Below are 56,663 nucleotides of genomic sequence, written 5' to 3'. Positions count from 1 at the left end.
TTTTCATGATCTTGCCCTGCTTAGAAAATAGATTTTGATGGTATCTCTATCTGGCAGGGTTGTAGTTTCGGCGTAAGCGTGATAAAGAGCCCACCAAACAGGGCTCGTTATAGTCAGTATTTTTCAAGGTAGCTCATAATCTAGCTTAAACAGCTCAACTAGAAGAGATATCGCCAGTTCGCCCAACCTGCTAGGTTGTTGTCATCACTGCTGCCATCCCGGTATTGAATAAAGCTATATTCTGCGCCAAGCTCAATTTCACCTTTCGTGATTGGGAACAAGTAGCTGAAGTCAACGTTCCATGTATCTTCACCATTAGGCGAAACTTTGTTGCCTCCTCCTTGCGCTTCGTTACTATTGCTATTGTCTTTGTTCAGCTCTAAGTAACGAATATTGGCTTTCCATCGATGACTTGTTTGGTGACTAAAGCCGATAAAACCAAGCGTATAGGTATTGGCATCGTTATCGTAGGTTGAACCTAGCACACGGTCTTGATAGCGATAGCCTGTTTTGTAGGTGCTATGTTCATAGGCGCAGTTGAATACTCCACCACATGTCGGCATGGTTTCTGAGTATTCAAAAAACGTGGTAATGCTTTGCTCTGCCAACTCATAAGAGACATCTGCACCGTAGAGGTAGCTCTTGGCTTGGAATGGAGGGAACCGATCTAATCTTACAGCGTCCTCTCCCATTGATTCCCAATATAAGCTGTATGGAACGCCGCGGAATGTATCTCCCCACCTGGCATCTACAGAAGCAAGTTGGTTGGCCGGATTTTCAGATTCATAGTCATTGGTATCACCAACCAACATATCCCACCAAGTATTCAAGTCACAAGACTTTTCAAAACCATTGTCTGAATTAGTGCCGCAGAGCTGCGCCGCTCGTGAAACCCCAAATTCAAAGTTAGGGTGGGGCTTAATGGTACCGCGGAACGTCCAAAGCAATGTATCTTCCATATGACGTTCGTCATCCATCCAACCAACACCTGTCGTCATTGTCCATGGCCCTAGCCATTCCAATACTGGCACATCGAACGCTTCTGGGTTATGGCGAGTAATGTTAACCGACGCTAATGGACGTGCGTTGGTGCTCATGGTGAGTGCAGTATCCCAACCCGGGCCATACCATTGCTGCTGGTATCCTGCGCTGACTACCCAATTACCTAGAATCGCTGCAATATAAGACCCATCTAAACGAACGTCTTCATCATCTTGCGCGTCGTAAGCGTAAGTAGCCTCGACATTAAGTGCCCACCAATCCCCTTGATTATTATAGCCTGCCGTTACCTCGCCTTTTTCACGTGTTGGCGTGCCAAAGTGCTGGAAGCGTGATGCTTCTGAAGCCGCACCTGCTTCTAACTTAACATTACTGCGTTGTGAGTGGCTGAATGCTCGAGTGACTCGGCGTACCGCGTCGGTTTCCATTGCTGTCTTTGCTCTATCTGAGTTGGCACGAACATCACTGATGACCCCATCCCACATCAGTGGGTAAGTGGTAATCGGCACAGTAATAACACCAGCATTGGCCAGCAATTGAAGGTCAGCTCTAAGGTGTAAGTCGGTAGGCTCAATCCAAGGTTTGGCGTAAGAAAGGGGTGAGAGCACAAGAGTAGAAAGAGCCAGTCCTCTGGCTAGATATTTAATTGGTAAGTCCATAGTCACTAACATTAATAATGAAATTGCCTTGGATAATACAGGAAGACGGTGTTGTGCAACAAGCAACCAGTTTGAGATACTTAAGGTTGAGTTAATATTATTGGGTAATTTCTCTAATATAAACTCTTCCTCACAAGCGTCTCAGCCTTGATGGGGGTAATTTCAATTTTTGGATTTAAAAAGATTAAAAACGAATGTTATCCGATAGTCGCATGACGCTTTAATACTTTAACCCTTTAACCCTTTAACTATGATGTTAATGGCGCTGGGAGGTCACCTCGCTTTTTACTTTTTTTTGATAGAGTTGTGGCTATAATGTTCGTTATTTCTCTAATCAAGTGTGACAACGATTCAATGAAAACAATGTTAAGTGCGCTAGGGCTCGTCACTTTGCTAAGTGGGTGCGCCTCTGTCGATAAACTAGAAGTCATTGCTCCTGGAATGACACAAGATGAAGTGACTGCGGTATTAGGTAACCCCGAACGAGTGAGTCAAAATACCAATCAGCAACAATATCATTATACTTTGCGAGAAGCACCGCATTGGTGGGCGTTGACGGGGTGTGTGGCGTTTCCTGCTGTGATCCCAACACTAGGTGTTATGTGGGCGTCTGATGGTTGCCTTGGTGAGGCGAAGCCGGCGAATATCATGATACGCGATGGAAAAGTGGTCGCTACGACTCTTGATGAATCGAAGTAACCGGAGTTGTATGTCGATGTTCCCGCCTAAATAGAGCAAGAGCGTAGATCTGCGTTAAGCCCAAAGAGTTAACATGCTTTTTCATTTTTACCAAAAATATTATTGCGATTTATTTCAAGGACGTCCATGAAGTCTACTTCTTTACCATTGTGTTCAGTAACCGTAGCACTGTTAAGTGCAGGTGTATTAGCTGAGCCTATTGAGCCTTTGTTTGAAACCCCAGAATATCTTGAGCACACCTGGGTGGATGATGTCTTGGATGTGTTTGGCGCGGATGGTGAGTTTGATGAGAGCAAAACCATTGATATGAGCTACCTACCTACGGCGTATTACACTCCTGAGAAAAAGTTTGGTGTGGGGCTTTTGATGGTGGGGTTATATCACACCGATGGTGCCGATAAATCGACGCAGCCTTCTTCGCTGGTGGTAAACTCGTTTGTTTCCCAGAATAAGTCTTATGGTGTGTCGATTGAGAATATGACTTATTTTAATCAAGGCAAGCAGCGTTTGCTTCTTGATGTGGATCTTCACAACGAAGCGTCGGTGTATTACGGTAAAGGTATTGCTGCAGGGGATAAAGACAGTAATAAACATGAGTTTGATGAGGTGCTGTACTCTTTCAAGCCAACTTGGATGACAGCATTGGGACCTCACTATTACCTAGGGGTTGGTGGTGACATTACGTATGCCAAGGCAGAAAAACTTGAAAATGTAGTCAACGACAACAGCTCAACGCCACTTTATGAATTGCCATCAGGCACAAGCGCCGGTGTGGTGTTATCAAGTGTGTATGATTCACGCGATTATCGTTTGAATGCGAGTGATGGTTGGTTGTTCCAGCTTGATGCCGGCCTGTATCAGAACTTTGAAAGTGAAAAAACGTATAGCCTTTATGATTTAGAGGTGGCGAACTACATGAATCTTAACCCGATCCCGGGTTTGGTTGCGTGGCAGGTACAAGGCCTTTTCAGTGAAGGCGACGTGCCATGGTATGCGATGCCAGACCTTGGCGGGTCGAGTGCGATGCGCGGCTATATTAAAGGGCGCTACCGTGATGAGCACATGTTGATGGGGCAGGTAGAGTACCGACTGCCGATCGTTCAGCGCTTAGGCATGGTGTTTTGGGGGGCCGCCGGCAGCGTTGCGCCTTCAGTGTCTAAGCTCAATGATGACATTCTGACCTCGGTTGGTACGGGGTTCCGTTTTCGTATCAAAGATAAAATTAACTTAAGAGCCGATGTGGGCGTTGGTCAGAATGAAACCGCCTTTTATCTTAACGTCAATGAAGTCTTTTAAGGTATTCATATGATGAAGCTTCGCGCGGTAGGCTGTTTTGCTTTAACTGTAACTGCAACGCTACTAATCAGTCCTGCTATAAAGGCGCAGCCACAGGATCCACAAGCTTTATCGCATCTACAGGCTTTATCGCACCCGCAGCAGTGCGAGAGAACCGCTTACTATCAGATTTATTTAAGTGGTATTCGCACGGGGTATATGCATCGTACGGAATCGTGGGAAGGAACCAACGCAACTATCATCTCGCAAAGTAAGGCCAGTATTTTAGGGATTGGTACTCAATACGATCAACAGGCAACGCTTACTTGGTCGGAAGAGAGTGATAGCTGGTTGACGACCTCTTTTCATCAAGTTGTGTCGGGCTTTAAGAGCCGAGACATGAAAGTGAGTTTTTCAGATGACGGCAGTGAAACGCGGGTCGATCTCGATGGTGAAATCACGGAGTATCAAAACAACGGTGAGCCGCTTCGGGATGTTGACACGCTTTCAGTTCAGATACGCCAGTATGTGTTGGATGGGGATAGATCGTTCTCCTTAACTCGTCAAGCCACAGATGGGCCTGAGCCTTATGATTATGAGGTTCAAGATCTGACGACAATTAAAATCGATAAGTGGGATGAGATAGAGGTGATTCCAGTTAAGCAGACGGGGGCAGAGCGCGTGACGTTTTGGTATGCCCCTTCGCTAGACTACCAGTTAGTGAAAGCGCGTTATCACGGATTTTTGTTACGGGGAGGAGCAGAGCTTCAGCAGTATGAGAGTAGTTGTGCAGATTTTACAGTAAAAAAAGAATACTAAACTCGCGAGGGTTCTATTATTCAGCCTTCTCTAGGGTTCTAAATGAGATGCATATTAATGACAGACCTTTCTAGGTTTGTGAATGCCAAAAGTATGCATCTTATTTCTTTCAATTAGAGTTTCGTTGAGCTAGATCGCTTTAGCTTGGAAAACTTATCGCCCTAAGCCGCCACGTCCTCTTCTTTCCTGAACGCAAATCGAACCAAGACAATCGCTACACCGAGCATACCGCCCAGTAACGTTGCTAACACACAGATAAGGGCACGCTTTGGTCCATCTTTCTCTTCTGGTGCGACTGCTGGGTCAATGGTCTTAAATACAAACTCATCTTCCACTTCGGCAAGCATTTGTGTTTTGTATTGCTCTTCAATCAAAGAGTAGAACATGTTTTGCAGTTCTGTTACTTGGGTTCGATTTATCTGCCCTTCTAAATATTCAATCTTTGAACCGGCTTCAGAGAGCGCTTTCTCTTTCATCCATTTATTGATGTCTTTAACAATGAGCGTTACCCACTCTTGGGCAATGTAAGGAGACTTACTGATGATTGCGATAGTTACCATGCCGTTGTCTTTGTCTTCTGACACGCTGAAGATATCTTTAAATGCTTTATGCGCTTCCCATAAAGTCGGCTCTAAGGTTTCACCCTCATCTTCATCAAATAGCCACTCGTTAGACGTCACATCATAGAGCTCACTATCATAAGCAACTTTATTGGAATCTTCGTTCCAGGACTCAATCGCCATTAAAGGAACTAAAAGGTCATGCTTTTGAATGAAGGCTTCAATGAACTTGCGTGATTGTAATACAGCCAATGCTTCGACCTTCGGATCTGCAGTATCCCCCCCCCCTATATTTACGCCAGCAATCGCAGCTAGTCCGCCCAGTGAGCCAGAAAGGCCGCCACTGCTACTTGATTGAGTCGGGGTTAGCAAGACATTCGACTTATAAGTATTTGGTTGAGAAAGCGCGAACAACACACCCCCGACAGCAAAGACAAATGTCGTTAAGATAATGATCCATTTGCCCTGCCAGATCGCCTTGAATAGTTCTCTTAGATCAATTTCATCATCGGCCGCTTGTTGCTGCGGAAAGTAGCCCGGAGGAAATGGATATTGATTTTCATTGTTTGGAGTTTGGGATTTCGACATTTTCATCATTCTATTAAGGACAACGCAATGTTGTCTAAACCTATGCCTCCCCCCTTATTCAAAAAGGGGGAGGCATGCATTTGATACTAGCTATTAAGTGGTACCACTAGTCCTTGATCGCGCTCCAAGCAACACCCAATTGATACATGATTTGAGTTGCCGAGGTGATCGTGCTCAATCCATCTAGGAAGTCCACATCAATTGGTACTATGATGGTGTCACCTGGACGAAGTGACTCGCTGTTACGGCTAAACCAATATGAGTTATTTGGAATCATCACAGAGCCATCAGCACGAACCACATAAACTCGGTCCGAATCTGCTTGCTTTTTGGTGCCGCCAGCTAGGTTGATATAGTCATCTACCGTCTTAGCATTGTCGAAAGTGTGAGTCGATGTAAACTGAACTTCACCAATAATAGAAACGGTCTTTTCAAATTCAGGTATGTAAAGCTTATCGCCGTTGGCTACCATTAGGTTCGCGTCTTCATCACCTTGAATAATAGCGGGTAAATCTATCACCATACGTCCCAAGGCTGGTGTTGAATTTAAACTCTGAACCAATTGCATTGCTTCTGATGGGCTAGATGAGAAACTTGCCGATGAACTGTTTTTACGTAACGTTAGGTTCGCTATTTGCGTTTCTAATTCGCGCTGCAGGTATTTCATTTCACGCTGCTCTCGGACTTTCAGCTTTTCTCTTGAAAATACCGAGCCTTGTGGGTAAGCAAATTGTGTCAAGCCTCCCGCTCGTTGTATTACTTCCTGAATCGTATCCCCTCGGTTTACTGCATAGCTGCCAGGGAACATAACTTCACCTTGTAACTCTATAACCATCTCAGATTGCCAAGAGGGCTTTTTGAATACAATCAGTCGATCTTTAGACTCTAGGCGGGAGTCAGCCGCAGGGTTACCTGCTAACAGCGCACTTAGGTCGATTCGTTGATGCTTGATAACTTCGGTTTGGTCCATACCATTACCAGCATTAAAGCGACTCAGTTCGGCTTCGATTGTAAAGGCTGACTCTAATAAACCACCGGCAGCGGTAACAAGGTCTGCAGAACTCATCCCTTTTGCTAATGGGTACAAGCCAGGGTATTTTACGTCACCACTGATCTCCACTAATTTTACGGGTGAGCCTTCTTTTGACTGTGAACGAAGTCGTTCAATAATAGGTTCAAGTTCTCTTTCTCGATGCGATAGGCTTTTCGTATTTACAATATCTGAGATATTCGACTGAGTGTCAGCGTGTTCTTGAACATCGCCATGAATGACAGCCCCTGTTTCAGCATCAATTCGACTGTCTACTTTTGAATTTGCTTGCGACGCTTTTTCTTTTTCTTTTTCTTTTTCTAACTGAAGTTTCTCAATCTCTAAGTTAGCCTGATTTCGTGAACTCTTTCCAAACCAATATTCAGTGTCAATATCATTAGTCAAAACAAAGATATGGTCTCGATTCTTAAGAACAACGTCATTTTTAGAACCTGGGGATGTAATTGCTTTCCCTAGATTGAACTGAAGAACTTCCACTTCGCCGCGTGGTTCGACTTCGCGAACAATAAGTGCATAGTCAAGATCAGCCGTAGCACTTAAATCTTTGTCAATTGAAGACACAATATCAGAGACTCTCATACCTGGTCGATATTCGTACCCCCCCTGACGTACTGCTTGACCTCGCAGGCCAACTGCATTTATTGGGTAGGAGCTTACTAGGCCTAAATGGATTTCATCGCCGTCTTTTACTTTGTAATTTTGGCCAGAGGATTTTGTAAGATCTACTGTCTCCATAACAGTTCCAGATTGAGTCTTACGCTTTATGGTGACACTGCCAAGATATGCTGTTGCTTTTGTTCCACCAGCATAACTCAGAACTTTTGATAACGATGTTGGTTTAGTTAGTTCAAAGTGTGCAGGACGAAGCACTTCACCATCGACGGTAATGGTCGATTTCTTAGGGGGTATGAATAAAGTATCGCCTTTTTCTAAACGAACATCTTGACTACTGTCACCGTTAAGAAGCAGGTTATACATATCTAATACAGCAACCACTTTGCCTTCACGCTTAAGTTGCACCTCTCTCAGTGAGCCCGTTTCTTTCACACCACCAGCAGCAATTAAAGCTTGGGTTAGTGTTGTAACACCATTAACGTTATAAGCTCCAGGAACCGTCGCTTCCCCGGTAATATACACTTGCATCATGCGCATGTTGCCCATCGAAACTAGTACATTACCGCCAATGATACGTTCTTTGATTAACCCGACAAGCTCATCATTTACCTGACTGAATGATTTGCCAGACACACTAACAGGACCAATACGTGGTAAGGATATTTGACCGTTACGATCGACTGTAACTAAGGTGTCACCATCTTCTTTACCGAACATTTGGATACGAATTTCATCTCCAGGACCAACAACGTAGTCGTTTGGTACCGGGACACTATCGAATGTATTAAACGAGTCTGGAGTACCTTTAAATACATCATACCCGAAAGCTTGAATACCCGAAGGATCGGCAACCTTGTCTTTATTCTCTTTATTTTCAATAGGTAAAGTTGTTGTTCTTTCTGGTGCTGCAACCGGTTCTTGCGTATTTGATTGTGATGAACCCGAATTTAGGGCGCTTAAATCAAAACCATATTGACGAGCCAGTTGCTCTTGTTGAGCTTTTGGTAGTTTCTTAAATTGTTCGATTTGCGCTGACGTTGGTTGATTAGCCCAAGCAAACTGACTGAGAATAATCGATGTTGCCAACGTGGCTTTAATAAACAGCTTCATGTGATATTTAGGTTCCTTGCTAACGATACGAGTTAGTAACGATATTCATAACCAAAGACAAAATTAGGCTCATCAATGGTTTTATTTGGTGATGTGTAATCTACGTACCCGACTCCAAAGCTAAACATGCCTTGTTGGAATGGGATTTGATAATCAATTTGTGTCGCGGTCTCTGCGGTTTGCTCCGCTTGGGAGTCTCTGTAAACAACGCTTACTCGATGGTCATTCACGAGTTGAGCATAAAGAGCGACAGAAACGCTGTCTCCCCAAAGTACTGAGGTCTGATCGTTCAATAGTCGTTGTTGTGCGTCAGTCCAAGTATCTCGGTCTTGTTCATCGACGGTTTGACCTTCAATGACCAGAGTTAATTCTGCACCCCAATAATGAGCTTGTCCTTCCCAACCATAAGTGATTGCAGACGTTTTTTCTCCTAGCTCAATCTCTTGCCAGTTAGCATAGATAGCATGTGAAAAATTTTGTAATTTCGGTAGGGTAAGACGACCATCGACACCATAACTGTTCAATGCATCATCTTGCTTGTCTGCATCCGACAATTGATAGTTAAGTCCAAGCTCAAAAGCGCGCAGTGGTTTGGCTGATAAGCGATTTAACCAAAGGTAGTTGCTCTCTTGGTCTATGTAGTTGACAGCAGAATCAAAGTTCCAGAAACCTATTACAGGGGCTTTGTCTCCAACCCAAGAAAATTGAAGGGTTGGGGAGGTTTCACCAAAGCTACCTTGCTGCAAATTATGTTGCCAAGTTGGCCCCCACCATCGCTCTAAATAGCCGATAGTGAATAAGGCTGCCCCCGAATTTAACGTGAGATGGGAACCTTTAAAATTGGCTTGAGTGTCATAATCAGATTCTGTACCTGATTGACCTGCACTTGGCTCAATACTGTCGGCATAGTTGATGTTCAAACGAAAAGAAAAATCATCTTCCATATGCTCATAACTCGAGTAGACACCCCAGTGATCTGTTCCAACAGAGCCAAATCCAAGGTGTGTTTCAGGGCTTGATTGATACACGGCCTTAGCCATGACATTACCTCGAGCAAACTGAGCGTTGCTCATAGCATGTCGTAAATGCTGAACAGCAAAACGAGTATTGTCTGGAGTGTGCTTTTGTTTTATTTGATCACCCACAGTATTCCAACGAAGTGGGTAACTGCTAATTGGCGCCTGTAACAATAAGTTGTCTGAGAGTTTGTGTAGTGATGCTCTTAAAAATGGGTCTTGGGTCTCAATCCATGGAGAAGCAAAAACACAAGGGGACATTAATGCTGAAAAGGGGATTAAGACATGGGTACATACAGCACGATGGTGTATTCGTCCCTTAAAGAATTTTTCTTTCATTTCGATGTCCGGAGTTAACCTACTATATTAGCGATAAAAGCAGCAAACGCTATTCAGAGCGTACACGCTACCGCCCTTAGGTTTGGCTCCTACAGGCAATCTAAATGTGAATACTATTACTTTTTGGCTAGTAATTCTACTGACGAGGGACGTTGGTGTCACGCTTAAATACAAATGTGTGCCTTTTTAATCGGTATGCATCTAATTGTCATTGCCAGCCCGTTTGTTAAGTGAACATTTCTAAGTATGGTTACTCAAGTATTGATGTTCATCTATACTCAACTGAGTGCTCTTTTGGCCGCCATTTAATCTGATCTAACTTCAATGTATTCTGGATACTAGCTTCTCCTAAAGTGATGCTTTTTTTCATGTCCGGCCTCCCTACCTGCGCCCTTTCTTGATCTTCCGCTACAGTTTTGACTGTAAACTGTAGTAAAATTACGCTAATTTGTTTTTATACCGATTTATTTTGAATTGAACGAGGTCAGTCCTATGTCAGCTAAGAAGCCAATGGCTCTAGTGATCCTTGACGGTTACGGTTACCGTGAAGACAACCAAGACAACGCTATCGCGAACGCTAAAACACCAGTATTAGACGGTCTTATTGCTAACCAACCTAACACGCTAATCTCTGCTTCTGGCTTAGATGTAGGCCTACCTGATGGCCAAATGGGTAACTCTGAAGTGGGTCACACCAACATCGGTGCGGGTCGCGTGGTATACCAAGATCTTACTCGTATTACTAAGTCCATTTCAGACGGCGAGTTCGGCCAAACTGAAACGCTAGTGAACGCTATCGATAAAGCGGTGAAAGCTGAGAAAGCGGTTCACATCATGGGACTTATGTCTCCAGGTGGCGTTCACTCTCATGAAGATCACATCTACGCCGCTGTTGAAATGGCAGCTGAGCGTGGCGCAGAGAAAATCTACCTACACGCTTTCCTAGACGGTCGTGATACACCGCCACGTAGCGCAGAAAACACACTTGCACGTTTCCAAGCGCTATTCGCTAAGATAGGCAAGGGCCGTGTTGCTTCGCTTATTGGTCGTTACTACGCAATGGACCGTGATAACAACTGGGATCGCGTTCAAGAATCTTACGACCTGCTGACTCAAGCAAAAGCAGAATTCACATTCGACACAGCAGTAGCTGGCCTAGAAGCGGCTTACGCTCGTGACGAAAACGATGAGTTCGTTAAAGCGACTGAAATTAAAGCGGAAGGCGAAGAGTCTGCCGCTATCGTTGATGGTGATGCGGTTATCTTCATGAACTACCGTGCCGACCGTGCTCGTGAAATTACACGCGCATTCGTGCCTGATTTCGACGGCTTTGCTCGTAACGTATTCCCAGCGATCGATTTCGTGATGCTGACTCAATACGCAGCAGACATCCCACTGCTATGTGCATTTCCACCGGCTTCTCTAGAGAACACCTACGGTGAATGGTTATCGAAAGAAGGCAAAACGCAACTACGTATCTCTGAAACAGAGAAATACGCACACGTGACGTTCTTCTTCAACGGCGGTAAAGAAGACGAGTTTGAAGGCGAAGAGCGTCAGCTTGTTGCTTCTCCAAAAGTGGCGACTTACGACCTACAGCCAGAAATGAGCGCACCAGAGCTAACTGAAAAGCTTGTTGCAGCAATCAAAGGCGGCAAATACGACGCTATCGTTTGTAACTTCCCTAACTGTGACATGGTTGGCCACACTGGCGTATACGATGCAGCGGTTAAAGCGGTAGAGTCGCTAGACGAATGTCTTGGCAAAGTGGTTGAAGCAATCAAAGAAGCCGATGGCCAACTGCTTATCACAGCAGACCATGGTAACGCAGAAATGATGGTAAACCCAGAAACGGGCGGCATCCACACGGCGCACACTAACCTACCAGTGCCACTTATCTACGTAGGTAACAAAGACGTTGAGTTCAAAGAGGGCGGTAAGCTGTCTGACCTAGCACCAACGATGCTTTCTCTGTCTGGTATTGATATCCCAGCAGAAATGTCAGGCGATGTGATCGTTAAATAGTCAGTAGTTAAATAGTTGTTTGGCTCAGCGGTTCACGTTGAGCTTTAATGATTTTGAAAGCCCGCACTTCAAAGTGCGGGCTTTTTTATAGATGCGAGATACGAGTAAACGAGATACGAAGAGCTAAGAGCAGATTCGGGATGCGGGTAAACGAGTAGCGAAGAGCTTTAAAGACAGGAATTGGGTGAGAAAAATATGCAGGGGAGAACAGAAGGACACGACCTTAAATAAAAGACGAAAAGAACGGCCTTGATGAATATCGAAAGAGTGACATTGCTCGAATGATTAGATAGCTTAAGGTTCATACTATACTTGTCTTTGACCTTATCACTAGGCCGTTTATATGAACTCAAACCGTTTGAAGCAACGACTGCAAAACTCAATGAAAGCGCAGCAAAGCCCATATTGACACTTATGGGATTAAACTCAAATAATCGAGCGTATTTTTATTAGCGTGCCGATGGTGTTGATTATTGATACATAATACTAATCGTAGTCAATAATTGCGCATCCTAGCTGGTTAAAACGCTCGATAACTGCGTTACAATTTGTGATTGCTTGCCCTAAAGCCGCTCCCTATTCAAAACATCCCCTAAATTCGAGTTCAATTAACCAATAATTAAGCTGAGCAATGTATTCGAGGTGTTGTGATTTAAAGGAAAATCAGCTCCGGAAAAACCTTGGATGCAGGCGATAAATTCTGTAGTTGGCTCTCATTGAACGTGTACAGTAAAGCATCGTGAAATCTTAAAGGCTAGTTAGTTGCCCATCTAGCGCGCTGGTGCTAACGTTTGTATGTGCAGTGCTTTTCAAGGAACTACTCATGGATGCTAGAATCCAATTTCGTGTTGATGACGAAACAAAACGCCTAGCTCAGCAACTGGCTGAGAGCCAAGGTCGCACTCTTAGTGATGCTTGCCGTGAACTGACAGAACAAATGGCAGAGCATCAAAGAAAGGCATTATCTCATGATGCTTGGTTAACAGAACAAGTAAAACTTGCTTTTGAAAAGTATGACTCTGGCAAAGCGGTGTTTATTAACAATGATTCAGCCAAATCTCGAATGGAAGCCCGTAAAGCGAGGATTCGTAGCCGAGGTCAACAATGATTTTATGGGAAGAAGAGTCCCTTAATGATCGAGAGAAGATCTTTGAATTCCTCTACGACTTTAATCCAAAGGTAGCTGAAAGAACCGAAAATATTATTGAAGCCAAAGTCGAAAACTTGCTTGAGCAACCTTTAATGAGAGTGCAACGTGAAGGCGCTCGAGGCAGATTACTCATTATTTCTGAAGTTTCGATGATTGTTTTATATTGGGTTGAAGGTTCAATTATCCGTATTATGCGAGCTCTACATCAGAAGCAAAAATTCCCTACAGACTAATGTGATGTGAAAAATACAGGACACCCAAGTATTTGGCGGTCTCTAAATTGGTACCTAGGCTTACTTTATCAATTTAGATTTCGCGCACTGGTGGTCAGGATGACTCAAGCATGTTCAACTCAAGTTTCCCTTCAAGATACGGCGTACTATCATGGAAAGCGATTGGCTTATGCGGAGAGGCGCTTTTGTGGCTTTTGCTTTAGCTTCCATTCCCAAACTTGCTATACTTCCATCTGTATTTAATCATGTCAGATTATTCATCAGTCCGTTAAAATCATGGAGGTGGGATGAAAGAGCAAGTTAAAAAACTCATTGAAGAGATCAATAGAATTCACAAAGAGTTTTCTGAGTCTTGCTTTGAGCAGGGGATGTTTGAGCAAGTGAAGCTATCTAGGACAATCTCGAACGTCCCTGCCTCTCATATCTATAAATACCGCTTAGTGCTTCATGAAAGTATCAATGACTATCTCATGACCTCCCATATTGAGTTGAAATACTTTTATCGAGTAAAAACAAGAGAAAGTATCGACGATAAAATTGCGCGTTATAGTGAGCGCGACAATCAGTATCCGGTGAACAATTGGCTCAATGATATTTTTGGGGCAAGGATTATATTAACCAAGTCCGAGATCGCAGAAGTGATGGAAGAGCTGGATAACTGGCAAGATGAACTTGGTTTGAAAAACTGGTATTTGCGCGATAAGGAAGGCTATAAAGGACTTCACATCTATTTTAAAAATAGAAGTAACTTTTACTTTCCGTGGGAACTTCAAATTTGGGATAAAGAAGATTTGAGGTCGAATATCGAAAACCATGAGAAGTTTAAGCGAAGCTTTATTTAAGGTTCATCACGGATACACAACAACAGCCATGTGTTGTAAGCGTCTTTAAATCGACTCATTCAATCCTTTCAATAAACGTCGTAACCTTTAACTTTGCTCGTTAAAGGTACTCGTAAATGTCTCAGCATCGATCTCAACAAGAATGGCTACGTCTTGAAGCGGGGCATGCTCTCTTCATGTGCCTCGGAATGTGACTCCTCAGTGGCTCGGTCTTCTATTGAAGGAGCTTGCTGTTGTATGAAAATGTATCCTTGATACCTCTGCTATCTATCTTCACAAAGCCCCTTTCATGTGGACTTGGTGGTGAAAGCGAAGGTGAGCTCACCGGAGCTATTGGCGTATATCGAGCGTTAAATGCCAGTAATCAGAAAGTCAATAGCAGCAATGATTTCGTTTCTAAATGTATTCAATTCATTGACTGGTTCACGTAAGATCTTAGTCGGCACACTTGCCATTTGGTGAGTGAGGATCACGAAGTCACCTTCATCAATATGGATTACTGGGCATAGGTGAGTAGGGGCTTTCTTTTCTAACATTTCAACTGGTGTTAATGGGATCACCAGTCGGGTATTTAGCGTATCAAGTATTTCACTTTGAACATCAACAAAGTATGGATAAGCGGTAGCAGTGCTTTTATCGTTATTTTGGTATAGTGAAAACTGTGACATTAGAATATTCTGTAAGAATCGGAAAACAGACTGTGGTTTTCGGTTAGTTCGTTGCAAGCACTGATAGCATCTGCATTCTGCTCCAACCACTCAGTTTTACGGCGTTGGCTCACTTCTTTTTCAAGCGCTTTTTCCATTGTTGCTGAGAGGTTTATATTCAGGCGCTTAGCTTCAGCGAGTAATTCGCTATTTAAGCTTAAGTTTGCAGATTTTTTAGGCGCTTGCGTGCTATATGCGTTTCTCATGATAATCACTTATGCGTATTTAATGTGCGCATCAAGTATAGGTACATGAAAGGCATATAACAAGCGGGTATGAATCACATGGCTACTGTTTGTAGTGGCATAGTTAATTTGGCCACCTGATTAAGAGGTGATGTATGATCATCTCGAGACTAAAACAGGTGACATTATGACTAAGCGTGAAAGACGCACTTTCTGAGTTTAAACTTGAATGAAAAATACGGGTCACCCATGTTATCGGTATTCCCGTGTTATCAGGAGCGCTAGTCTTGCCACTGCCAAGGCACTTGCCTGTACTGATATCGGTTGAGCTGAAACGACACCGGTTTCTTGATGGTCGTGTAGCTGTAACACTGCCTGTTATGCGGCTTATCGATAATGACGGTCTTCTCGCCATAACAAATATCACTGCGTGGATCTTGGCAATGTTCATACAAAGCAAAAGATAACGCTTGGCACCATTGAAGGTGTTTTTCCCACACCATCGATCTATCCAAATGCCCATCCGTTTGTTTAAGTGCGCAGTAGTACTTCGCTAAAGTCAGTCCAGGGGACTGAGCGTGTAATCGAACATCGTGAAACATAACCATGCCCGAGGTCATCATACTGTCGGCGTACTTATTGAGTACCAATTGCAACGTTGGATCTTCCATAAAACGCTCATAACATTGCTTGGCTATCGCTTCTAAACGGCCTTGTTCGTTCAATGAACTTAACGCCATTTCTTGTTTGTTGCCGATGAGTGTATAAACCGAAGGCAGTTCAGAGCCTAATGCAAAGGCGTACAGTTGATCATTATCCATTAGGTTTTGATGGAAGTATTGAGCGCGGTTAAAGGTCAGTATCATCATGCCGCACCTCCTAACATCATGTCGTTAAACGCGTTCCCGTCTTGTCTGGAAGCATTGGCGACATAAGGGGCGTAGACCTCAAACAGTAGCTTGGTGTCGCTGTGTCCGAGTTTGTGTGAGATATAGAGCGGATTCTCATGCGCGGCAATGTGCAGCACCGCAGCGGTATGGCGCGTTTCGTAAGCGCGACGTGGTTTCAGGCCTGCTTTTTTCAACGTTGGGTGCCAAACATGCTTGCTGATGTAATGCGTATCTAGCCCTTGTCCTGTTTTAGAGGGAAACACAAATGGGCTGCACTCACCTCTCATTTCCCACTGACGTTTTAGCGCTGCGAACAAGGTGTCGCACATCTGCAAATCACGACGAGATTTGGGTGTTTTCACATCGCAAATTTCCCCATTCACATAATTTTGTCTCACGCGAATCAAGCGATGGTCAAAATCAATGTGCTCCCAATACAGGCCATGCACTTCACAACTTCGCATGCCCGTCCAGAATCGCAGTAAAAAATAATCATGCCATTGCGTATCACAGCATTCTAAGAAAGTACGGACTTCATCCATGGTCAGCGGTTTCGAATCCGCTTTTTCCTCTTTCAGGGATTTGTAGCGTCGAAATGGGTAATCAAAGTGATGCTCTTCGGCGGCGAGGCTCAGAATGGCAATCAGCGGCCATAAAATATTATTGATGCGCTTGTTGGTGAGTTGTCGCTCGCCATTGGCCTTACGAGCTTCTTGCAGGGTCTGACGAAAAAATTCCACTTGAGAGAGCGACACTTCAGAGACTAAGGTATTGCCAAAGTGCGGAATGAGGTATTGCTCAAGGGTGTTTTTTACCACGCCTTTATAACTGGCTTTCCAATTGCCTTTTTGACGCTCATACCACTGATTCGCAAAGTCATTGAAAAAAGGATACAGGTGGTCGGGGTACTTCTCGCGCTGTAAGCGTTCAAACAAGGCCACTTTTTTACTGTGTGGAAAGTAATCACGGTATTGAAAGGTGCCAAGGTCAATCTCGGCGTTCATTTGTTTGAGGGTGGCTTGAGCAAGCCTGACATTTTTTGGGGTGGCCATTTGCTGGGTACCTTCGCGAAAGCGTTGGCCGTACAAATGAAGATCGAACTGAATGCGCCCGTTAGGACGGATGCGAAGATGAGCCATAGCGGCCTCCATTGATATCAGATCTTAAATAGATCTGTCCCTCACCAATGGAATTCGCTAGAATCGAGCCATCGGCTGGGTCTGCTTAAACGTGTCGCAGCCGGTACGGGGTAGGAAGGTTGCACCCTTCCTATCCCAACTGCATATTGTGTGTGGCGGCGTGACGCAAGGTCATCATCTGCCAACGCATTTCACGGTATCTTCCAAATCCTAAAGCGTGTCTTCACGCCCATTTCTTCCGATAGCCTATAAAACGTTCAATATTGACTCTAGCCTTTTACTGGATCGATGTCCAGTGTTTTGGTGGTTTTTTCATCAAAAATGACGGCTCATTGGTGCGCCGCTGATGTGTCATCAAACCCAAACCTGTCAGCTTGTTCTCCGCCTTTGTGGAATTGCATCAGAGTTCACTGTAGTTTGTATCACTCTGTCTCGTTACTGTTTAATAGAGAAATGAGCAAACTCGGCGATGAGGGAATTAACCCCGTTTTCATACCAAAAGGTTTGAATACTTTGTTTAGAACCTCGGTGTTGTAGCTACCTCTATCATTCTCAATATCTGAGAGTGTTTTTCTTGAGACATCGACGAGTTTTGCAAAAACATCCTGTTTTAGGCCTAGTATGTTCACTCGCAGTGTTCTAAGGGCTTGGCCTTGTGTGAGCCCACCAAGCAAGAGTTGTTTGATAATATCGTCCATAGCCGTTTTACGATCAGATGCCCTGATCGCTTTTGAGTTCTTAGATACCTTCTGTTTTGCTTGAGTATTTGGTTGTAATTTACTCTTTCCCGAGTGTGTTGGTTGATGGGAAGCTATTGACTTTGGCTGTTCTCGGCTTGCTCTTAGGCGAGCTACGGTCTCATATACAGTCTCTTTATTTGATCGGCTACTCTTACTCATGCTAGCCCCCATTTTGTCAATTTTTCAGATATATGATTAAACCCAATTGCTGGCATCTCCAAGATTTGTTTTGGTACACCTTGTTCTTCCAGTCTCTTTTTAAGGTCAAGGCATTTAGCGGCTGTATCTCTTAGTTCTTCAAGAAGGACGGCTGTTGGTACTAGATCTGACAGGGATTCAGCTATTCCTATAAAATCATAGGTTCCGCCGACTTCGAGTGGTGCTTGCCATTTTGTGCTTCTTGGAATGCCCTCGGGATCGGCTTTCATTGGTGCAAAGTCGTATATAGGAGCCAGCTTAATAAAACCGTCTCCTCTCAGGAAGGAAGTATTTCTTCCGTGGTTGTCACTATTCCCAAACAAGATATTGAGTAAATCTCGCTTTACCCACTCAACGACGAACTCCTGGGGGTCGAAAGCATACCCTTGATGTTGAACCATGTGGCTTTGGGTCATCTTTTCTATGAGGCTTCTGATAGTGGCTTCGTGGTTGAGAGTGACTCCTGCACCTTTATTTAGCATGGAGTATACGGATTCCATACCGAATTTTTCCACCTGTTCCTTATTGATTTGAATATCAAATCTAGGTAGCCATAACGAAGGGTAATTAAGACCTTCTTCTAAGCGCATGCCTTGTATTGGAATCGTATCAAAACCCATTTCAGTAAGTGCATGATAGTAATAGAACTCAGCTCTTAGAATATTACAGTCGACGGTGCTTCTCGAACCTCTGGGGTATTTTACCAGGTAGTGTAAATCGTGATTGCTAGGGTCATCTTGATAGGGATCTATCCATATTTTTTCGTCGCCAGTGTGAGGGGTTATCTCGCTACGTAGGAGTAATTTAGGGGCCTCTCCTCCCGCGCCCGTCGCTCCACCTGCCGCTGCGCCTCTTTGCTGTGCATAGTCGAGGAAATCACCCGCTCGGTTCTTAACATCCTCAACAGAGAAATAGAGGTTGTCTGATACTTCGTAACGCTCAGGAAGAGACTCTTTCACCCGTAAATTGCCGATAGGCGACATCGTCCCAAACTTAAGTAAAACAAAGTCTTGTTCATCGAAGCTTAGATCCTCAATATCTAAGTGCTTGACCCAGTACCTTCTACTAGCACCACTTGGCATTATGTCGTCTAGGAATCTTAACCAACCAGGTTTTCCCATATCATCAAAGAAAAAAGAAACAGGGTGATTGATCGAAACTGCATGCAAATCGTCTTTATCATGATGATAGAGAGCATAATCACTGAGATAATTGAGTTCAGAAATTTGGAAGTTATGCTGAGCACTCTTAGGGAATGAGATGAGAGCAACATCGAGCCATTCACCTTTGATAAAAGCTTGTACTGTTAATTCTTCCATTGGCTGCACCTCACTTGTGTTTATGTGTAAAATAATACGCAATAATGCTGTTTTTTTCAAATTGTGAGTAAATAGATACTCATGAATAGGCGAGGTGGCACAACTGTCTCACAAGACTGCACAATCAAGAAAGCAGCCTTGCTGGCTTGACCGTGAGTCTAACTTTCGTTGACAAAAACCACGCTGTGATTGTCGAGACGTTGAAATCCAATATGATGAAAAACCGCAAACTGGCGAAACACATAGCGGATGCCTCGTGGCACAGCTTTGTCGTTAAATTGGAGTACAAGCTGCAAAGAAAAAGGTAAGCACTTAGTGAAGCTGCGTAAGTCTCGATACTATCGAGCAATGGCTAACGAAAGAAGCATCGCCCGATAGGCGGTGAGCAGTCACAAAAAGTATTTTAAATTCTTAAGCGCTTAGAGCTCAGTGATGTGAGACAGAGTTTCCGGATGACGCTGAACCAATTTTAGAAGAGTTACCGCTTGTCCATTTGGTGCGCTACGCCCTTGTTCCCAGTTTTCTAGTGTACGAGATGATGTATGCAGCAAACGCGCAAACACACCACGCGACATATTAAACTGTTCACGAATACTCACGATTTCATCAGGTGAAATATCTAGTTCGCGGATATCTTTAACATGATGAGTTTTAAGAGTTAGTTTGCCCTTGGAATACTCTTGAGCCTCAATAAGAGCTGAACTTAACTCTGTAAATAGATCACGATTGCTCATTACGCCACGCCTCCATAAAAAAGCCTTTAGTTGTTTCTTTTGGTCTGCGGTTAAATCGGACATTTCATTCTTGCCATAAATTGTCAGTAAGTAGAACCGACGCTTTTCATCGAGGAAGTAATAGATAATACGAGACCCGCCACGCTTGCCCTTACTTGCAACTCGAATCTTTCGCAAACCACCTGTACCCTGAATCACGTCCCCCTGTTTTGGATTAGACATTAACTCAGCTTGAAAAAGCCTAAACTCATCATCACTTAGATATTCATTACGATACTTTTCAAATATGGTTGATTCGAAATATACTTTTCATTCGCAAAGTATACGCAAGTAACGTACAGAGGGCGAAGCTATACGTGATTAACGTAGTTGTGACTTTTAAGGCAATGGATCTGATCTTAGACATGTTGATTGTAGAATCACTACTTATCGGCATCGGTCTTGTTATCAAGCCTTCCCTACGCGACGTCTGAGCACTTACTGACTCTCATTAATGGCATTACACGTCATCAAATCCAAACAGATCGTTTTGTTCAGGCTTATCACTTGAGAGCTGTGAGATATCGATGATCCGTTTTAGCTCAGGCAAGAGTGGCAAAGCACGCTCCAAAGGCACACTGTAATAAGGGTGCTTCCCATCTTCGTCATTGTGAAACCCCAATTTGAGTTCACCTTGCGCGCTGCGCAGCACTGTCATCTTGACTTGATCAGCCGATGTGATGTCTTTGATACGTACATTTGATAAGGCGTTGAGGTTGACGCTATACAGTTGTTCTTGTGAAGTAATGATACTCTTGGTCGTGAGTGCCATTAAGGCGCCAACTTTGGGTGCTAAGCTCGCGAAATACATACTCTCAGGGGTGAGGTAAAGTAAGGCTTGGTTGGTTTTTTTAATCTCTTCGATTTTTTGAAAATTGTCCCTTTCGGCTTTAAATTCATGAACATCAATCACCACTTTGGCTTCTAACTCAAAGTGTTGCTGCTGTCTTTCTCGGTAGGCGCGCAATGGCGCCAGGGAGTGGCAATACACCTGCTCTCCATCGCTAAACATCGCTTGCTCATCATCGATATAGACAGACAAGGTCTCGCTTTGTGTTGTTTGCGCGATCGATTCCAGTGAGTGCTTGGCCTCTGGAGTCAGGGCCATATCGATGTCGATGTTCATACCCTTAGGAAGCGCGAAAGGAATGATGTCGTTGTCTCGCTCGATTTGAACGCGGTTGCTGTCTTTGTTGACCTCAAACACTGAGAAAGGGGTGCAGGTATTGGCCAGTTGACATATCGCCAGCGCTTGCTTGGTCTCAATAATTTGCTTGGGGTGCGTCATGACGCTATCAAAGAAGGCCAGATGATGTTCACAAGCGGGCTGCGCGAGGGCGTAGCGAAAGGAGTTCAGTTCGGTTCGCCCTTCCAGCACGATGCCGTCTTGTTGGTTGTCATGACGGAGCTGCAATGAAATCGTTTCTTTTTGGTCGATATGATTGGTTTGGCACAGCCATAGGTTGGCAAAAGCGGTGGCGCTAAACGAGAAAGCGGCGTTGTCCAATGTGCAATCCGACGCTCTGTCCAACGTGGTCATGATGAGCTTCTCCGTCGCGCCGCCAATGAGGTGAAGCGATTTATCAGTGACAATGAAGGTGACAAAGGGATGCTCGCTGCCTTTTTTGATGCCGCTAACCAGCTCGGTAATGCGTGCGTGTACTTTTGGTTGAAAGTTCAATGTGTTCATAATGTGTGTCCTTTTGGCTGTGAGGCGTTAAGTATCATGGTGTTCCACCAGGTTTGAAATTGCTCAAGAAGAAGTGGATCGGTGACCTCTAACTCCAACGCTATCTTGAGTTGAGTGCGACCGGTGGGGATGATGATTTTATTCGCGGTGTCTTTTGCTGTGAGTAAAGCCGCCTGTATAAAGTCCCATTTTTTACTGTCGAGACGTTTTCGGTTTTGATGCAGCGTGATATGACAATGGTATTTGAGCGGTGATTGCTTGAGGGTGTGGAGCGCTTTTTCCACCTTTTGGTTGCATGGGCTAAGAAAATACAATTGCTTGCCATTGATCATTCCCTCGTCATCGCTTTGCGGCGGTTTCTTTTCGAGGTGTAGCTCGCCAAGGGGACGTAGGGCGGTTCGTGCGGCTTTATTCCATTCAATGCCTTGGTATTGCCCAAAGGCGCGCCATGCGTCACTCACCATGGAAAAAGCCAAAGGCGTTTCTTTTAAGCGTTTGATTTGCTCTCGAGTTTCCCACTGAAAACGATAAGGGCGGGTTTGGGTTCCACTTGAGACGCCTTTTGTCCAAAGTCCAATCCACTCGTTGTCGTTTGACTCCGCCTCTTGAAGCTGTTCTTTATCACCATTTGGTTTGCGCTTGCTGCCCAAACGTTGGCTCAGAGCCTCCGTCAGCTGTGCATGAGTAAAGCTCGGCAGGTGGCGCTGCTTTTCAGAGGATGAAAGCTGGGCGTATTGAGGGCTAAGCCTCATCAGAAGACGAGTGATATCATTGGAACCTGGTTTCATTCCCCAGAGGTATCTCAGCTCGGCATGTGTGTATTCTCGCTGTTGAGGGAGAAAGGCAGGCGCGACCCATTCCATACCATGCAGGTAATGCAGTCGAGTTGTCGCATAGTGTTGATGGCCCAGCATTCGACCGATTTCATCAAACAGCAGCATATTGTTTAACTCTGAAAATGAACGCCCTTGCAACCAGTATTGAAATCGCTGCTCAACAACGGATGTTGAGAAGAGAGACGCGGTGACGGGTTGATGCGTTTTATGCCAAGCCTTTGGCGCCGCACCGTTAGCAAGGCAAAGTGCTTGTTGATAGAGCAGCTTGGCGCCGCTGTGGCGAAGGTGATGAAAGCGCGCTTTTTTACCGTGTAATTGTTTGAGCACTTTCGTGATAGGCAAAAGGTAGTGGCGCGCTCGTAAATGGATGGACTCGTCTTCAAAGCCAATGAATGGCTCGCTAGGAGGGCGGTTGGCTTTGAACGCCAGTAACAACCGTATTAATTTGGCGCCGATTTCGGGCATCACAACCTGAACCGTGCGCGCGTCTCCGCTTTTTGTTTTGCCTTCCTCGGTATTGGTAATGTAGATCGCAAATAACTGACCTTTTTCGTGGGTGCATCGAATATCTTGAAGGCGCAGGCGTAAGAGTTCCCCGCGTCGAAGGGCGCCGTAATAACTCAATAACGCGCTGACACTCGCAAATAACGCCTGCATCGGGGACAGGCTGTGCGTTAATAACTGAGTGACCAGGTGGTGCACCTCTTCAGCGCTAAGAGAAAGGGCATCAATTTTTAGGCTTTGGGTCGGTTTGATGAAGGTCGAGAGATCTAAGTGCTCAGTGATGGATTGCTGAGTGAGAAAACGGAAGAATTGATACAGAGTCCATTTTTCCATTGTCTCGTCTTGGATGAGGCGGTATCGGTCTTTGGCCCATTGTTGCAGGGCTTCCCTGTCATTGGCGATCGAGAGAGGGAGTGGGGTCGTCGACAGTTCATTTTTAAAACTGGTGTAGCGCAGCAAGGTGGCGGGGCTGAGGGTGTTTTTTTTCACGCCGCCAAATTGCTTCAGCTCTTGCACATAATCAAACAATAAGCGGGGCAACAGGTTGTCGGCTTGCCACTCGGGCTGAGTGGGCGCAGCTTGTTGGGGCGTATTGAGCGACTTGATGAGCATGGCGTGAGGCCAGCGATGAAACGGAGTCTCTTGGTTCGCATCTTTGGGTTTTATCTTTGCAAACGATGGCGGCTGATAAATATCTTGCGCTTTGGCTACGCGCGATGAGGCCGCCTCTTGTGGTAACGCACTTACATGGCGCATGGGATCAGAGAAATCTTTTAATATTTCAGGGGGGATGGCGAAGCGATGAAGCCATAAGGTTTGGACAGATTGTTGCCATTGATGAGGGGTAAGCGCTTTGCGCTGCGCAGAGGGATAAAAATCCTCGAGTGAGTTGAGCAATCGGTTAAGTGTCACTCTTGGGTTGCCCGGCTCTTGTCGGCACTGCCAGTCATAGAAGGCGCGGGCAGCAATCGGTGATACGGCGTAGCGCGTAAAACTGACGGGTTCGGTATCATCAAAATACGACAGGTTAACAGGGTGCGTGATGGTTAGGGTGAGTTGATCGCCAATGCGCTCCAGCGGGGTGGGATCATTGAGTCTTTCACACCAAGCGTTGAGCGGCAGAGGCGCCACTTCTCTCATCAAGGTCAACACGGTCCACGCCAAGTTTGGGCTGCCTCTGTGCTTGATACGATGCAGGCTCTCTTGTTGGTAATGCAAAGAGATAGCATGGGCCCTTGCACTTTGTTGATACAGCGAGACCAACCACAAGTGTTCATGATCGTTAAATTGTTGCACCTTTACCGGTGGTAAGACCCAGCCACACACCTGGTTTAGGTAATAAAGCGTCTCATCACGCGCCCGTTTTAAGGCTCTTTGCCGGCCTGTTGGGATACCTGAAATGGCTCGGTTTATCGAGGCCATTTGTGACTCGGTCAATTGGCGTTCATGCTCACTTTCTTGGCCCCTCTCTTGAAAAAGCAGCGTTAAGAAGGCCTCGAAGGCGTCAACTTCAGCGCACGCTATCGACTGCTGTTGATAGAAGTGATGGATGTGTTTTGCGGTGTGGCTTTGACGGTTCATAAGGCACGGTCCTTTTTTGAAGGGTAGGGCGTAAGGGCAGAGAGCTGCAGCCGCGATGGCCAGTGGTTCAAATGCGCAATCAATGTTTGGTTGCAAGCTTGAAAAGCATAAGCGCTGCCAAGGTGTTCACCCAGTTCGCTGTGGCCCATCAGTACATCAATTTGTTGGGTGGTTAAGCGTGGGTGAGTGGCCATCAAGGCGTGTTGGGCAAAGCTGTGACGAAGCTGGTAAGGGACGACTTTTTCTTCGGGGGCCCCCAGCCTTTGTTGAAAGCAATGCTGCCACTGTGCATGCATAAACAACCTCAAGGTTTTTGCGGTGAGGGGGACGGCGACGTTGTTCTCATCAATCAAGTACCATAGGGGCCCCATGGCAGAAGCGTCATTGGGCGCTAACGTTTGGAGCACGCGCGCTTGAAGTTTAAGGTAAGACTCAATCGCTTGTCGTAAGTAGTTCGGAATATCGATAAGGCGGTAGCGTCCCTTGTCTTTGATAAGGGCGCGTTGTAAATCAAAGCAGGCTTCCCGCTCTATCGAGATGTGGTGAGTAGGACGAGCGCCGGTAAGAAGGACAAATAACAACGCCAGCTCGTAGGTGCGCGCGTTGTAATACTCACGAAGCGCGTCTTGGGAGGCGTTTCTTTCTGGCACCGTTGCCAGTTGTTGGCGAAGGTGACCAAAGAAGAGACTCAGCTTGGGAATCGGGATCGCGCGCGTAGAGCCAATGGAAATGGGCGGTATTGGAATATAGGTTCGAGCGCCCTCGGTCAGTTCGAGAGTGAACGCCACGATCGCGCCTGCTTTTTTCAGGTAAGGGGGACGCTCGTTAAGCGTTGTAAAGACGGGAATAAGTGCGCCAGTGGTGGGAAGCCTGACATCACAAAAGGGTTTAATATGACGCTGGTTTATTTGGGGAATGAGTCTCTGCAAATAGCGGTTGTGCGCACAAAAAATCTCATAGCGAATTTGATCGCAGTTCAGCATTTGGTAACTCAGTGCACTGTGATGGTGGACTTTCTTGGCTGTGATGAGTTTTTGAGCTGGAAGTGAGAGATAAGGATCGCAATGTGCCATTCGCTCGATGTAGGAATACAAGAGGTCTTTTCGCAGCACAAGTTGGCTTCTCAGCGCCTCCGGCGTGCGTAGCTTTCTCTTTTTTAATCGCCAAAAGAGCTGTTTCTTTTGCATTTTAGTGAGGCGAAGCTCCGTGTCATGATGAGTGAGCCAATAGCTAAAGACGGCATTGAGCGCGTCTGGCATGGGTTGCCATAAATACACGGTTTCCTTTGCCAGGGCGCAAGGTATGGCATATTCGACCCATGAAACGCCACCTTCACGCACTCGGCGAAGGTGATGAAGCGCACAATCGACTCGCCCTGAGACCAACACCAGATCGGGAATATCCTGTTCTCTTTCGATGCCAGACAGATGGCCTGCGATCCATAAATACAGGAAGTAAATGTGATAAAGGTTGAGGGGCGTAGTGGGTTCAGTCAGCACGCCCGACGTCTTGGGTCTGAGTTCATGCAACACATTGGCGATGGCAAGGGCGACGTTATACGCATCGACGGGAACGCCGCCGGCATTGTTGGCTCGGTTGCGTTTTTTTTCATTTGATTGTCTACCCATAAGTAAAATCCTTTAGGCATGATAAAAGTAAGCCGAACGTACGTGATTCGATAATCCGAATGCTGTACGTTTCAGTAAGAAAATAGAGAGTTAAGTGTGATCAGGGTGGAGCATGATCAAGTCTGCGCGTGAGGTTGTCAGGTCCTTGATGGGCAATCCCATCTCAGCGCTGAGTAACAATCAGCAGCACTGCAACACAGCAATACAAGCGGTGTCGCCAGTTAGTGAGCGAGAGTATGAAGGTCTCGCGAGTGACACTGCATGACGCACAAAGAGGTGCGATCATGGTGCAGTTGAGTGTAAAGGGGAAGGCCATTTCCCGTTATTTATAAGGCAGTACCTTAATGGCGAGGTTGAAGCGAGACCGCAATACTTATCTCGCTTAGTGCCAGAACATGGCAATATTGAGTCTAAAGACAACCGTGTACGGCTGTTTTTATAAAGTTAGCCAATGTTCAGTGGTGACGTCAAGCCGTTATCTGTGTTTTATGTGTGATGTCACATTGCATTGCAATGCATTGCATTTAATCTCATTGCATTTTAGGTGTACCCGCTTCCACTTGAGGGGTTAAGGTCACCAGCATAAATCTTTTGGTGGTAGGGACGACCAACACGTTAAACGCCTATAAGAGACAATGTAAGCCGATTCTATTCTAATGGTAGAGCGATAGGAATTAACACTCCTTTAGAGGTGTAGTAGTTCAAGCAAGAGCTCTGATTACTGCTTGGGGATCTTTCGCAAGTACATTCAGTAACACTAAAGCAGGACCTCTTGGTGTTCTATCTCCACGCTCCCAGTGACGTAATGTACCTAGACTGATACCAAATGTAGATGCAAACTCAGTCTGAGTCATTGCTACATTATTACGCACCGCTTTAACGTCAACAGAGTCAAACTTGTGAACTGTAGCCTCTTTGTTTTCGCCATCTGCGAATTCAATGGCTTCCATTAGACCTTGCTGGATACTTTCAAATGCATTAGTCATGATTGCCTCCCGTAACTGTCTGCAAGTATTTTGGTTAGTTTATTAAGAACATTACATTCAGCTTTAGATAAGTTAGCTTTCTCGTTTTTGCCAAAGAGAGAAAGCATAAATAATGGTATTTCTTCACTATGGTAGTAATAGATAACTCTTACACCACCACTTTACCACTGCCCTCTTTTGCCCACCTGAGCTTACGAATTCCACCTGTCCCTTGCATTAACACACCGGCTTTCGGGTGCTCTGCTAGATAATTAATGATTTGCTTGTTCTCTTCCTCAGAAAGGAGCTTTTCAACTCGTTTCTTGTATTCGGGTAATTCAACGATTGTATGCATAAATGAAGTGTAAGCCAATGGATTACTTTTTTGCAAGTTTTGATTAAGACACATATCAACGCCGTATTCTTGCGAATCCCCGGTTCTGTCGCAAACTTGAGTCTTTAAGTTAAGGTTTGCTTAACGTTGAAAAGCGCTGATTCACTTTGCCAGTTGCGACTGATCTTATGAGTTCGTTTTGGTATCGTTTCTGTTAAGCTCAGAGGACAAAAGCAAAGGTTGTGAGCATCAAAGTGAGGATGAGATGAGCGATGTATTGAAGACAGTGAGTGAGACCGTCAATGATTTACACCAATCAGGCGCGATCGATGAAACGACGTTAAATCAATTTGAAGAGGTGTGTTCAAGACGTCCCGATGCTGCAGAAGAGAAGAAAATACAAGACGTGAAAGACAAGCCCTAGCGAAAATGCGCCGTTTTAAGGCGGCGGCTTTCGATACGTTAATGTGAGTAAAAGGTAAGCCTTCGTGTTAACGAGTCGGGCGGTCGTTATCCCGTTGCTTTTCACACCAAGCGATGATGTTATCGGCTTTTAATGTTGCCCAGCCTAGCAACAGCATCAATACGATCAACGCCCAGCCGGTGACATTGAGCCAAGAAGGAACCTTATCACTGACCGCGATAAAGGGAATCGTCATTAACAACGCACTGAGAATTGGAGCTAACATGATGCCGTCCTCTTGATGTAAGCGCCTATCACCAACGCTCGATTTTCACTGAAGGTTACCTGAGGGCCGAGTAACCACCTAACAAAATGAGATTAGCATAGCGGCTTAACGGCGCAAGTTTTACCCCACACGAGTCTTTAGTTTTGATTTGCTTGTTGCTATTAGTTTATTCAACGTTGGGCCTATGAGATGAATGTCTTGGCAAAGTGGTTGAAGCAATTAAAGAAGCCGATGGCCAACTGCTTATCACTGCTGGCCACGGTAACGCAGAAATGATGGTTAACCCAGAAACGGGTGGCATCCACACTGCACATACTAACTTGCCAGTGCCGCTTATCTACGTGGGCAGCAAAGACGTTGAGTTCAAAGAGGGCGGTAAACTGTCTGACTTAGCACCAACGATGCTTTTTCTGTCTGGTATTGATATCCCGGCAGAAATGTCAGGTGATGTGATCGTTAAATAGTCAGTAGTTAAATAGTTGTTTGGCTCAGCGGTTCACTGAGCTGTAACGATTTTGAAAGCCCGCACTTCAAAGTGCGGGCTTTTTTATAGATGCGGGATGCGGATAATCGAGTATCGAAGAGCTTTAAGGGCAGGTGTTGGGTGAGAAAAATATGCAGGATATACAGGTAGGGAAGAACAGAAGGACACTACCTTAAACAAAAGACAAAAAGAACGGCCTTGATATATATCGAAAGAGTGACATTTCTTGAATGATTAGGTAGCTTAAGGCTCATACTATACTTGTCTTTTACCTTATCCCTAGGCTGTTTATATGAACTCAAACCCAGACCGTTGGAAGCAACGACTGCAAAACTTAATGAAAGCGCAGCAAAGGCTTGAGAGAGCGTGCTCACAAGATAGCTACAATGAGTTAGAGCTTGCTGGGTTAGTACAAACTTTTGAATTTTCTTTTGAGCTTACATGGAAGACCCTTAAAGACTTACTTGAGTTTGAAGGGTTTGATGTGGCTTCGCCGAGGAGCGTTTTTCGTACAGCCTTAGAAGCTAAGCACCTATCTTCGGAGCAGTGTGAGATCATGCTTGAAGCACTCATAAAACGAAATTTATTGTCTCACACCTATGATGAGGAAAATGTCCTTGAAGCTCAGTCACTGATCTTAGAGTCATTTTCACCAGTGATAGGGCAAGTCACACTCTATTTAAAGCTTAAATGTGATCAAGAGAGTAAATGTGATCAATAGGTTAAATGTGAACGATAGTTATTTGGTTAGCCCAGGCTCTGTCGGCCTTAAGCCTCATCAATATCAGCTGATTGAGGATGTTGTTTTGAACCATGCTTCAGTCATTCATGCCTGGGTGTTTGGTTCTAGAGCCCTTGGAACTTATAAAGATAACTCTGACATCGATATTGTTATCGAGGGGGACGGTATTTCGTTAAGTGTCGTCGCAGGCTTGCAAGATCGTTTAGAACAATCGTCACTTCCATTCAAGGTTGACTTGCTCGTTAAGCATAGAATTACATCGAATGAGCTACTTGCCCATATTGACACCTATGGGATTAAACTCAAATAATCGAGCGTATTTTTATTAGCGTATCGATGATGTTGATTATTGAACCGATTGTTTACGCTTTGCCAGTTTATCTCGAACCTGAGTACCTGAATTGACTCGGCCATGTTTTGCATCATCAATAGAAAACGATAATAGTTTCATTAGCGCTATAGCTTCTTCTCTATGCTTTCTATCGTCATAAGATTCAATCGTATAAGCGGGCTTACCATTTTGAGTAATGGTCATAGGTTCAGATAAATCGAGGTTGGCTGCGTGCTTTTTTAAGTAACCTATCGTTTCAGTGGACATTATCATTACCTCTTCATATGAAATTTTAAATATAGACTATATGTTGTCTGGTGATAATGGCGGTTCTTGATGGCGAAACGTTTATATTTTTGCTCTAGTGAGACAAATTATTGCGTTTTATCTATAACCGAACGTTCAAAATCCAACAACCATTCCTTGCGGTTCATGCCGCCGGTGTAGCCGGTTAATGTCCCATTCGCGCCGATGACTCTATGGCAGGGAACAACAATACTAAATGGGTTCTTGCCGTTCGCACCACCCACAGCTCTTACGGCTTTTGGGTTGTCCATTCTCTTTGCTTGCTCACCGTAACTGATGGTTTCGCCATAAGGAATGGTTGTTAAAGCCTGCCAAGCTACTTTTTGAAACTCAGTGCCTTTTATCGCTCTTAATGGCAAATCGAATTCTATTCGATGACCTGCGAAGTACTCATCTAACTGTTTCGCTGCCAGTTGGCAAAGGTCATCTGGATTGCTAATCATTAGCTCTTCGTGATTTACATGGTCAATTTCAATAAGCGACACACCATTGCTCACAATGATCATCTTGCCAATCGGCGCGTCATAGAACATTTTGTAAGTGGTGTCTTCCATGTCATCTTCCTTTTTTTAGTCTTTTTCTGCTCTCAAGCTCTTCGAATCTCGTATCTGTTTTTGAGGCTCTTCGCATCCCGTTTACCCGAATCTCGCATCTGCTCTTAAGTCGCTTGAAATTTGATTCATGATGCGCAACACGCTACACTCTCTGTATGATTAAAACATTCAAGCATAAAGGTCTCAAAAAGTTTTTTGAGACTGGCAGTAAAGCCGGTATTCAAGCTAAGCATGAGCGTAAGCTTAGGATGCAGTTGGCAGCTATAGATACTGCAACCATTATTGATGATGTTGATCTACCTGGCTTTAAGCTTCACCCATTAAAAGGGGATAGAGATGGTATTTGGTCAATCACAGTAAATGGTAATTGGCGTATTACTTTCGAATTTATTGATGGTAATGCCTATATTTTAAATTATGAGGATTATCACTAATGAGTATGCACAACCCTCCTCACCCAGGTGAGTTTATTTATGACCTATATATGGAACCGTTTGGTTATAGCTGTCGTTTTGTTGCAAAGCAGCTTGATGTATCCCCTTCTACGCTGAATCGTGTTCTTAAAGGCCAAAGTGCAGTTTCTCCTGAAATGGCTTTACGTCTTTCTAAGTCACTGGGTAGAACCCCGGAGAGTTGGTTAACAATGCAGGATCACTATGATCTGTGGCAAGCAAAACAGAACGTTAATCTAGCGAAGGTAAATACGATCAACTTTGCTCTAGCGACATAAATATAACGAAGATGGACTAAGCGCTGCGTAGTCAGCGTTTGTCTTTCAGTTTTTGGTTTGTACTATCCCTCTTCGTATCCCGCATCTGCTTTAGCCCTCACACGAAGCGCAAACAAGTACCCTGAAATACCGCCGACAATGTTCCCCAAGGCTAAGCCTATAAACAGCCCTTCGACACCATCAATTTGGCTGCCTATCCAAGCGAATGGCAAGGTAAAGACAAACAAACGCATGAAGCTCCATTGAAAGGCTTTGAGTGGTTGATGCATGGCATTCATCCCACTGATCAACATCATCACAATGCCTTGGAATCCATAGCTAAAGGGCACGACTAACAGGTAATGCCACAATATGCCTCGGACGGATTCTTCTTGAGAGAACAGGGCAGCCAAAGGAATGCTCAACGGCACCATCATTAAGAAAATCAAACCTTGGAACATCACAGCAAAACGCATACTCAGAAACAGTGCCTTAAAACTGCGCTGAGGGTTGTTTGCGCCAAAGTTCTGCGCCATGAAAGGCGTAAGCGCCGAAGTAAGAGACATCAACACAATGATAAGAATGGACTCGATACGTTGCGCTGCGCCATACGCCGCCACGGCTTCAGTCCCTTGTTTGGCCAGCATCATCATGATGATAGCGCCGGCAAGTGGGTTCAGAGCGTTAGACAAAGCCGCTGGGGTGCCTATTTTTAAGATCTGTCGCCAGTCACTGACGATGTTTGTCAGCTTAGGCGGCGCAAGCAGTTTTTCTCGCACCATCAATACGTAGAGTGAGCCACACAAAGCACCAAACCAACTGAAACCACTGGCAATCGCAGCGCCTTGAATCCCCAGTTCAGGAAAAGGCCCATACCCGAAGATGAGTAGCGGATCTAAAACGCCATTGATAAGGCCAGCCAGTAGCATAATCTTGGCGGGTGTTTTAGTATCGCCGCTGGCACGAATGGCGCTGTTGCCTGCCATGGGGATGACCAAAAATGGGATCGCGAGATACCACACCGACATGTATTCCGATATCAGCGGCAACAACTCTTGCTTTGCTCCTAGCAGGGTAAACAGTGGTTCTAAGGCGATAATACCTAATGTAGACGCGCAGCCGACCAGAAGCAGAGCCAGCAATAAGCCATGACAGGTAAAGCGTGCTGCATTTTGTGCGCTGCCTTGGCCAAGCAATCGACCGATACATGTCGATAAGCCAATGCCAATCCCCATGGTGATGCAGTTAATCGCAAAGGTAACTGGAAAGGTAAAGCTCACTGCTGCAAGTGCTTGTGTGCCGAGCAGTGAGATAAAGAAGGTATCGACCAAGTTAAACATCAAGATCGCCACCATACCGAATATGGTCGGTATGGTCATGGTACGCAATGTACTCTCAATTGGGGCAGTTAATAGCCCGTGCTTATCTTGCATGCAAAACGCCGATAGAAACCAAAAGCGTAGGATAAACAGATGCGGGATACGAGTAAACGAAAAGCAGGGAAAGATGAGGGGTGAGAATCTGCACTTTAGCTCACAATTTTTTCGTTCCCCCCTTGGGATCTTTCACATCGCCCCCAACATATTGTTTGACCCACGCTAATCGTGGCAACTATCAAAATTTAAATGGAAATTATCAGGAGATAAGACCGATGAATATCCGTCCTCTACATGACCGAGTTATCGTTGAGCGCCAAGAAGTTGAATCTAAATCTGCTGGTGGCATCGTTCTAACTGGTTCTGCCGCAGAAAAATCGACTCGCGGTATCATTCTAGCTGTCGGCAAAGGCCGCATTCTAGAAAACGGTTCAGTGCAACCGTTGGACGTAAAAGTTGGCGATACCGTTATCTTTGCTGAAGGTTACGGCACGAAAACTGAAAAAATCGACGGCAAAGAAGTTCTGATTATGTCTGAAAACGACATCATGGCGATCGTCGAGTAATCTATTTTTCATTTAACTCTCAGTAAAAGTTATCAGAGCCAGTATTGGATGATTCATATCGTCATTCCAGAAATGAGGAACGAATTATCTGGAATCTAAACAGAGTGCGATTTGAGTAGATTCTGAATCACGTTCGTCCCTCACTGTTCAGAATGACGCGATAACGCTGAGACGCCCCGAAACAAAGAATTTGAAAGGAAATTAAGATGGCTGCTAAAGACGTTAAATTTGGTAATGACGCACGTATTAAAATGCTAGAAGGTGTAAACGTTCTGGCTGACGCAGTAAAAGTAACGCTAGGTCCTAAAGGCCGTAACGTTGTTCTAGACAAATCATTTGGCGCACCAACGATCACTAAAGATGGTGTTTCAGTTGCACGTGAAATCGAACTTGAAGACAAGTTCCAAAACATGGGCGCGCAAATGGTTAAAGAAGTGGCTTCGCAAGCGAATGACGCAGCGGGCGACGGTACGACTACAGCAACAGTTCTTGCTCAAGCAATCATCACTGAAGGCTTAAAAGCCGTTGCTGCTGGCATGAATCCAATGGATCTTAAGCGCGGTATCGACAAAGCAGTTATCGCTGCAGTTGAAGAGCTAAAAGGCCTTTCTGTTCCATGCGCAGATACAAAAGCTATCGCGCAAGTAGGTACTATCTCTGCGAACTCTGATTCGACAGTAGGTAACATCATTGCTGAAGCGATGGAAAAAGTAGGTCGTGATGGCGTAATCACGGTTGAAGAAGGTCAGGCTCTACAAGACGAGCTAGACGTAGTTGAAGGTATGCAGTTCGACCGTGGTTACCTATCTCCTTACTTCATCAACAACCAAGAAGCGGGTTCTGTTGATCTAGAAAGCCCATTCATTCTTCTTATCGACAAGAAAGTTTCGAACATCCGTGAACTTCTTCCGACTCTAGAAGCAGTTGCTAAGGCATCTCGTCCACTTCTTATCATCGCTGAAGATGTAGAAGGCGAAGCGCTTGCAACTCTAGTTGTGAACAACATGCGTGGCATCGTTAAAGTGGCTGCTGTTAAAGCGCCTGGTTTCGGTGACCGTCGTAAGTCTATGCTACAAGATATCGCTATCCTAACGGGCGGTACGGTTATCTCTGAAGAGATCGGCCTAGACCTAGAGAAAGTAACGCTAGAAGACCTAGGTCAAGCTAAGCGTGTAACTATCACTAAAGAAAACTCAACCATCATCGATGGCGCGGGCGAAGAAACAATGATCCAAGGTCGCGTTTCTCAAATCCGTCAACAAATCGAAGATGCAACGTCTGACTACGACAAAGAGAAACTTCAAGAGCGCGTAGCTAAGCTAGCTGGCGGTGTTGCAGTAATCAAAGTAGGCGCTGCAACTGAAGTTGAGATGAAAGAGAAGAAAGACCGCGTTGAAGATGCACTTCACGCAACTCGCGCTGCCGTTGAAGAAGGTGTGGTTGCTGGTGGTGGTGTTGCACTTATCCGCGCTGCATCTAAAGTTGCTGGCCTTGAAGGCGACAACGAAGAGCAAAACGTCGGTATCCGTGTTGCACTACGTGCAATGGAATCGCCTATCCGTCAAATCACGAAGAACGCAGGTGATGAAGAGTCTGTTGTTGCTAACAACGTTCGTGCTGGCGAAGGTAACTACGGTTACAACGCGGCGACTGGCGAATACGGCGACATGATTGCAATGGGTATCCTAGATCCAACTAAGGTAACTCGCTCTGCACTTCAGTTCGCAGCGTCAGTTGCTGGTCTTATGATCACAACAGAAGCGATGATCACTGATAAGCCACAAGATTCTGGCCCTGCAATGCCTGATATGGGTGGCATGGGCGGTATGGGGGGCATGGGCGGCATGATGTAATCATCCCCCTTTCTCTATAGCAGAGAAAGTCACACATAAGCTTTAGAAAACGGAGACTTCGGTCTCCGTTTTTTTGCTCTTAAGCCTTATTTATTCGCATCCCGTATCTGTATTTCAGCTTCACCATCACCCTTTTTTCCAAAGCTCCTTGGTCAGCCTGCCTTGTGCGTAAACTGTTGTTCATCAATTTTTTGCAGCATCATGTCACGCTTAAATGGTTTTGGAAGATAATCGTTCATTCCACACTCGAAGCAACGTTTAATATCATCATCGAGCACGGATGCCGTTAAAGCGAGGATATGTGTTGCCTGAAGTTGCAGGTTTTCTTCATAGCGCCTGATTCGCTCTGTTGCCTCAAAGCCATCTACATTCGGCATCATGCAGTCCATCAAGATAAGGCCGATGTCTTGATGATGCTCTTTATATAAATCAATCGCTTCTTGTCCATCATTGGCAACCCAATATTCAATCCCTAACTTATCTAAATTGATACATACCACCTTCTGATTTACGCGGTTATCTTCAACTATGAGGACTTTTTGACGTACAGTCGCTTCTATCGGCTCAGGTTGATGTTGAGGGGGTTGTGGCTGTGACCTTTCAAGCACGGAGTTCAACATGCTACTTAAGCGGGAACCGAGCATAGGAAGAGTCACATAGCCTGAGATAAAATGACACTCACTCATAGGATCACTAAGATTATCTTTCACTATGATGATTTTCACCTCTGGTGCTAAGCGATGCAGTGTTTTGGCTTGGTTAATATCTTCCATCAAAGCGATCTCTGGGAGGTCAGTTGCCGCCAAGTTTGTTTCGATTGATTTTAGTTGTGGTGAGTAACCAAGGCGGAACAAGTCATCGAGTAAAAGTTTCGATGGCGCATCTGAATAATAGACAACGGTTTGTTTACGATTTTTATGTTCAGAATGATCTGATGGCACTACGGTTAATTGGAAATGAAAGCAACTGCCCACGTACTTCTCTGACTCAACGTTTATCGAGCCTCCCATCATTTCCACCATACGTGACGAAATACTAAGCCCTAATCCGGTCCCCGCAATATTGGAGGTGATGTTGGTATCTTCTTGGCAAAACGCTTTGAAAATGTGCTCTTGTTGGTCTGCTGCGATACCAATACCCGTATCTCGAACAGAAAACTCGACCACACACTCTGTTTCCAATGATGGAAGCCGTTTAGCGGTGAATACGATAGAGCCTTGTTCTGTAAATTTGATCGCATTTGAGGCTAAATTCATCAACACTTGGCGAATTTTATTCCCATCAACATGAATGTACTCTGGGAGCTCGCCATCAATTTCAACTTCCAACTTAATCTGCTTTTGATAAGCTTTAGAAGAAATCAGAGTCACGCTATCAAACAGCAGCTCTCTTAAGTCTGTCGTATGTGGATTAATTTCCAGTTTACCCGATTCAATTTTGGACAGATCGAGAACATCGTTGATCAACATAAGTAAGGTTTGAGAAGAGGTATAGATAGTCCCAAGGCAGTCTTTTTGTTCTGCGGATAGTTTGGTTTCTGCCAGTATTTCTGACATACCAATCACGCCATTAAGCGGTGTCCGTATCTCATGAGACATATTGGCAAGAAAGGCACTTTTTGCGCGGTTTGCTTGTCGTGCTTTCTCTTGTGAAACAATCAATTGAGTTTCAAGTTGACTGGCACGCCACACAACATAAAGCAGCACCAGTAACGTCACCCCTCCTAATGCGGCTGTTGATATATAGCGGTACCACTTTACCTGTATCAAGTTCTCTGCGATTCGCTTAGGAGTTTCGGTGAACAGCAAATTGAGTTCATCTTCAACATGATAAATGCTGCTCGTGAGTTCTCCTTTCAAACCGCTGTCAGAACTATACCCTACGCTCTTTAACCCGCGCTGTAATCGCCAAAAATGGCGTTTGAAATTATTAAACGAAGCCAGTGCAGTAATCGTTCGGGTATTCTCTTCGACTTCGTATTGGATCTTGTATAGTGAATCGACTATCTGATCTAATGTTTTCTGCTCAAAACCAGTAAAAAACTGATACATGAGATCTTGCGTACCGATAAACAGTTCTTCAAGCTGCTTATTATTGGCTTCATGTACGAAGCGCTCAAGTGTCAACGCTGCGTTTTTAAGTTTCTCAATGAGCCCAATTTGGTCCCCTTGACCATGTATGCTGGCTAACTCAAGGGCTAATAATGAAAAGGCTGTGTGGTACTCGTCGAGATACTCGACAACTTTGGCATAATTAAAAGAAATATTGAGGTCGCTTCGTACGATTTTCCCATCGATCTCAGCCAGCTTTTCGATCAGCTGACTTCGCTTTATATTGAGTTGTTCTTGAATCTCTGGTTGCCTTGTGGAAACAAACTGCTGCTCTTGTCGTCTGACAGAGAGCATAACGCTATAAGCTTCAGAAAGACTGAGCTGGAGATTAATCATGTCCTGCTCTTTGTTCTTCAGAGCATGGCTAACATAGATATAGAGGCCTAAAAATAACACGATAGCCAAAAAACCACGCGAAATAATCGCTTTAATGGTCTGTTTATTCGTAGGTTCCTTAATCATGCTATTCCCACTGTTTCATATCGTTCTATTCCTATATTAGAATTTAGTTTATTTTCAGAATTTTACGAACATTAGTTTTTGAATACCTGAGGTCTGTTGAGCTTTTATCAATAAATTTTTTAGGATGACATCGCTTTAGATGCGGCAATAAGTGTGTGGGCTATAAGCTTGTGAAACATGTTGATTTTCTCGCCTAGATTGTTGTTTGGAATAATAAGCGTTAGAGCGGAGGTTTCGGTCTCTGTTTTTTTGCTTTTCGCATCTCGTTCACTCGAATCCCGCATCTGCTCTTAACCATTGCTCTTTATGATTTAGCGGCTTATATTCAACAGTACAGTTATTACATTGATTTAACATGGGTAGCTGTTGAATAAAGGACAATAAATGCTTGATTAAAAATGGATTAATCAAGTGAACAATAAGTCAGTGGAGACTCCCCAATGAAAAAACTACTTTCAGTACTTGCTGTGTCTGCAGCAGTAATGGCACCGGCGGCATTTGCCTCTTCGCCTGTTATGTTTTCAACGATCAATGGCTTCAACGCACCTGACTCAGATGCTGTTGGCGGTGTGCGTTTGGCTCTGCTTCACGGACAAGTGAACGACCTTAAAGGTGTCGATCTTGCCGTTGTTGGTATGTCTGAGACGCAAACGACCACAGGTGTGAACCTGGGTATTTTGGGTGCATCAAAAGTGAACCAAGAAATGACCGGTGCATCTCTAGGTTTCTTCAACTGGAACACGGGTAAAACAACGGGTGTTAACCTTGGTGCTGTGAACATTACTAATGATGTGAAAGGCGCGAACGTGAGTTTCGTCAACTACTCAGAAGGTAACACTATGGTTGATGTTGGCGCTGCGAACCTTTCAGAAGTGTCTACGGTTCAGGTTGGTATCTTCAACAAAACCAACAAAATCGAAGGCGTACAAGTTGGTCTGATCAACTGTGCTGACAACGGTTTCTTCCCGTGCTTCCCGATTGTAAACTTTGCTAAGTAAGGCTTAGTGTTACTATAGTGATTCATAACGCCTAAGTGCATCTGACTTAGGCGTTATTGCAACTCAACATTTTCTTATAGATATCCAAACGCCCCTCCAAAATAGATAAGCATATTGTTTTATATTTTCTATTGCAGTATTTTTACTTATAAGTACAATGTGCGATAAATTCCTAATGATGATTTATATGCTTTGATTAACCACCATACCGTCGATTTTAAAAAGGCTTTCTTAGGCCTGACCGCCAGTTTTTTAGTAGTTTTGAGCTTGTTGCTCGTTGATTCAGCGGAAGAATCAGATAAACAGTATGGAATGGAAAACCAAGGCGTAACACGCTCTTTAGCGGAGCTCACACAGATCATAAATGCGCTTGAGTACAACATCACTGCGCTTTATCCACTGCATGGGGATACCTACGTATTCTCGCATGACAAAAAGATCGAGGGTGGGACGTGTTACTTCACCAGTGAGGAGCAACATGCCCCTCGTTTTGATTTTATGTTCTCTGGCCCTCGCGAGATGTGCAACCCGGAATCGGACCTTTATACCGAAGCGGGCAAGCGCCTGTTCATCGCGCCGACCATGGCTTATTTTGCCAATACCATTGATACCATCTCTGCGATTTATTTCATTTCAAAAGAGAAATTCATTATCTCTTCGCCTTCTGATTTTGCCAGTTACATTAAGGGCGACACCTTTGATTCGGTTGTGAATAGCAGGCCTTATTGGGTGAACACGATTCGCTTTGGCTTAGCTCAAGGGCAAGACCAAGTGGTGTATACCGGCCAATATGATGACTACCTGACAGGTCAGAAAGTGGTGACCTTAACCAAAGGAATCTACGTTAATGGTGAGTTTAAAGGGGTGTTGGGTGTCGATGGTTATGTCTCGAACCTAGTATCGAACCCTACCCATGGCTATAAAGTCACCAGTACTCGAGGCGCAAACAAATACGGGTTTATGGATTTTACGTATTCCAAGCCTCTGTATGTTGATGACATTAACACCCAGCTATATCTGAGTATTGAAGAAGATAAGAGCGAGCACTTTCTGCATGTCTTAGAGATGGAGAAGATTCAGCTTTCGATACTGTTGGTTTTGTATCTGCTCTCGGTTTTATGGCTATGGCGCTTCTATACAAGACAAGAGCACCAGCGTTTAAATGAGCTAGCAATGCGCGACCCATTAACGGGCTTGCTGAATCGACGTGGTTTTGAGGCTCGATTACTGGCGCAAGATGAAGAGCCGATTATTGGTGTTGGCGTGTTTGATATCGATGATTTCAAAGTCGTTAATGATCAGCATGGCCATAAAGTGGGGGACGAGGTGATTTGCCATGTTGCTCGGTTGATGCTGAACAGCGTTAGACAGCAAGATACCGTGGCTCGATTTGGTGGCGAAGAGTTTGTTGTCGCGATTACGGGTGAATCGTCTGAGTTGCTTTCATCGATCTTTGAGCGAATTCAAAACGACATTAGCCTACAGAGTTATCGATGCCCTACGGGTGACAAGATTAGTATCTCAGTGTCTGGTGGCGCAACGCTTTACTCTTTGTATAAGTTCGACAGCGTAGGGCACTTGTGGGAAAACCAGAGTATTCGTTCGTCTGATGAGCAGCTCTATAAGGCAAAGGCTGCGGGTAAGAATCAGGTGTGCATTCAGGTGTATTAAGTTCTCCCAAAATAATGCGAAGCCTAGTCGTTTGACTAGGCTTCTTTGTATCATTGGCATTACCACTAAGGCTATCAAGTGCTGCGCTATTTCTTCACGCGACCTTTTCGCATCCACTTTTGGTGAACGCCACGACGTAAGCTTTGGAAGCTGTTTTCCACTTTATCGACACCAAGCAGAATCACTAGCGCCATTAGCGTGATAATGACCGATTGGGAAAGATGCCCTAGTGCGATCATCATACCTAATGCTGCGAGTACCCAGATAATTGCGGCTGAAGTCACGCCATGAATCTTGCCATCCAGTGTCATCATTACACCAGCCCCAAGAAATCCAACACCCGTAATTATCTGACCAAGCACACGAGCTTGATCGAGTGTGTTGGGGGATAGGCTGATCGCCATGGTGAGGAAGAAATAGGTACCACTGATGATCAGAATCGACGTTCGGATTCCGACGGGTTTACCGCGTGTTTGCCTTTCGATTCCGATTAAAGAACCACACAGCATGCATGCAGCGAGGCCTGCCCAGCTAAAGGGGGCAAGGTTGAGAGTTTGTTCTATAAATTGTGACATATCACCCCTCCTAAAAATTTAGAATAGAGCCGAGTATGCTAATAATAGACCGGACGATCGAACAAAAACTTTTTGTCTTAACGATTGATAAAGATTACTTAAAACCTAGCAGCCGCTTGTTGTTAAGGTGAAGGCTGGTGTCGTGGTCTCTGTCGCTTCTTGGTACTCAAGGTAGCAGTTATCAGCCTGTTTTTTTCGGCTAGAAGGCGCATAAAGAATAATGCCATCATTCGCATCTGTGTTGGTAAAGAACCAGTCAGCTCGACCCGTATCCCAAACAGCATCTAGAAAGGTTGATTCGATGAGCTGTGACCAAGTTTGATCGTTCATCGCTGCAGGATAACCATAGACCACTGAGATATTGTCACCCTCAACATTAATCGATGCGCTAGCTGCTTTATCTAAGCCCAATGCTGATGTCTTACCATAAAGCATAGCACTTGCGCCCTCCATTCCGCCTTTAAGGCCGTTTAATGTCGAGATACGAGCATCGGTTTGAAGGTTGAGGAACTTAGAAGCTGCAGTGACCGACACAATACCTAGAATCACGATCACCACGACCAGCTCGATGATGGTGAAACCTCTTGAGCTGAACCTAAGCGCTGGTTGAGATGTGGTTGCTGGTGGAGCAACTGAGGTATTGTGTTTCATTGATACAACTTCTCTATTCAATGTGTAGGTCGAGCGGTGTCTTGCTGCTGCGTCCGCCAATCTCACGGGTTAACTTAGGTACTAGGTAGCCAGAAACCTCAGAGATTAATCCTTTAAAGTGATGCTTCGCCTCTTCATCTGAAATATAGAAGTGCGCTGCGCCCTGAACCTTATCAAGTACATGCATATAGTAAGGTAAAATACCGGCGTCGAATAGCTTTTCGCTTAATTCTTTCAATGAGTTAGCGCTGTTGTTTACGCCTTTAAGCATCACGCCTTGGTTGAGCAGAGTCGCACCACTTAACTTAAGCTTGTGGAAAGCTTGTTTGAGCTCTAAGTTAATTTCGTTGGCATGGTTAATATGGCTCACCATCACCACATTAAGGCGAGTTTGAGCTAACAATTGGCATAGTTCATCCGTTACTCGAGCGGGAATCACAACCGGTAATCGGCTATGAATTCGAACTGTTTTCACATGTGGAATTTGTGCGATAGCATGAATTAGCCACTCTAGTTCGCTGTCTTTTGCCATCAGTGGATCGCCGCCCGACAAGATAACTTCGTTGATCTCTGGGTGAGCAGCCACATAGTCTAGGCTGGTTTGCCAAACAGACTTCGAGCCCTTGTTATCTTGGTAAGGGAAGTGACGACGGAAGCAGTAGCGGCAGTTAATCGCACAACCGCCTTTCACAATCATCAGTGCACGGTTCTTGTATTTGTGCAGTAGCCCAGGAATGGCGTTGTCTTGCTCTTCCAGTGGATCAGCGGAATAGCCTTGGTGTACCTCAAACTCTTCGCTTAGCGGTAAAATTTGTCGTAGCAATGGATCGTGTGGGTTGCCTTTTTCCATTCGTTCGACAAAGCTAAGAGGTACCCGAAGTGCAAATAACTCACGAGCAGCGAAGCCTGCTTGCCATGGTGTTGGGTCTATTTCCAATGCCTCAAGCAGTTTTGTCGGGTCAGAGATCGCATTCGATAGTTGTTTGAGCCAGTTTTGCTCAACAGATTCGACTTTTCGGGTTATGATATGCGGCATTGAAATTAACTCAAAGATGTGGAAGAGAAAATCATGGCGTCAGTAAGCACCAATGAATTCAAAGGCGGTTTAAAATTCATGATGGATAACGAGCCTTGCTCAATTATCGACAATGAATACGTTAAGCCAGGTAAAGGCCAAGCGTTTAACCGTGTTAAACTTCGTAAACTGCTGTCAGGCAAAGTGTTAGAGAAAACATTTAAGTCAGGCGATACAGTAGAGCTAGCGGACGTTGTAGACGTTGAACTAGGCTACCTATACAGCGATGGCGAATTCTACCACTTCATGAACAACGAAACATTCGAGCAAATCGCTGCTGATGCAAAAGCAGTAGGCGAGACTTCTAAATGGTTAGTTGAAAACGACGTATGTACTCTAACGTTGTGGAATGATAACCCTATCACAGTAACTCCACCAAACTTTGTTGAGATCGCAGTAACAGAAACCGATCCTGGCCTTAAAGGCGACACACAAGGTACTGGCGGTAAGCCTGCAACTCTAGCAACAGGCGCGGTAGTTCGCGTACCTCTATTCATCGCTATCGGTGAAGTTGTTAAAGTTGATACTCGTACTGGCGAATACGTTGGTCGTGTGAAGTAATTGACTTCAAGTATCTGAAAAAGGTCGCTTAGGCGGCCTTTTTTTGTATCCCAAGTTCAGATTCGCGTAAACGAGATGCGGGATGCGAGATACGAAGAGCTGGAAGAGCAGATATGTGTGAACGAGATGCGAGATACGAAAAGCAGGAAGATCAGAGCCGAGTCAGAGAGATAAGATATTCAACAAATAACAAAAAAGCAGAGCTGGATAACCTAGCTCTGCTTTCGCTTTTCTGCTTTTAAGCTCTTCGATACTCGATTACTCGAATCTCGAATCTGCCCTTAACTCTTAAATCATAAAAATGAAGATAATAGACAGTGCGCTGATTAGGCCTGCAACGAAGTAGCAGCCCACTTTACCCGCAACACCGACATGGAACTTAAGGTCGTGCATGCCGTGGTGAAGACGGTGCATTGCGTGCCACATTGGCAGTGCTAGCGTACCGATGATGAATAGCGCACCGATAATGCTGGTGGCGAATTCAGACACACGCTCGTAGCTCATTGCGTCCGCATCGATGATGCCCATTGGCACTAAGATACCTAACACTAGAACCGTGATTGGTGTGATCATCGCAAACCAAGTACCGCCAGCGCCAAATAGGCCCCACCAGATTGGCTCATCAGAGCGTTGTGGGTTGTGGTTAACAGGTTTTACTTTGTAATTTGTGTTCATAACGAAAGCTCCTTACACCACAACAAGAACGATTAAAGAAATAAAAGCCACCGCTGCCCACTGGGTCAGTACGATGATTTTTTTATCAACCAATTTGCCTTTAAGACGGATTGGCATCACTTGAGGCATCATGCTGAAGAAGGTTTGAGCGTGCAGCAAGCTGCCTAGCAGTGCCACGATGTTGATACCAACAACGATAGGGTTAGCCATAAAGCTCAACCAACCAGCCCAAGCTTCAGGGCCTTTCACTAGTGCACCCAAACCGAAGGTTAGGAACAGAGTGAATAGAATCAAAGGCAGTACAGTCGCTTCACGTAGCATGTAGAAGCGGTAGAACGGATGGTTGCTCCACCATGTTCTCTTCATCTCACGAACATAAGGCTTACGATTGCTCATATTATGCCTCCTCTGCTGTTTTTACTTGCGATCCGTCTGGCTTGAACATCGAAATAACGAAGTCCATTGAAGACTCAACTTTACCTTGGTTTACTGCAGCCGCTGGGTCTACTTTCTTCGGACATACGTCAGAACAGTAACCTACAAACGTACAGCCCCAAGCGCCATTGTCGCCATTGATAAGCTTCATACGTTCAGCTTTACCATTGTCACGGCTATCTAGGTTGTATCGGTGAGCAAGAGCAAGTGCCGCAGGGCCGATGAACTCAGGGTTTAGACCAAACTGAGGACATGCTGCGTAACACAAACCACAGTTGATGCAGCCAGCGAACTGCTTGTATTTCGCCATTTGCTCTGGAGTTTGGATGTTCGTGCCGTCTTCTGGCTTACGGTCGTTACCAATGATGTAAGGTTTGATCGCTTCAAGGCGCTCGATGAACGGCGTCATGTCGACAATCAAATCTTTTTCGATTGGGAAGTTAGCCAAAGGCTCAATCTTGAAGCCATTCGGGTAATCACGTAAGAAGCTCTTACACGCCAGTTTTGGCACGCCATCAACCATGATGCCGCAAGAACCACAAATCGCCATACGACAAGACCAACGGTAAGACAGGTCTTTATCTAGGTTATCTTTGATGTAACCAATCGCATCAAGTACCGACATGGTTTCATCAAACGGAACTTCAAAGGTTTGAAAGTGAGGTTCTGCATCGTGCTCAGGGTCATAACGCAGGATTTCAATTTTTTGGATTCGATTCGCTGACATTATGCTTGCTCCTCTTCGCTCTTCTTCGCATTCTCTTCTGCTGCTTTTTCAGCGGCAGCGGCTTTCTCTGCAGCTTCACCGTACAGACGAGCTTTAGGTTGAGATTTGGTGATCTTAACGCCGCTGTAGTCGATGGTTGGTGCTGCATCTTCGTTGTAGAAAGATAGAGAGTGTTTCAGGAAGTTCACGTCATCACGTTCTGTGCAGTTGTCGTCTAGACGTTGGTGTGCACCGCGAGACTCTTTACGAAGAATCGCTGAGTGGACCATCGCTTCTGCAACTTCAAGGCCGTAACCCACCTCGATAGCGTAAAGTAGGTCAGTGTTGAACACTTTGCCTTTGTCTTTAATGCTGATCTTCTTGTAGCGAGCTTTCAGTTCAGTGAGTTTGTCGATGGTCTTTTGCATCAAGTCTTCTTGACGGTAGATACCACAACCCGCTTCCATGGTGTGACCCATTTCAGTACGGATGTCAGCCCAGTTCTCGTCGCCTTCTTGGTTTAGTAGACCTGCGATGCGCTCTTCAACCGCTTTCACTTGCTTAGCGATAGACTCTTCGTTCCAGCCTTTGAATTCAGCAGCGCGTTTCACCGCTTCTTCACCAGCAACGCGGCCAAATACCACGAACTCAGCCAGTGAGTTAGAACCTAGGCGGTTTGCACCGTGTAGGCCAACTGAAGCACATTCACCAACGGCGAATAGGCCTTTAATACGAGTTTCACAGGTACCGTTAGTTTCAATACCACCCATGGTGTAGTGAACGGTTGGACGAATTGGGATTGGCTCTTTTGCTGGGTCTACGTTTACGTACGCTTTTGCTAGCTCACAGATGAACGGTAGACGCTCTTGCAGGTACTCTTCACCAAGGTGGCGAAGGTCAAGGTGCACGACATCACCAAGTGGGTGCTTGATGGTGTTGCCTTTCTGCTGCTCGTGCCAGAATGCTTGAGAAACTTTGTCACGTGGACCCAGTTCCATGTATTTGTTTTTCGGCTCGCCCACTGGAGTTTCAGGGCCCATGCCGTAATCTTGCAGGTAACGGTAGCCGTTCTTGTTGACGATGATACCGCCTTCACCACGACAACCTTCGGTCATCAAGATGCCAGTGCCCGGTAGGCCTGTTGGGTGGTATTGAACGAACTCCATATCACGCAGTGGTACACCGTGGCGATAAGCCATTGCCATACCGTCGCCAGTTACGATGCCGCCGTTGGTATTACAGTGGTAAACACGACCTGCACCGCCGGTTGCTAGAACAACAGATTTTGCTTTGATGGTAACAAGCTCACCTTCAGACATGTGAATCGCGATTAGGCCTTGTACTTCGCCATCTTCAACGAGCAAATCCACCACAAAGTACTCATCAAATCGTTTGATTGTGTCGTACTTCATCGAAGTCTGGAACAGAGTATGAAGCATGTGGAAGCCGGTTTTATCCGCTGCGAACCACGTTCTCTCTACCTTCATACCGCCGAATCGGCGTACGTTTACTTCACCGTTTTCTTTACGACTCCATGGGCAGCCCCATTGTTCCATTTGGATCATTTCGCGAGTCGAGTTTTCAACAAAGTATTCAACAACATCCTGTTCACATAGCCAGTCGCCACCGCCAACAGTATCGTTGAAGTGGTTATCTAGGCTATCTTCGTCTTTAATTACCGCTGCTGAACCGCCTTCTGCTGCCACCGTGTGCGAACGCATTGGGTAAACTTTAGAAATCAGTGCTACTTCCAGTTCAGGATTAGCTTCAGCCGCAGCAATAGCTGTACGAAGACCAGCGCCGCCTGCGCCGATGACTGCGATATCTGTGGTAATTGTCTTCACAGTTATTCTCCAGTGTGATGCGGAGTATTCCGCTTGTTATTATAAAAAGCCTATTTAGGAGGTTCTAAATTGTAGGAACCATTTAGCACCCCTAAGCCTTAAGTGGTAGGTTCAGTGTAAGAGAGGAAGGTATTCGAAAAGTTGATGCATTTGGGTTTTTAGGTCGGTAATGCATATGGAGGCATAGAAATTATAGGTTATGTGACTGCAATCACGGCAATGAATCGTTGATAACGATTAACCCACAGGACGGGTGTTAACGGCTTGTTGAGTATGATTTTTGTTATCAATGTTGAGGTGAAATCTGTATTGATAATTGTATTGTAGAACGTAATTTTCTGGCTTCATTAAAACAACATTTTGCTTTCACGAATAGAAAGATAGAAGCTTACAAAAGCGATGAAAGGTGGTAATTTTCGTCGCCTAGAATTCAGTAATATGGAACTCAATAATGCACTCTACATGGCAACCGGCCGCAACCATTAAACAGTTAAAGCAACGTGCTGATATCCTTAATCAAATTCGTCAGTTCTTTGCTGAGCGAAACGTGATGGAAGTGGATACGCCTGCGATGAGCCACGCCACGGTGACGGACGTGCATTTGCATACTTTCAAAACTGAATTCGTAGGGCCGGGTTATGCGCACGGTCAGCCTCTATTCTTTATGACTAGCCCTGAGTTTCATATGAAACGTCTATTAGCGGCCGGCAGTGGCTGTATTTATCAAATTTGTAAGTCTTTCCGGAATGAAGAAAATGGCCGTTACCACAACCCTGAGTTCACCATGTTGGAGTGGTATCGCGTTGGCTTTGATCACCATGACCTGATGGATGAAATGGATTTGCTGTTACAGCAGGTACTTAAATCGGGCTCAGCAGAGCGAATGACTTACCAACAAGCCTTTATTGACGTGTTAGGTGTGTGTCCCCTGGAAGATTCGATGGCTACGCTAAAGCAAGCCGCAGCAAAACTTGGGCTCAGCGATATAGCTGACCCTGAAGAAGATCGTGATACCTTGCTGCAGTTGCTGTTTAGTATTGGGGTTGAAGCCAAAATAGGGCAACAAGTCCCTGCGTTTGTTTATGACTTTCCGGCTTCACAAGCGGCATTAGCCAAGATTAACCCGAATGACTCGCGAGTAGCCGATCGCTTTGAGGTGTATTTCAAAGGCATTGAATTGGCAAACGGCTTCCATGAACTAGACAAGCCACAAGAGCAGCTCAAGCGCTTTGAAGATGACAATGCCAAACGTATTGAGATGGGCTTATCGCCTCAACCGATTGATCATCACTTGATTGAGGCATTAAAAGCGGGCTTACCAGACTGTGCGGGTGTTGCTTTAGGTATTGATCGTCTGATCATGCTGGCATTAGGTTATGACCATATCGATGATGTGACGGCTTTTCCGTTCCCGCGCTCTTAGCTCTCTATTCAGTTAGTCTTACTTACTGTTTGGCTAACTGACCAGAATCCCAGTGCCACTATCTTACTAGGATACCAGTGCCAATAACGGCAACAATGGCACCGATCCAAGCGTAGGCATTTGGTCTCTGTTTGGTGTACAGCCAAAGTATTGGTAACAACATGATTGGTGTGGTTGAAGATAACAGAGCAACCATGCCGACATTGCCTTCCTGAAGCGCATACAAGATCAGCGTCATTCCCACCGCCATCGCTAAAAATCCGTTCACTGCGGTAATCGCAAATATTTGACCATTCATCGGGTTGATTGCGCGTGAGAGCTTAGCGCCAGTTAGACGAAATGCGGAGTGAGCAACAAAAGCGGTAATCATACGAATCGCTGAAGCGGCAACAGGGTCTATGCTGGTTTGCATCACGGGTTTTGCAATAATACCGCCCAAGGCTTGGCAAATAGCGGCAGTGATTCCGAGAGCTACACCAATCCACACGGTGCCCTTGATGGTTTCGAGTTGGTTGTTGGCTTGTCCTCGACGACCAAAGAATATCGCGGTTAAAACGCCGCTAAACACCAAAGCCGAGCCAATCAGCTCCACCGAAGTCATGCTTTCGCTAAATAGGAAGTAACCAAGAATCGCCGAGAACACGGCATGACAAGAGAACAGCAAACCTGCTTGGCGCGGTCCCATTCTGTTCAAACAAGCAAATAGGGCGGTATCACCAATGAAGATGCCAATTAGCCCAGACAGCATCATCGGCGTGACTAGGTCTGCTTCGACCGTTGACCAGCCACCAGTAAACCAAGCCATGCTCGATAAGATGATAGCAGTGCAACCCATGCGCCAACGGCTATAGGCGAAAGAACCTAAGTGTTGAGCAGGCTTTACTGACATCAGGCTCGCGATAGCCCAAAGAAAAGCGGCAGCAAGAGCCAACCATTCGAATCCCATCTGAATAACATCCTTGTGTCTGGGATAAATTAGCTCATCAATATGCATTAAACCGGACTGAGAACAAAGTGATTCTTGTGAAAAGAGTCACTTTGTTTCAGTTATCGGTTTACGTCACCTGCCGCTCGGTGGTGAGGTTTAACTTATGTTGCTTGAGATGAGTTATACCTTAAAGCGCTCCACATCTCGGCGCATCGACTCGGCAGCGTTACTCATTTCATTTGAGCTATTGCGGCTGCTTTCAGCTTGTTGTGCAAGATCGTCGGAGGCATCCTTGATTCCTTGCGTATTACGACTGATGTCTTCGCTTACTGCGCGTTGCTCTTCTGCAGCACTCGCTATTTGCAGCGCCATATCGTTGATTTCAGTGATCGCTTGGGTGATTTTAGAGAGGCTGCCATGAGCTTGCTCTGCGAAGCCAACGCTGTTCTCTGCCAGTTGGGTGCTGGTGGTCATGCTTTCAACGGCATGTTCGGTATTCTTCTGTAACGTATCAATCATCACGCGGATTTCTTCGGTCGAGCCATGCGTTCTTTGGCTCAGGACTCGAACCTCGTCTGCAACAACCGCAAATCCACGACCTTGCTCACCCGCACGCGCCGCTTCAATCGCAGCGTTCAATGCCAACAGGTTGGTTTGTTCGGCAATGCCTTGAATGGTGGATAGTATCTGATTGATGCTTTGCGCGTTGTTTTCCAGTTCTCGAATAACATTGGCAGCGTCTTCAACTTGAGTTGCAAGACCAGTAATCGCATCGCGGTTTTGTTGAATAACCTCTTGGCCTTCGTTACAAGCGGTGGCTGACGCTTGAGAAGCGGATGCCGTGAGTTCGGCATGGCTAGCCACTTCAGCTGCCGTGGCTGACATCTCATGAATCGCGGTCGCTATTTGATTGATATCGTTTTGCTGATTCTCAACTCGAATGGATGATTGGGTCGCCAGTTGATTGGCTTTTTCTGCGTGATTATTTAAATCATGGCTGTGCTCGATAACGCCTTTCAACATGCTTTGCATCTGGCTTAAGAACTGGTTCACAAGTTCGGCTAGTTTGCCTATCTCATCCATACGCGTGATATCAATACGTTGAGTGAGGTCGCCTCTGCCTTGAGCCAGCTGAGTCAGCGCGTCAGACAAGGTTTGTAGTGGGGAAAGCAGGCGGTTGATCACCACTGTGCTCGCAATCGAAATGACGATATACAAAATCAAAGAAGTAAGAGCGATGAACTGAATCGCGTCAGATACTGCGGAAAACGCCATTTCCTTATCGATAACAATACCCAGTGACCAATCGGTATTCGGGACATTGGCAATGTAGACCATTTTATCCTCTTGGCCAGGCCAAGTTAGCGTAGTGATCATTTGGCCTTGGATCAGTTGTGACACTTTGTTGGCTGTTAGTTCCGGATTCAAACTGGTCAGTGGTTTCTGACTTAGCTTTTCATCACTGTAGGCAACGATGTTGTTGTTACCGTCAACTAAAAACGCAAAGCCATCGTTATCCAGTTTCACGTTGAGTACGGTGTCGATAATGCTGGTTACAGTTAGGTCTGCCGCGAGGACACCTTGTCTTTCACCGTTGAATGCTTTTGCAAAGCTGATGACAATGCTGCCGTCAAAGTCTTGATAAGGTTCAGTAATGACGAGGTCTGATGTTGCGTTGGCATCTTTATACCAAGGGCGGGTGCGTGGGTCATAGCCAGCTGGCCAATCTTCACCTTTATCGCCATACGCGATAGTGCCATCGCTGAATCCCGCATAAACAGACAAGAATTGCCCAGCTTGTTTGGTGATTAGTAACTCGCGGTCAGAGTTACTACTGCTTGAAATGGTCGGCTCATTAGCAAGCATCATATCGCTGCGAGTAGAGAGCCAATCGGCAATATAATTCGTCGTGCCAGCACTGACATTTCTCATTTCTTGATTGATCGTGACTTCAGTTTCTTGAGTCAGTTGATTAACCGATATCCAGGCTTGAGCGCCACTCACGACGGCAATAATGACCGCAATTGCGATCTGAATTTTAAATTTAATCGTATGTCTCAAGGTCTATTCCTCTTTATTAGACAAAAACTAGGGCGTGTTGACCTTTCGCGGTTCAATTTTGTTCGAGATAAAAGCGTTTTAATCGCGGCGAGGGGGAAGTAGCCTAGCCATTCTAAGCAAATCCCCCTCAACAAAGAGTAAAACGCTTTTAGCCGAACCCTTCGGGCAGCGTTTGCTGGTCATTTCTACTGCGTTATCGGCTTCTCATGTAGGCTAGCTACACATCAAAACCTCTGCCTTGTCGAAACCCCCAGCAATTCGCTGCAAAAATCAGCTCGAAAGGTCAATACGCCCTAATGACAGTGACGTACTTGATGGTGAATTGGTGTGTCTATGATAGGCGTATAGTGCCGCTGTCTTAAGTTGAATGACTGTGTTTAAAATCATAAATTCTAAATATATTTGCTCTGCTTTTTGTAAAACAGTGAAGTAATATAATATCACTGTTACCTATTGATTGAAATGTCAGTTAATTGCTTGAGGTGGAGTGGTATAGATCGAAAAAAGCGCCAAATTTACATTCAGCGCTTTAGTTAGGATTAAAGGGGAGCGTTAACGCTTACTAGGTGATGATAAACAGGGCGAGGTAAACCATCAGCAAGCCCACAATACCTAAGATGATGCCCATCTTCGCCATGTCTTTGCTTTCGATAAGCCCGGTCGAGTAGGCCAGTGAGTTTGGTGGTGTCGATACGGGCAGAATCATACCAAGTGATGCCGAGAAGGCGACCACAACCAGCAAGCCTTGTAAGCCTCCAATTGCAACCAAGCTTTCCATGGAAGCACCAATTGCAGCGGCTATCGGCATCAGCAAGTTGGCCGTCGCAGTGTTTGACATGAAGTTCGCCATTAACCAACACACGATAGACAATGTCAGTACCACAGCTGCAGGTGAGAGCGATTCATAGTCAATTGCGTGTGCGAGTGCAGCGGCTAAGCCTGTTTTATCTAAGCCAATACCAATCGCAATACCACCTGCGACCAGCCACAACACATCCCAGTTAATCAGCTTGAGCTCTTCTTTGCCCATGATGCCAGTGAGCGTAAACACAGCCAGTGGAATGATAGACACGACATAGGTGTTCATGCCGTGCAGTTTGGTGGTCATCCACAATAAGATTGTCGCAGCGAAGGTGATGTAAACCACAATCGCTCGCCAGCTCTTTCTAAATTGTCCATCGAGCTTGAGCACCATGTTTCTTTCTTTAGAAGGGAAGAGTTTTTGTAGAAGAAACCAAGCGATGGTGAGTTGGATGATCACAAAGGGTAAGCCCATCATCATCCAGCTGAGGAAGTCGATGGTATTTTCACCCGTTAGGTATTGCAGCGCGATGGCATTGGGCGGTGTACCGATTGGGGTTGCGATACCGCCAGTATTGGCAGCAATTGGAATACACAACACGAGCGCTTTGATACCCATATCGCCTTTTGGTGCAGATGCCACGATAGGACCGAGCAGCGCAAGCATCATTACCGTCGTTGCGGTATTTGACATGAACATTGAGAACACGGCGGTGATCAGCATTAAGCCGAGCATAATGAAGCGCGGCTCTGTACCAAATGGTTTGAGAAGCACTCGAGCTAGGTTGTTATCGAGTTCGTACTTGGATGCGGATATCGCAAGAGCAAAGCCACCCATGAAAAGGATGATGATTGGTGATGAAAATGCACCGAAGATGTCGGTATATTTGATTAACTCACCGAGATCGTGCCCCGCTGGTGGATTTCTAAATAGGTGTAAACCTTTGTCAGATATCATCACCAGTTCAAGCGCAATGATCAAAATGGAAGTGGCGAATACCGGAACAGGTTCAAGCACCCACAGCAGGGCTGCTAATAAGAATATCGCCAACAGGCGGTGTTGAATCAGCGTGAGATCATCGATTGGTATTGAATCTATCGGCATGAATAACACGCCTAAGGGAATCGCAAAACAAATCAACAGCTTGACCAGAACGCCAACATTGAGTTTAGGCATGTACAAAGACCCTATAAATAAAATATCTTCAAATAGAGTAAGTTATCTGGATTTCTGGTACTTGGAGACGGGTTGGAAAATCAAAAAGTTGTTTAAGGTTTCGACAGTTGTTTTGTTTTTGGTCAATCTTTTATCTGGGCAATTAGAGACAAGAGTGAGAAGCATCAGGTGGCTGGGCAGGGTTTGAAAGATTGAGTTGTTAGAGCTTGAGTAGCAAATGAATCGGTAGAGTTAAGAAAAAGGCGCGTTCTTCTCTGAAATAGAAAAAGTAACGCGCCTTGAAAGCTTAAATGAGTTAACTCAAATTGTTAAGCTTGGTCAGTGTTCTCAGCAGAATCGGTAACAACATCGTCATTTGCTTGCGCTTCTTTGCCAGCAATGTGCGCGAAAGGTGTACCAAGAACCGTTTTCTCGCCATTTTGCATAGTGTCGTCAAACTTGATCGCATCTTTAGCGAACAGGTTGATAACGGTTGAACCAAGCTTAAAGCGGCCCATCTCTTCGCCTTTCTTCAAGATGATTGCTTTGTCACCTTGTGCAGGGTAATCCCATTTGTAAACCGAGTTACCACGAGGTGGGGTGATGGTACCTGCCCATACTTGCTCGATGCTACCTACGATCGTTGCGCCAACCAGCACTTGTGCCATTGGGCCAAATTCCGTATCGAAGATACAAACGACACGCTCATTACGTGCGAATAGGTTTGGAACGTTTTCTGCCGTTAACGGGTTAACTGAGAAAAGGTCACCTGGAACGTAGATCATCTGGCGCAGTGTGCCGTCGCATGGCATGTGGACGCGGTGGTAATCACTTGGAGACAGGTAAAGCGTTGCGAATTCACCGTCTTTAAATTCATCCGCTAGCGCAGCATCACCACCCAATAGCTCGCGAGCTGAGTAGTTATGGCCTTTCGCTTGAATCAGTTGACCGTCAGTAATTGGGCCAAATTGGCTCACACGTGCATCTGCAGGGTGAACAATAACAGATTCACCTTCAGCGATAGGACGCATGCCTTCTTTCAATTCACGCACGAAGAATTCATTGAATGTTTTAAAGTGTTTTGGATCGCTATGCAGAGCTTCATCCATGTTCACTTTGTATTGCTTGATGAACCAGTTGATGATCGCTGTCGTTAAGCCGCCCGCTTTAGCAGACGCAAGTTTGCCGACTAGGCGAGTTAATCCATGTTGTGGAATCCAGTACTGCAATCCAACTTTAATCTTATCCATTGTATTAATTTTCCAATGCTAATTGTTTTTCAATTAAATCTGTCGATGACGGTTTAGGGCGCGAGATGTTACTTAAATTCGCGCCAATTGTCAGTAAATGCACACATTTGTTCACAAAAACGCGATTAGAGATCGGCTTTTTTGTTGCGTGAATACTGACGGTTATCTTTGTTACTCGCCATGCTTTCAATGATGCGGTGGTAGTTGTCGAAACGTAATCGACTGATCTTTCCGTTTTCTACCGCTTCGCGCAGGATGCAGCCTGGGTCATCAATGTGTTTACAGTCACGGAACTTACAACCGCCAAGGTAAGGCTTGAACTCGATAAAGGCTTCAGTGATTTCGTCGGCCTCTAGGTGCCATAGGCCGAATTCACGCACTCCTGGTGAATCAATCAGATCACCACCAGAAGGGAAGTGGTATAAACGAGCTGCCGTGGTTGTGTGCTGACCAAGACCTGAGTTCTCAGAGACTTCGCCTTCTTCAATGTCTAGCGTAGGCATTAATGCATTCACTAGGCTTGATTTACCCACACCCGATTGACCAACAAAGATGTTGATACGGTCTTTGAGTTCAGCTTCCAGCTCTTTGATGCCGTAGCCAGACTCTTTACTCACGAACATCACTTTATAGCCGATCTTCTCGTACTCTTTAAGTGTTTCACGGTATTCAGCAATCTGCTCATCAGTCAGTAGATCGACCTTGTTCAGTACAACAAGCGGCGCGATGTTTACCGTTTCTGAAGCAATTAGGTAACGGTCGATAATATTAAGTGATAGCTCTGGTAGCACAGCCGATACGATAACCATTTGGTCGACGTTCGCAGCTACTGGCTTTAGGCCATCGTAGTAATCAGGGCGAGTCAGCATTGAAGTTCTCGGCTCAACCGCTTCCACAACGCCAGAAATACCGGCCATTGATTCTAAGCCTGCGCGCCAAGTCACTCGGTCACCAGAAACTAAAGTCTCGATACTACGGCGTAAGTTACAACGATGAACTTCGTTAGTTTCAAGATCTTCGATATCAGCATGTTGGCCAAAGCGCGTAATCACGAGTCCGCTTTTGGTTCCGCCAAGCATGTTCTCATCCCATTGGATAGAATCTTCTTTCTTGAGTCGCTTGTTCTGGTTGCTACGTACACGACGTACTTGACCTTTGGTTAACTTCTTTTTTTTAGCCACAATTTTTCACTTAACACATCTAACTTGATGATTGGGGACTCAAACAGGATGTTGCTGGTACCACGTGATTTCGATGGTCCTAAAGCTAGTTTGAGTATAGTTATTTGGGTATAGTACCTCTTTTACACATAAACAAATAGGCGACGCCTTATGTCCTTTAGCGATCAGAACCTTATTTGGGTTGATCTAGAGATGACAGGACTTGATCCTGAAACTCATAAAATCATTGAAATTGCTACTATCGTTACTGATAGTGAGCTTAACATCCTGGCTGAAGGACCTGTTTTGGCTATTCACCAACCTCAGAGTGAATTGGACAAGATGGACGAGTGGTGTACAACGACTCACACTGGCAGCGGCCTCGTGAAGCGAATTCAAGAAAGCACGGTTTCAGAGCAAGATGCCATCCAACAAACCATTGAGTTTCTTGAAAAATGGGTACCAAAAGGTAAGTCACCAATTTGTGGCAACAGCATTGGTCAAGACCGTCGTTTCCTATACAAGCACATGCCAGAGTTAGAAGAGTACTTTCACTACCGCTATGTTGACGTAAGCACTCTGAAAGAGCTGACTCGTCGTTGGAAACCTGAAGTGTTAGATGGTTTTTCTAAGTCGGGAAGTCACCTTGCGTTAGACGATATTCGAGAGTCGATCGCCGAGCTGCAGTACTACCGAAAAACGATTATTAACATCTAGTCGAATAAAATGATCACGTTTATCTAACTTTTCAGGGACATAAGAGCCGTTTTTTTTGCAAATCTGTGTGCTTTTACAGCAGTTGAGTAAAAAGTTTCGTAATTTTGCATTAAGGACTTGCATCACAAAAAAATGCTCTTATAATTCGCAGCCCTGAACGGAGAAAGACGTTTTCAGATTGCGATACTAGCTCAGTTGGTAGAGCGCAACCTTGCCAAGGTTGAGGTCATCGGTTCGAACCCGATGTATCGCTCCAATTTGTAGGTTACGGCGAAAGCGGTAATCGAAAGGTGAAAGACCTTTTATAATGCGATACTAGCTCAG

Annotated in this window: 52 protein-coding genes, 1 tRNA gene and 2 pseudogenes; 21 read left to right on the top strand and 34 right to left on the bottom strand. The window is 45.2% G+C overall.

Annotated features, from left to right (window positions below; translation table 11 throughout):
• Positions 1 to 158: 158 nt before the first annotated feature.
• Entirely contained in the window at positions 159 to 1,658 is a 1,500-nt protein-coding gene (locus AB4517_RS13465) for a capsule assembly Wzi family protein (protein ID WP_372148480.1), read from the bottom strand.
• Between the two features lie 354 nt (positions 1,659 to 2,012).
• Here AB4517_RS13465 and bamE point away from each other — a divergent pair, with 354 nt between their 5' ends.
• The 3 genes from bamE to AB4517_RS13450 all read left to right on the top strand — a co-directional run bounded on the left by bamE (position 2,013) and on the right by AB4517_RS13450 (position 4,451).
• Positions 2,013 to 2,357 carry an outer membrane protein assembly factor BamE gene (gene bamE, locus AB4517_RS13460; protein ID WP_372148479.1) on the top strand — a complete coding sequence of 115 codons (345 nt, stop codon included), beginning with the start codon at positions 2,013 to 2,015 and terminating at the stop codon, positions 2,355 to 2,357.
• Positions 2,358 to 2,483: 126 nt separating this feature from the next.
• Positions 2,484 to 3,653 carry a BamA/TamA family outer membrane protein gene (locus AB4517_RS13455; protein WP_372148478.1) on the top strand — a complete coding sequence of 390 codons (1,170 nt, stop codon included), beginning with the start codon at positions 2,484 to 2,486 and terminating at the stop codon, positions 3,651 to 3,653.
• A gap of 198 nt (positions 3,654 to 3,851) precedes the next feature.
• Entirely contained in the window at positions 3,852 to 4,451 is a 600-nt protein-coding gene (locus AB4517_RS13450; protein ID WP_372148477.1) for a hypothetical protein, read from the top strand.
• Positions 4,452 to 4,612: 161 nt separating this feature from the next.
• Here AB4517_RS13450 and AB4517_RS13445 read toward each other — a convergent pair whose 3' ends face one another.
• From AB4517_RS13445 to AB4517_RS13435, 3 genes are all read right to left on the bottom strand, one after another.
• Entirely contained in the window at positions 4,613 to 5,599 is a 987-nt protein-coding gene (locus tag AB4517_RS13445; protein ID WP_372148476.1) for a Wzz/FepE/Etk N-terminal domain-containing protein, read from the bottom strand.
• Positions 5,600 to 5,705: 106 nt separating this feature from the next.
• The gene (locus tag AB4517_RS13440) at positions 5,706 to 8,375 is read right to left on the bottom strand and encodes an SLBB domain-containing protein (protein WP_372148475.1); all 2,670 of its coding nucleotides are present in this window, start codon (positions 8,373 to 8,375) and stop codon (positions 5,706 to 5,708) included.
• 32 nt (positions 8,376 to 8,407) lie between these two features.
• Positions 8,408 to 9,730: a capsule assembly Wzi family protein gene (locus AB4517_RS13435; protein WP_372148474.1), complete on the bottom strand. Its 1,323-nt coding sequence runs from the start codon at positions 9,728 to 9,730 to the stop codon at positions 8,408 to 8,410.
• A 492-nt stretch (positions 9,731 to 10,222) separates the two neighbouring features.
• Here AB4517_RS13435 and gpmM point away from each other — a divergent pair, with 492 nt between their 5' ends.
• The 4 genes from gpmM (at position 10,223) to AB4517_RS13415 (ending at position 13,980) form a co-directional block, all read left to right on the top strand.
• Entirely contained in the window at positions 10,223 to 11,755 is a 1,533-nt protein-coding gene (gpmM, locus tag AB4517_RS13430; protein WP_372148473.1) for a 2,3-bisphosphoglycerate-independent phosphoglycerate mutase, read from the top strand.
• An 823-nt stretch (positions 11,756 to 12,578) separates the two neighbouring features.
• Positions 12,579 to 12,863 carry a type II toxin-antitoxin system RelB/DinJ family antitoxin gene (locus tag AB4517_RS13425; RefSeq protein ID WP_372083161.1) on the top strand — a complete coding sequence of 95 codons (285 nt, stop codon included), beginning with the start codon at positions 12,579 to 12,581 and terminating at the stop codon, positions 12,861 to 12,863.
• Complete coding sequence (locus tag AB4517_RS13420) at positions 12,860 to 13,138, top strand: type II toxin-antitoxin system RelE/ParE family toxin (RefSeq protein ID WP_372148472.1); 279 nt, start codon at positions 12,860 to 12,862, stop codon at positions 13,136 to 13,138. The genes AB4517_RS13425 and AB4517_RS13420 overlap by 4 nt, the downstream gene beginning before the upstream one ends.
• Before the next feature lie 287 nt (positions 13,139 to 13,425).
• Positions 13,426 to 13,980 carry a GTP pyrophosphokinase gene (locus tag AB4517_RS13415; RefSeq protein WP_372083164.1) on the top strand — a complete coding sequence of 185 codons (555 nt, stop codon included), beginning with the start codon at positions 13,426 to 13,428 and terminating at the stop codon, positions 13,978 to 13,980.
• 350 nt (positions 13,981 to 14,330) lie between these two features.
• On the opposite strand, the gene AB4517_RS13410 is transcribed toward AB4517_RS13415, so the two are convergent.
• The 13 genes and pseudogenes from AB4517_RS13410 to AB4517_RS13350 all read right to left on the bottom strand — a co-directional run bounded on the left by AB4517_RS13410 (position 14,331) and on the right by AB4517_RS13350 (position 27,490).
• On the bottom strand, positions 14,331 to 14,648 hold the full coding sequence (locus AB4517_RS13410) for a CcdB family protein (RefSeq protein WP_372148471.1): 318 nt from the start codon (positions 14,646 to 14,648) through the stop codon (positions 14,331 to 14,333).
• On the bottom strand, positions 14,648 to 14,893 hold the full coding sequence (locus tag AB4517_RS13405; RefSeq protein ID WP_372148470.1) for a type II toxin-antitoxin system CcdA family antitoxin: 246 nt from the start codon (positions 14,891 to 14,893) through the stop codon (positions 14,648 to 14,650). The genes AB4517_RS13410 and AB4517_RS13405 overlap by 1 nt, the downstream gene beginning before the upstream one ends.
• A gap of 260 nt (positions 14,894 to 15,153) precedes the next feature.
• Positions 15,154 to 15,741, bottom strand: a complete 588-nt coding sequence (locus tag AB4517_RS13400) for a hypothetical protein (protein WP_372148469.1) — start codon at positions 15,739 to 15,741, stop codon at positions 15,154 to 15,156.
• Positions 15,738 to 16,901 (bottom strand): tyrosine-type recombinase/integrase, encoded by a 1,164-nt coding sequence (locus tag AB4517_RS13395; RefSeq protein ID WP_372148468.1) that lies wholly within the window; start codon positions 16,899 to 16,901, stop codon positions 15,738 to 15,740. Before AB4517_RS13395 ends, AB4517_RS13400 begins: the two co-directional genes overlap by 4 nt.
• Positions 16,902 to 17,323: 422 nt before the next feature.
• A complete protein-coding gene (locus AB4517_RS13390) occupies positions 17,324 to 17,812 on the bottom strand; it encodes a helix-turn-helix transcriptional regulator (RefSeq protein WP_372148467.1) in 489 nt (162 codons plus the stop codon).
• Positions 17,797 to 19,158 carry a type II toxin-antitoxin system HipA family toxin gene (locus tag AB4517_RS13385; RefSeq protein WP_372148466.1) on the bottom strand — a complete coding sequence of 454 codons (1,362 nt, stop codon included), beginning with the start codon at positions 19,156 to 19,158 and terminating at the stop codon, positions 17,797 to 17,799. The genes AB4517_RS13390 and AB4517_RS13385 overlap by 16 nt, the downstream gene beginning before the upstream one ends.
• Before the next feature lie 419 nt (positions 19,159 to 19,577).
• Entirely contained in the window at positions 19,578 to 19,892 is a 315-nt protein-coding gene (locus AB4517_RS13380) for a DNA-binding transcriptional regulator (RefSeq protein ID WP_135455613.1), read from the bottom strand.
• Positions 19,879 to 20,180 (bottom strand): annotated as a pseudogene (locus AB4517_RS13375) (type II toxin-antitoxin system RelE/ParE family toxin). The gene AB4517_RS13380 and the pseudogene AB4517_RS13375 overlap by 14 nt, the downstream one beginning before the upstream one ends.
• Before the next feature lie 211 nt (positions 20,181 to 20,391).
• Positions 20,392 to 21,621 carry a hypothetical protein gene (locus tag AB4517_RS13370; RefSeq protein ID WP_372148465.1) on the bottom strand — a complete coding sequence of 410 codons (1,230 nt, stop codon included), beginning with the start codon at positions 21,619 to 21,621 and terminating at the stop codon, positions 20,392 to 20,394.
• Positions 21,618 to 24,542: a hypothetical protein gene (locus AB4517_RS13365; RefSeq protein ID WP_372148464.1), complete on the bottom strand. Its 2,925-nt coding sequence runs from the start codon at positions 24,540 to 24,542 to the stop codon at positions 21,618 to 21,620. Before AB4517_RS13365 ends, AB4517_RS13370 begins: the two co-directional genes overlap by 4 nt.
• Complete coding sequence (locus AB4517_RS13360) at positions 24,539 to 26,170, bottom strand: site-specific integrase (RefSeq protein ID WP_372083172.1); 1,632 nt, start codon at positions 26,168 to 26,170, stop codon at positions 24,539 to 24,541. Before AB4517_RS13360 ends, AB4517_RS13365 begins: the two co-directional genes overlap by 4 nt.
• A 701-nt stretch (positions 26,171 to 26,871) precedes the next feature.
• Positions 26,872 to 27,156 carry a NadS family protein gene (gene nadS / locus AB4517_RS13355; protein WP_017067989.1) on the bottom strand — a complete coding sequence of 95 codons (285 nt, stop codon included), beginning with the start codon at positions 27,154 to 27,156 and terminating at the stop codon, positions 26,872 to 26,874.
• Positions 27,157 to 27,304: 148 nt separating this feature from the next.
• Positions 27,305 to 27,490 carry a hypothetical protein gene (locus tag AB4517_RS13350; protein WP_372148463.1) on the bottom strand — a complete coding sequence of 62 codons (186 nt, stop codon included), beginning with the start codon at positions 27,488 to 27,490 and terminating at the stop codon, positions 27,305 to 27,307.
• Positions 27,491 to 27,734: 244 nt separating this feature from the next.
• Between AB4517_RS13350 and AB4517_RS13345 the strand changes: the two genes are divergently transcribed.
• Complete coding sequence (locus AB4517_RS13345; RefSeq protein ID WP_170962346.1) at positions 27,735 to 27,893, top strand: hypothetical protein; 159 nt, start codon at positions 27,735 to 27,737, stop codon at positions 27,891 to 27,893.
• A 67-nt stretch (positions 27,894 to 27,960) separates the two neighbouring features.
• On the opposite strand, the gene AB4517_RS13340 is transcribed toward AB4517_RS13345, so the two are convergent.
• Positions 27,961 to 28,158, bottom strand: coding sequence for a hypothetical protein (locus AB4517_RS13340; RefSeq protein WP_371714710.1), 198 nt, complete (start codon positions 28,156 to 28,158; stop codon positions 27,961 to 27,963).
• A gap of 188 nt (positions 28,159 to 28,346) precedes the next feature.
• On the opposite strand from AB4517_RS13340, the pseudogene AB4517_RS13335 reads away from it, so the two are divergent.
• The 3 genes and pseudogenes from AB4517_RS13335 to AB4517_RS13325 all read left to right on the top strand — a co-directional run.
• Positions 28,347 to 28,622: pseudogene (locus AB4517_RS13335) on the top strand (2,3-bisphosphoglycerate-independent phosphoglycerate mutase); the annotation flags it as partial.
• A gap of 312 nt (positions 28,623 to 28,934) precedes the next feature.
• Entirely contained in the window at positions 28,935 to 29,363 is a 429-nt protein-coding gene (locus tag AB4517_RS13330) for an HI0074 family nucleotidyltransferase substrate-binding subunit (RefSeq protein WP_102481904.1), read from the top strand.
• Between the two features lie 7 nt (positions 29,364 to 29,370).
• Complete coding sequence (locus AB4517_RS13325; RefSeq protein ID WP_102481931.1) at positions 29,371 to 29,694, top strand: nucleotidyltransferase family protein; 324 nt, start codon at positions 29,371 to 29,373, stop codon at positions 29,692 to 29,694.
• 36 nt (positions 29,695 to 29,730) lie between these two features.
• Here AB4517_RS13325 and AB4517_RS13320 read toward each other — a convergent pair whose 3' ends face one another.
• A complete protein-coding gene (locus AB4517_RS13320) occupies positions 29,731 to 29,982 on the bottom strand; it encodes a type II toxin-antitoxin system Phd/YefM family antitoxin (RefSeq protein WP_372142037.1) in 252 nt (83 codons plus the stop codon).
• Positions 29,983 to 30,089: 107 nt separating this feature from the next.
• Entirely contained in the window at positions 30,090 to 30,575 is a 486-nt protein-coding gene (locus AB4517_RS13315) for a methylated-DNA--[protein]-cysteine S-methyltransferase (protein ID WP_372148462.1), read from the bottom strand.
• 155 nt (positions 30,576 to 30,730) lie between these two features.
• Between AB4517_RS13315 and AB4517_RS13310 the strand changes: the two genes are divergently transcribed.
• Positions 30,731 to 31,009, top strand: coding sequence for a type II toxin-antitoxin system RelE/ParE family toxin (locus AB4517_RS13310; RefSeq protein ID WP_017067997.1), 279 nt, complete (start codon positions 30,731 to 30,733; stop codon positions 31,007 to 31,009).
• Positions 31,009 to 31,305 (top strand): HigA family addiction module antitoxin, encoded by a 297-nt coding sequence (locus AB4517_RS13305; protein WP_017067998.1) that lies wholly within the window; start codon positions 31,009 to 31,011, stop codon positions 31,303 to 31,305. Before AB4517_RS13310 ends, AB4517_RS13305 begins: the two co-directional genes overlap by 1 nt.
• A gap of 62 nt (positions 31,306 to 31,367) precedes the next feature.
• On the opposite strand, the gene AB4517_RS13300 is transcribed toward AB4517_RS13305, so the two are convergent.
• The gene (locus AB4517_RS13300) at positions 31,368 to 32,717 is read right to left on the bottom strand and encodes an MATE family efflux transporter (protein ID WP_372142040.1); all 1,350 of its coding nucleotides are present in this window, start codon (positions 32,715 to 32,717) and stop codon (positions 31,368 to 31,370) included.
• Positions 32,718 to 32,935: 218 nt separating this feature from the next.
• On the opposite strand from AB4517_RS13300, the gene AB4517_RS13295 reads away from it, so the two are divergent.
• Both AB4517_RS13295 and groL read left to right on the top strand, forming a co-directional pair.
• Positions 32,936 to 33,226, top strand: coding sequence for a co-chaperone GroES (locus tag AB4517_RS13295; protein WP_010433998.1), 291 nt, complete (start codon positions 32,936 to 32,938; stop codon positions 33,224 to 33,226).
• Positions 33,227 to 33,432: 206 nt separating this feature from the next.
• Positions 33,433 to 35,079 (top strand): chaperonin GroEL, encoded by a 1,647-nt coding sequence (gene groL / locus AB4517_RS13290; RefSeq protein ID WP_102397875.1) that lies wholly within the window; start codon positions 33,433 to 33,435, stop codon positions 35,077 to 35,079.
• A 152-nt stretch (positions 35,080 to 35,231) separates the two neighbouring features.
• Here the strand turns inward: groL and AB4517_RS13285 are convergent, their stop codons facing one another.
• On the bottom strand, positions 35,232 to 37,652 hold the full coding sequence (locus tag AB4517_RS13285) for an ATP-binding protein (RefSeq protein ID WP_372148461.1): 2,421 nt from the start codon (positions 37,650 to 37,652) through the stop codon (positions 35,232 to 35,234).
• Positions 37,653 to 38,092: 440 nt separating this feature from the next.
• Here AB4517_RS13285 and AB4517_RS13280 point away from each other — a divergent pair, with 440 nt between their 5' ends.
• Positions 38,093 to 38,650: a VC2662 family protein gene (locus AB4517_RS13280; protein ID WP_017067162.1), complete on the top strand. Its 558-nt coding sequence runs from the start codon at positions 38,093 to 38,095 to the stop codon at positions 38,648 to 38,650.
• Between the two features lie 192 nt (positions 38,651 to 38,842).
• Entirely contained in the window at positions 38,843 to 40,321 is a 1,479-nt protein-coding gene (locus AB4517_RS13275) for a diguanylate cyclase (RefSeq protein WP_372148460.1), read from the top strand.
• Positions 40,322 to 40,407: 86 nt separating this feature from the next.
• On the opposite strand, the gene AB4517_RS13270 is transcribed toward AB4517_RS13275, so the two are convergent.
• The 3 genes from AB4517_RS13270 to epmB all read right to left on the bottom strand — a co-directional run bounded on the left by AB4517_RS13270 (position 40,408) and on the right by epmB (position 42,583).
• Positions 40,408 to 40,896: an MgtC/SapB family protein gene (locus tag AB4517_RS13270; protein WP_004733333.1), complete on the bottom strand. Its 489-nt coding sequence runs from the start codon at positions 40,894 to 40,896 to the stop codon at positions 40,408 to 40,410.
• Between the two features lie 105 nt (positions 40,897 to 41,001).
• The gene (locus AB4517_RS13265; RefSeq protein ID WP_017067163.1) at positions 41,002 to 41,547 is read right to left on the bottom strand and encodes a prepilin-type N-terminal cleavage/methylation domain-containing protein; all 546 of its coding nucleotides are present in this window, start codon (positions 41,545 to 41,547) and stop codon (positions 41,002 to 41,004) included.
• Positions 41,548 to 41,560: 13 nt separating this feature from the next.
• On the bottom strand, positions 41,561 to 42,583 hold the full coding sequence (gene epmB, locus AB4517_RS13260; RefSeq protein WP_136987099.1) for an EF-P beta-lysylation protein EpmB: 1,023 nt from the start codon (positions 42,581 to 42,583) through the stop codon (positions 41,561 to 41,563).
• Positions 42,584 to 42,616: 33 nt separating this feature from the next.
• Between epmB and efp the strand changes: the two genes are divergently transcribed.
• Positions 42,617 to 43,183: an elongation factor P gene (gene efp, locus AB4517_RS13255; RefSeq protein ID WP_017061297.1), complete on the top strand. Its 567-nt coding sequence runs from the start codon at positions 42,617 to 42,619 to the stop codon at positions 43,181 to 43,183.
• Between the two features lie 288 nt (positions 43,184 to 43,471).
• Here the strand turns inward: efp and frdD are convergent, their stop codons facing one another.
• Genes frdD through frdA form a run of 4 tightly spaced genes read right to left on the bottom strand, consistent with a single transcriptional unit; the run spans position 43,472 to position 46,843 of the window.
• A complete protein-coding gene (gene frdD, locus AB4517_RS13250) occupies positions 43,472 to 43,858 on the bottom strand; it encodes a fumarate reductase subunit FrdD (protein WP_065584500.1) in 387 nt (128 codons plus the stop codon).
• A 12-nt stretch (positions 43,859 to 43,870) separates the two neighbouring features.
• Positions 43,871 to 44,254 (bottom strand): fumarate reductase subunit FrdC, encoded by a 384-nt coding sequence (gene frdC, locus AB4517_RS13245; RefSeq protein WP_017061300.1) that lies wholly within the window; start codon positions 44,252 to 44,254, stop codon positions 43,871 to 43,873.
• A 1-nt stretch (position 44,255) separates the two neighbouring features.
• The gene (locus AB4517_RS13240; protein ID WP_009847917.1) at positions 44,256 to 45,020 is read right to left on the bottom strand and encodes a succinate dehydrogenase/fumarate reductase iron-sulfur subunit; all 765 of its coding nucleotides are present in this window, start codon (positions 45,018 to 45,020) and stop codon (positions 44,256 to 44,258) included.
• Positions 45,020 to 46,843: a fumarate reductase (quinol) flavoprotein subunit gene (gene frdA, locus AB4517_RS13235; protein ID WP_372056696.1), complete on the bottom strand. Its 1,824-nt coding sequence runs from the start codon at positions 46,841 to 46,843 to the stop codon at positions 45,020 to 45,022. Before frdA ends, AB4517_RS13240 begins: the two co-directional genes overlap by 1 nt.
• Before the next feature lie 451 nt (positions 46,844 to 47,294).
• Here frdA and epmA point away from each other — a divergent pair, with 451 nt between their 5' ends.
• Positions 47,295 to 48,266 (top strand): elongation factor P--(R)-beta-lysine ligase, encoded by a 972-nt coding sequence (gene epmA, locus AB4517_RS13230; protein ID WP_248402750.1) that lies wholly within the window; start codon positions 47,295 to 47,297, stop codon positions 48,264 to 48,266.
• Between the two features lie 58 nt (positions 48,267 to 48,324).
• Here epmA and AB4517_RS13225 read toward each other — a convergent pair whose 3' ends face one another.
• From AB4517_RS13225 to rsgA, 5 genes are all read right to left on the bottom strand, one after another.
• The gene (locus tag AB4517_RS13225; RefSeq protein ID WP_017063171.1) at positions 48,325 to 49,212 is read right to left on the bottom strand and encodes a DMT family transporter; all 888 of its coding nucleotides are present in this window, start codon (positions 49,210 to 49,212) and stop codon (positions 48,325 to 48,327) included.
• Between the two features lie 162 nt (positions 49,213 to 49,374).
• The gene (locus tag AB4517_RS13220) at positions 49,375 to 51,255 is read right to left on the bottom strand and encodes a methyl-accepting chemotaxis protein (protein WP_372148459.1); all 1,881 of its coding nucleotides are present in this window, start codon (positions 51,253 to 51,255) and stop codon (positions 49,375 to 49,377) included.
• Positions 51,256 to 51,817: 562 nt separating this feature from the next.
• Complete coding sequence (locus tag AB4517_RS13215; RefSeq protein ID WP_017061303.1) at positions 51,818 to 53,233, bottom strand: DASS family sodium-coupled anion symporter; 1,416 nt, start codon at positions 53,231 to 53,233, stop codon at positions 51,818 to 51,820.
• A 308-nt stretch (positions 53,234 to 53,541) separates the two neighbouring features.
• Positions 53,542 to 54,462 carry an archaetidylserine decarboxylase gene (asd, locus tag AB4517_RS13210; RefSeq protein WP_017063172.1) on the bottom strand — a complete coding sequence of 307 codons (921 nt, stop codon included), beginning with the start codon at positions 54,460 to 54,462 and terminating at the stop codon, positions 53,542 to 53,544.
• 125 nt (positions 54,463 to 54,587) lie between these two features.
• Positions 54,588 to 55,643, bottom strand: a complete 1,056-nt coding sequence (gene rsgA / locus AB4517_RS13205; RefSeq protein ID WP_017061306.1) for a small ribosomal subunit biogenesis GTPase RsgA — start codon at positions 55,641 to 55,643, stop codon at positions 54,588 to 54,590.
• Positions 55,644 to 55,793: 150 nt separating this feature from the next.
• On the opposite strand from rsgA, the gene orn reads away from it, so the two are divergent.
• Together orn and AB4517_RS13195 are read left to right on the top strand one after the other, a co-directional pair.
• Positions 55,794 to 56,339 carry an oligoribonuclease gene (gene orn, locus AB4517_RS13200; protein ID WP_010434065.1) on the top strand — a complete coding sequence of 182 codons (546 nt, stop codon included), beginning with the start codon at positions 55,794 to 55,796 and terminating at the stop codon, positions 56,337 to 56,339.
• A 180-nt stretch (positions 56,340 to 56,519) separates the two neighbouring features.
• Positions 56,520 to 56,595 (top strand) — tRNA-Gly (locus AB4517_RS13195).
• Positions 56,596 to 56,663 lie beyond the last annotated feature (68 nt).

The sequence above is a fragment of the Vibrio sp. 10N.222.52.C3 genome, assembly GCF_041474195.1.
GTDB lineage: Bacteria > Pseudomonadota > Gammaproteobacteria > Enterobacterales > Vibrionaceae > Vibrio > Vibrio crassostreae_C.
Note: the sequence above shows the minus strand (reverse complement) of the source record. Positions and strands in the feature narration are given on the sequence as shown.

Coding starts and splice junctions, on each gene's coding strand:
- gpmM (WP_372148473.1), top strand. CDS start 10,223: ATGTCAGCTAAGAAGCCAATGGCTCTAGTGATCCTTGACGGTTACGGT.
- AB4517_RS13440 (WP_372148475.1), bottom strand. CDS start 8,375: ATGAAGCTGTTTATTAAAGCCACGTTGGCAACATCGATTATTCTCAGT.
- orn (WP_010434065.1), top strand. CDS start 55,794: ATGTCCTTTAGCGATCAGAACCTTATTTGGGTTGATCTAGAGATGACA.
- AB4517_RS13385 (WP_372148466.1), bottom strand. CDS start 19,158: ATGGAAGAATTAACAGTACAAGCTTTTATCAAAGGTGAATGGCTCGAT.
- AB4517_RS13215 (WP_017061303.1), bottom strand. CDS start 53,233: ATGCCTAAACTCAATGTTGGCGTTCTGGTCAAGCTGTTGATTTGTTTT.
- AB4517_RS13420 (WP_372148472.1), top strand. CDS start 12,860: ATGATTTTATGGGAAGAAGAGTCCCTTAATGATCGAGAGAAGATCTTT.
- AB4517_RS13425 (WP_372083161.1), top strand. CDS start 12,579: ATGGATGCTAGAATCCAATTTCGTGTTGATGACGAAACAAAACGCCTA.
- AB4517_RS13395 (WP_372148468.1), bottom strand. CDS start 16,901: ATGGCTCATCTTCGCATCCGTCCTAACGGGCGCATTCAGTTCGATCTT.
- epmB (WP_136987099.1), bottom strand. CDS start 42,583: ATGCCGCATATCATAACCCGAAAAGTCGAATCTGTTGAGCAAAACTGG.
- AB4517_RS13305 (WP_017067998.1), top strand. CDS start 31,009: ATGAGTATGCACAACCCTCCTCACCCAGGTGAGTTTATTTATGACCTA.
- AB4517_RS13450 (WP_372148477.1), top strand. CDS start 3,852: ATGCATCGTACGGAATCGTGGGAAGGAACCAACGCAACTATCATCTCG.
- AB4517_RS13310 (WP_017067997.1), top strand. CDS start 30,731: ATGATTAAAACATTCAAGCATAAAGGTCTCAAAAAGTTTTTTGAGACT.
- AB4517_RS13400 (WP_372148469.1), bottom strand. CDS start 15,741: ATGATGATACTGACCTTTAACCGCGCTCAATACTTCCATCAAAACCTA.
- AB4517_RS13390 (WP_372148467.1), bottom strand. CDS start 17,812: ATGGGGGCTAGCATGAGTAAGAGTAGCCGATCAAATAAAGAGACTGTA.
- AB4517_RS13435 (WP_372148474.1), bottom strand. CDS start 9,730: ATGAAAGAAAAATTCTTTAAGGGACGAATACACCATCGTGCTGTATGT.
- AB4517_RS13225 (WP_017063171.1), bottom strand. CDS start 49,212: ATGGGATTCGAATGGTTGGCTCTTGCTGCCGCTTTTCTTTGGGCTATC.
- nadS (WP_017067989.1), bottom strand. CDS start 27,156: ATGACTAATGCATTTGAAAGTATCCAGCAAGGTCTAATGGAAGCCATT.
- AB4517_RS13315 (WP_372148462.1), bottom strand. CDS start 30,575: ATGGAAGACACCACTTACAAAATGTTCTATGACGCGCCGATTGGCAAG.
- asd (WP_017063172.1), bottom strand. CDS start 54,462: ATGGATAAGATTAAAGTTGGATTGCAGTACTGGATTCCACAACATGGA.
- AB4517_RS13240 (WP_009847917.1), bottom strand. CDS start 45,020: ATGTCAGCGAATCGAATCCAAAAAATTGAAATCCTGCGTTATGACCCT.
- AB4517_RS13445 (WP_372148476.1), bottom strand. CDS start 5,599: ATGTCGAAATCCCAAACTCCAAACAATGAAAATCAATATCCATTTCCT.
- AB4517_RS13295 (WP_010433998.1), top strand. CDS start 32,936: ATGAATATCCGTCCTCTACATGACCGAGTTATCGTTGAGCGCCAAGAA.
- AB4517_RS13345 (WP_170962346.1), top strand. CDS start 27,735: ATGAGCGATGTATTGAAGACAGTGAGTGAGACCGTCAATGATTTACAC.
- AB4517_RS13270 (WP_004733333.1), bottom strand. CDS start 40,896: ATGTCACAATTTATAGAACAAACTCTCAACCTTGCCCCCTTTAGCTGG.
- AB4517_RS13340 (WP_371714710.1), bottom strand. CDS start 28,158: ATGTTAGCTCCAATTCTCAGTGCGTTGTTAATGACGATTCCCTTTATC.
- AB4517_RS13350 (WP_372148463.1), bottom strand. CDS start 27,490: ATGCATACAATCGTTGAATTACCCGAATACAAGAAACGAGTTGAAAAG.
- AB4517_RS13455 (WP_372148478.1), top strand. CDS start 2,484: ATGAAGTCTACTTCTTTACCATTGTGTTCAGTAACCGTAGCACTGTTA.
- AB4517_RS13380 (WP_135455613.1), bottom strand. CDS start 19,892: ATGAGCAATCGTGATCTATTTACAGAGTTAAGTTCAGCTCTTATTGAG.
- efp (WP_017061297.1), top strand. CDS start 42,617: ATGGCGTCAGTAAGCACCAATGAATTCAAAGGCGGTTTAAAATTCATG.
- bamE (WP_372148479.1), top strand. CDS start 2,013: ATGAAAACAATGTTAAGTGCGCTAGGGCTCGTCACTTTGCTAAGTGGG.
- AB4517_RS13360 (WP_372083172.1), bottom strand. CDS start 26,170: ATGGGTAGACAATCAAATGAAAAAAAACGCAACCGAGCCAACAATGCC.
- AB4517_RS13280 (WP_017067162.1), top strand. CDS start 38,093: ATGAAAAAACTACTTTCAGTACTTGCTGTGTCTGCAGCAGTAATGGCA.
- AB4517_RS13265 (WP_017067163.1), bottom strand. CDS start 41,547: ATGAAACACAATACCTCAGTTGCTCCACCAGCAACCACATCTCAACCA.
- groL (WP_102397875.1), top strand. CDS start 33,433: ATGGCTGCTAAAGACGTTAAATTTGGTAATGACGCACGTATTAAAATG.
- AB4517_RS13405 (WP_372148470.1), bottom strand. CDS start 14,893: ATGAGAAACGCATATAGCACGCAAGCGCCTAAAAAATCTGCAAACTTA.
- frdC (WP_017061300.1), bottom strand. CDS start 44,254: ATGAGCAATCGTAAGCCTTATGTTCGTGAGATGAAGAGAACATGGTGG.
- AB4517_RS13465 (WP_372148480.1), bottom strand. CDS start 1,658: ATGGACTTACCAATTAAATATCTAGCCAGAGGACTGGCTCTTTCTACT.
- AB4517_RS13330 (WP_102481904.1), top strand. CDS start 28,935: ATGAACTCAAACCCAGACCGTTGGAAGCAACGACTGCAAAACTTAATG.
- AB4517_RS13300 (WP_372142040.1), bottom strand. CDS start 32,717: ATGCAAGATAAGCACGGGCTATTAACTGCCCCAATTGAGAGTACATTG.
- AB4517_RS13320 (WP_372142037.1), bottom strand. CDS start 29,982: ATGTCCACTGAAACGATAGGTTACTTAAAAAAGCACGCAGCCAACCTC.
- AB4517_RS13415 (WP_372083164.1), top strand. CDS start 13,426: ATGAAAGAGCAAGTTAAAAAACTCATTGAAGAGATCAATAGAATTCAC.
- epmA (WP_248402750.1), top strand. CDS start 47,295: ATGCACTCTACATGGCAACCGGCCGCAACCATTAAACAGTTAAAGCAA.
- frdD (WP_065584500.1), bottom strand. CDS start 43,858: ATGAACACAAATTACAAAGTAAAACCTGTTAACCACAACCCACAACGC.
- AB4517_RS13285 (WP_372148461.1), bottom strand. CDS start 37,652: ATGATTAAGGAACCTACGAATAAACAGACCATTAAAGCGATTATTTCG.
- AB4517_RS13365 (WP_372148464.1), bottom strand. CDS start 24,542: ATGAACCGTCAAAGCCACACCGCAAAACACATCCATCACTTCTATCAA.
- AB4517_RS13370 (WP_372148465.1), bottom strand. CDS start 21,621: ATGAACACATTGAACTTTCAACCAAAAGTACACGCACGCATTACCGAG.
- AB4517_RS13410 (WP_372148471.1), bottom strand. CDS start 14,648: ATGTCACAGTTTTCACTATACCAAAATAACGATAAAAGCACTGCTACC.